Source organism: Streptomyces sp. NPDC037401, assembly GCF_055602345.1.
The window spans coordinates 43671-101341 of record NZ_JBVJWO010000022.1 but is presented as its reverse complement, the minus strand read 5'-3'; the positions used below and the strand labels follow the sequence as shown (position 1 = coordinate 101341).

General features: G+C 72.8%; 42 protein-coding genes, 1 tRNA gene and 1 other RNA gene. 32 read left to right on the top strand and 12 right to left on the bottom strand.

What is annotated here, in order from left to right; all coding sequences use genetic code 11:
• Window positions 1–204: 204 nt before the first annotated feature.
• The 3 genes from ACZ7H1_RS23670 (at window position 205) to ACZ7H1_RS23660 (ending at window position 6740) form a co-directional block, all read left to right on the top strand.
• Window positions 205–711: a DUF6912 family protein gene (locus ACZ7H1_RS23670; RefSeq protein ID WP_470789356.1), complete on the top strand. Its 507-nt coding sequence runs from the start codon at window positions 205–207 to the stop codon at window positions 709–711.
• A gap of 21 nt (window positions 712–732) precedes the next feature.
• Window positions 733–1416, top strand: a complete 684-nt coding sequence (locus tag ACZ7H1_RS23665; RefSeq protein WP_470789355.1) for an HAD family hydrolase — start codon at window positions 733–735, stop codon at window positions 1414–1416.
• 368 nt (window positions 1417–1784) lie between these two features.
• A complete protein-coding gene (locus ACZ7H1_RS23660; protein WP_470789354.1) occupies window positions 1785–6740 on the top strand; it encodes an NAD-glutamate dehydrogenase in 4956 nt (1651 codons plus the stop codon).
• A 73-nt stretch (window positions 6741–6813) separates the two neighbouring features.
• Here the strand turns inward: ACZ7H1_RS23660 and ACZ7H1_RS23655 are convergent, their stop codons facing one another.
• Window positions 6814–7593 carry an ABC transporter ATP-binding protein gene (locus tag ACZ7H1_RS23655; RefSeq protein WP_470789353.1) on the bottom strand — a complete coding sequence of 260 codons (780 nt, stop codon included), beginning with the start codon at window positions 7591–7593 and terminating at the stop codon, window positions 6814–6816.
• Window positions 7586–8518 carry an ABC transporter permease gene (locus tag ACZ7H1_RS23650; protein ID WP_470789352.1) on the bottom strand — a complete coding sequence of 311 codons (933 nt, stop codon included), beginning with the start codon at window positions 8516–8518 and terminating at the stop codon, window positions 7586–7588. Before ACZ7H1_RS23650 ends, ACZ7H1_RS23655 begins: the two co-directional genes overlap by 8 nt.
• A gap of 164 nt (window positions 8519–8682) precedes the next feature.
• On the opposite strand from ACZ7H1_RS23650, the gene ACZ7H1_RS23645 reads away from it, so the two are divergent.
• Window positions 8683–9306: a TetR/AcrR family transcriptional regulator gene (locus ACZ7H1_RS23645; RefSeq protein ID WP_470789351.1), complete on the top strand. Its 624-nt coding sequence runs from the start codon at window positions 8683–8685 to the stop codon at window positions 9304–9306.
• A gap of 31 nt (window positions 9307–9337) precedes the next feature.
• Here ACZ7H1_RS23645 and ACZ7H1_RS23640 read toward each other — a convergent pair whose 3' ends face one another.
• The 5 genes from ACZ7H1_RS23640 to ACZ7H1_RS23620 form a co-directional block, all read right to left on the bottom strand.
• A complete protein-coding gene (locus ACZ7H1_RS23640) occupies window positions 9338–11605 on the bottom strand; it encodes a bifunctional glycosyltransferase/CDP-glycerol:glycerophosphate glycerophosphotransferase (RefSeq protein ID WP_470789350.1) in 2268 nt (755 codons plus the stop codon).
• 94 nt (window positions 11606–11699) lie between these two features.
• Window positions 11700–12638: a carbohydrate ABC transporter permease gene (locus ACZ7H1_RS23635; protein WP_470789349.1), complete on the bottom strand. Its 939-nt coding sequence runs from the start codon at window positions 12636–12638 to the stop codon at window positions 11700–11702.
• A complete protein-coding gene (locus tag ACZ7H1_RS23630; RefSeq protein WP_470789348.1) occupies window positions 12635–13948 on the bottom strand; it encodes a carbohydrate ABC transporter permease in 1314 nt (437 codons plus the stop codon). The genes ACZ7H1_RS23635 and ACZ7H1_RS23630 overlap by 4 nt, the downstream gene beginning before the upstream one ends.
• Before the next feature lie 5 nt (window positions 13949–13953).
• Complete coding sequence (locus tag ACZ7H1_RS23625; RefSeq protein ID WP_470789346.1) at window positions 13954–15312, bottom strand: ABC transporter substrate-binding protein; 1359 nt, start codon at window positions 15310–15312, stop codon at window positions 13954–13956.
• A gap of 150 nt (window positions 15313–15462) precedes the next feature.
• The gene (locus tag ACZ7H1_RS23620; protein WP_470789345.1) at window positions 15463–18462 is read right to left on the bottom strand and encodes an FtsK/SpoIIIE domain-containing protein; all 3000 of its coding nucleotides are present in this window, start codon (window positions 18460–18462) and stop codon (window positions 15463–15465) included.
• A 372-nt stretch (window positions 18463–18834) separates the two neighbouring features.
• On the opposite strand from ACZ7H1_RS23620, the gene ACZ7H1_RS23615 reads away from it, so the two are divergent.
• Both ACZ7H1_RS23615 and ACZ7H1_RS23610 read left to right on the top strand, forming a co-directional pair.
• Window positions 18835–20619 (top strand): serine/threonine-protein kinase, encoded by a 1785-nt coding sequence (locus ACZ7H1_RS23615; RefSeq protein ID WP_470789344.1) that lies wholly within the window; start codon window positions 18835–18837, stop codon window positions 20617–20619.
• A 159-nt stretch (window positions 20620–20778) separates the two neighbouring features.
• Window positions 20779–22068 (top strand): serine/threonine-protein kinase, encoded by a 1290-nt coding sequence (locus tag ACZ7H1_RS23610; RefSeq protein ID WP_470789342.1) that lies wholly within the window; start codon window positions 20779–20781, stop codon window positions 22066–22068.
• Window positions 22069–22092: 24 nt separating this feature from the next.
• On the opposite strand, the gene ACZ7H1_RS23605 is transcribed toward ACZ7H1_RS23610, so the two are convergent.
• Entirely contained in the window at window positions 22093–23139 is a 1047-nt protein-coding gene (locus tag ACZ7H1_RS23605; RefSeq protein WP_470789341.1) for an isopenicillin N synthase family dioxygenase, read from the bottom strand.
• Between the two features lie 314 nt (window positions 23140–23453).
• Here ACZ7H1_RS23605 and prfB point away from each other — a divergent pair, with 314 nt between their 5' ends.
• Entirely contained in the window at window positions 23454–24563 is a 1110-nt protein-coding gene (prfB, locus tag ACZ7H1_RS23600) for a peptide chain release factor 2 (protein ID WP_470789339.1), read from the top strand.
• Window positions 24564–24681: 118 nt separating this feature from the next.
• Here the strand turns inward: prfB and ACZ7H1_RS23595 are convergent, their stop codons facing one another.
• A complete protein-coding gene (locus ACZ7H1_RS23595; protein WP_470789338.1) occupies window positions 24682–24864 on the bottom strand; it encodes a hypothetical protein in 183 nt (60 codons plus the stop codon).
• Window positions 24865–25076: 212 nt separating this feature from the next.
• On the opposite strand from ACZ7H1_RS23595, the gene ftsE reads away from it, so the two are divergent.
• The 5 genes from ftsE to ssrA all read left to right on the top strand — a co-directional run bounded on the left by ftsE (window position 25077) and on the right by ssrA (window position 28941).
• Window positions 25077–25766, top strand: coding sequence for a cell division ATP-binding protein FtsE (gene ftsE, locus ACZ7H1_RS23590; RefSeq protein WP_328970205.1), 690 nt, complete (start codon window positions 25077–25079; stop codon window positions 25764–25766).
• Window positions 25767–25784: 18 nt separating this feature from the next.
• A complete protein-coding gene (ftsX, locus tag ACZ7H1_RS23585; protein ID WP_470789335.1) occupies window positions 25785–26708 on the top strand; it encodes a permease-like cell division protein FtsX in 924 nt (307 codons plus the stop codon).
• Between the two features lie 67 nt (window positions 26709–26775).
• Window positions 26776–27969, top strand: coding sequence for a S41 family peptidase (locus ACZ7H1_RS23580; protein ID WP_470789334.1), 1194 nt, complete (start codon window positions 26776–26778; stop codon window positions 27967–27969).
• 18 nt (window positions 27970–27987) lie between these two features.
• Complete coding sequence (smpB, locus tag ACZ7H1_RS23575) at window positions 27988–28467, top strand: SsrA-binding protein SmpB (RefSeq protein ID WP_470789333.1); 480 nt, start codon at window positions 27988–27990, stop codon at window positions 28465–28467.
• 81 nt (window positions 28468–28548) lie between these two features.
• Window positions 28549–28941, top strand: a transfer-messenger RNA (tmRNA) gene (gene ssrA, locus ACZ7H1_RS23570).
• Window positions 28942–28990: 49 nt separating this feature from the next.
• On the opposite strand, the gene ACZ7H1_RS23565 is transcribed toward ssrA, so the two are convergent.
• The gene (locus ACZ7H1_RS23565) at window positions 28991–30262 is read right to left on the bottom strand and encodes an MFS transporter (protein ID WP_470789385.1); all 1272 of its coding nucleotides are present in this window, start codon (window positions 30260–30262) and stop codon (window positions 28991–28993) included.
• A gap of 94 nt (window positions 30263–30356) precedes the next feature.
• Between ACZ7H1_RS23565 and ACZ7H1_RS23560 the strand changes: the two genes are divergently transcribed.
• The 7 genes from ACZ7H1_RS23560 to ACZ7H1_RS23530 all read left to right on the top strand — a co-directional run bounded on the left by ACZ7H1_RS23560 (window position 30357) and on the right by ACZ7H1_RS23530 (window position 39693).
• Entirely contained in the window at window positions 30357–31346 is a 990-nt protein-coding gene (locus ACZ7H1_RS23560) for a LysR family transcriptional regulator (RefSeq protein WP_470789332.1), read from the top strand.
• Between the two features lie 125 nt (window positions 31347–31471).
• Window positions 31472–32824 carry an MFS transporter gene (locus tag ACZ7H1_RS23555; RefSeq protein ID WP_470789383.1) on the top strand — a complete coding sequence of 451 codons (1353 nt, stop codon included), beginning with the start codon at window positions 31472–31474 and terminating at the stop codon, window positions 32822–32824.
• Window positions 32825–32945: 121 nt separating this feature from the next.
• Window positions 32946–34091 carry a uroporphyrinogen-III synthase gene (locus ACZ7H1_RS23550; RefSeq protein ID WP_470789331.1) on the top strand — a complete coding sequence of 382 codons (1146 nt, stop codon included), beginning with the start codon at window positions 32946–32948 and terminating at the stop codon, window positions 34089–34091.
• Between the two features lie 175 nt (window positions 34092–34266).
• Window positions 34267–34842: a CGNR zinc finger domain-containing protein gene (locus ACZ7H1_RS23545; RefSeq protein ID WP_470789330.1), complete on the top strand. Its 576-nt coding sequence runs from the start codon at window positions 34267–34269 to the stop codon at window positions 34840–34842.
• A gap of 81 nt (window positions 34843–34923) precedes the next feature.
• Window positions 34924–37239 (top strand): HelD family protein, encoded by a 2316-nt coding sequence (locus ACZ7H1_RS23540; RefSeq protein ID WP_470789329.1) that lies wholly within the window; start codon window positions 34924–34926, stop codon window positions 37237–37239.
• A gap of 416 nt (window positions 37240–37655) precedes the next feature.
• Window positions 37656–39089 (top strand): NAD-dependent malic enzyme, encoded by a 1434-nt coding sequence (locus ACZ7H1_RS23535; RefSeq protein ID WP_470789328.1) that lies wholly within the window; start codon window positions 37656–37658, stop codon window positions 39087–39089.
• 322 nt (window positions 39090–39411) lie between these two features.
• A complete protein-coding gene (locus ACZ7H1_RS23530; RefSeq protein ID WP_069811080.1) occupies window positions 39412–39693 on the top strand; it encodes an HU family DNA-binding protein in 282 nt (93 codons plus the stop codon).
• A 115-nt stretch (window positions 39694–39808) separates the two neighbouring features.
• On the opposite strand, the gene murA is transcribed toward ACZ7H1_RS23530, so the two are convergent.
• Entirely contained in the window at window positions 39809–41155 is a 1347-nt protein-coding gene (murA, locus tag ACZ7H1_RS23525) for a UDP-N-acetylglucosamine 1-carboxyvinyltransferase (protein ID WP_470789327.1), read from the bottom strand.
• A gap of 252 nt (window positions 41156–41407) precedes the next feature.
• On the opposite strand from murA, the gene ACZ7H1_RS23520 reads away from it, so the two are divergent.
• The 9 genes from ACZ7H1_RS23520 to mycP all read left to right on the top strand — a co-directional run bounded on the left by ACZ7H1_RS23520 (window position 41408) and on the right by mycP (window position 53136).
• Entirely contained in the window at window positions 41408–41968 is a 561-nt protein-coding gene (locus ACZ7H1_RS23520; RefSeq protein WP_470789325.1) for a YqgE/AlgH family protein, read from the top strand.
• 29 nt (window positions 41969–41997) lie between these two features.
• The gene (locus ACZ7H1_RS23515) at window positions 41998–42282 is read left to right on the top strand and encodes a DUF3039 domain-containing protein (RefSeq protein ID WP_007264396.1); all 285 of its coding nucleotides are present in this window, start codon (window positions 41998–42000) and stop codon (window positions 42280–42282) included.
• Window positions 42283–42432: 150 nt separating this feature from the next.
• The gene (locus ACZ7H1_RS23510; protein WP_470789324.1) at window positions 42433–44106 is read left to right on the top strand and encodes a beta-N-acetylhexosaminidase; all 1674 of its coding nucleotides are present in this window, start codon (window positions 42433–42435) and stop codon (window positions 44104–44106) included.
• A gap of 324 nt (window positions 44107–44430) precedes the next feature.
• Window positions 44431–45306: an FAD binding domain-containing protein gene (locus ACZ7H1_RS23505; protein ID WP_470789322.1), complete on the top strand. Its 876-nt coding sequence runs from the start codon at window positions 44431–44433 to the stop codon at window positions 45304–45306.
• Complete coding sequence (locus ACZ7H1_RS23500; RefSeq protein WP_470789320.1) at window positions 45303–47402, top strand: (2Fe-2S)-binding protein; 2100 nt, start codon at window positions 45303–45305, stop codon at window positions 47400–47402. Before ACZ7H1_RS23505 ends, ACZ7H1_RS23500 begins: the two co-directional genes overlap by 4 nt.
• Complete coding sequence (locus ACZ7H1_RS23495; protein ID WP_470789318.1) at window positions 47399–49780, top strand: xanthine dehydrogenase family protein molybdopterin-binding subunit; 2382 nt, start codon at window positions 47399–47401, stop codon at window positions 49778–49780. Before ACZ7H1_RS23500 ends, ACZ7H1_RS23495 begins: the two co-directional genes overlap by 4 nt.
• Window positions 49781–49946: 166 nt before the next feature.
• Complete coding sequence (locus ACZ7H1_RS23490; RefSeq protein WP_470789316.1) at window positions 49947–50465, top strand: hypothetical protein; 519 nt, start codon at window positions 49947–49949, stop codon at window positions 50463–50465.
• Complete coding sequence (locus tag ACZ7H1_RS23485) at window positions 50465–51949, top strand: WXG100 family type VII secretion target (RefSeq protein ID WP_470789314.1); 1485 nt, start codon at window positions 50465–50467, stop codon at window positions 51947–51949. The genes ACZ7H1_RS23490 and ACZ7H1_RS23485 overlap by 1 nt, the downstream gene beginning before the upstream one ends.
• A 107-nt stretch (window positions 51950–52056) precedes the next feature.
• On the top strand, window positions 52057–53136 hold the full coding sequence (gene mycP / locus ACZ7H1_RS23480; RefSeq protein ID WP_470789312.1) for a type VII secretion-associated serine protease mycosin: 1080 nt from the start codon (window positions 52057–52059) through the stop codon (window positions 53134–53136).
• A gap of 65 nt (window positions 53137–53201) precedes the next feature.
• Here mycP and ACZ7H1_RS23475 read toward each other — a convergent pair.
• Window positions 53202–53276: transfer RNA gene (locus ACZ7H1_RS23475), tRNA-Cys, on the bottom strand.
• Window positions 53277–53526: 250 nt separating this feature from the next.
• Between ACZ7H1_RS23475 and ACZ7H1_RS23470 the strand changes: the two genes are divergently transcribed.
• From ACZ7H1_RS23470 to ACZ7H1_RS23455, 4 genes are all read left to right on the top strand, one after another.
• The gene (locus tag ACZ7H1_RS23470; protein WP_470789311.1) at window positions 53527–55020 is read left to right on the top strand and encodes an MFS transporter; all 1494 of its coding nucleotides are present in this window, start codon (window positions 53527–53529) and stop codon (window positions 55018–55020) included.
• Between the two features lie 42 nt (window positions 55021–55062).
• Window positions 55063–55260, top strand: coding sequence for an Arc family DNA-binding protein (locus ACZ7H1_RS23465; RefSeq protein WP_317595777.1), 198 nt, complete (start codon window positions 55063–55065; stop codon window positions 55258–55260).
• Window positions 55260–55628 carry a type II toxin-antitoxin system death-on-curing family toxin gene (locus tag ACZ7H1_RS23460; RefSeq protein WP_470789309.1) on the top strand — a complete coding sequence of 123 codons (369 nt, stop codon included), beginning with the start codon at window positions 55260–55262 and terminating at the stop codon, window positions 55626–55628. The genes ACZ7H1_RS23465 and ACZ7H1_RS23460 overlap by 1 nt, the downstream gene beginning before the upstream one ends.
• 153 nt (window positions 55629–55781) lie before the next feature.
• On the top strand, window positions 55782–57566 hold the full coding sequence (locus ACZ7H1_RS23455; RefSeq protein WP_470789307.1) for a DEAD/DEAH box helicase: 1785 nt from the start codon (window positions 55782–55784) through the stop codon (window positions 57564–57566).
• Window positions 57567–57671 lie beyond the last annotated feature (105 nt).

The window sequence follows — 57671 nt, the reverse complement described above, 5'->3', positions numbered from 1 at the left end:
GCGGAGCCCGGCGCAATCGGCCGTCCGGGGTCGCCGGGCGCCGGGCGGAGTTCACCTATCAGAGTGAGGTCGGCGGCTCCGGCGCTGGTCAGAGGGCCACCGGCCGGTAGCGCGGTGGACGGGGGCCCGTACGGGGGCAACAGCCCGAAGGGGGACCGGCAGCCGTATCCTGAGTCCGTTCCCGACTACGGAAAGCGGCCGGCCATGCGCGTGTACGTCCCCCTGACCCTCACCGGCCTCGCCGAGGCGCACAAGGCGGGCGAGCTCGGCCCGGCCCCGCTGTGCGCCTACGCCGTGACCCCCGCCCTGCGCGAGTGGTACGTCTCGGACGACATCGAGGAGCTGGAGTACGCGGCCCTCGGCCGGGCGGCCGTGGCCTCCCTGCGGCTCCTCGCCGGCGAGCCCGCCGCCGCCCGCCGCCGTGTGGTCGTCGCCGCCGACATCCCGGACGCGGCCGCCGCCGCCGTCGCCGTGACCGACGAGGCGACTCTCGGCCAGGTCACCGTCGAGGGCGCGATCCGGCTGACCTCCGCGGGCGCCGTGCACGCCGACGCCGACGACACCGAGGCAGTGGCCGACGTCGCCGCCGCGGCCGCAGCAGTGGCGGCCGCCGACGGGGGTGACGACGACGCGCAGGCGGTCGTGGAGGCGGCCGAGGAGCACGAGCTGCTCTGGTTCGGGGTGCAGGAAATCCCCCACCTGATCCGCTGACCGGCCGGGTACCGTCCTCGTATGGGGATTCGCAAGGGAACGCACGAACCGCACGAACCGCACATCGTGTGGGACTGGAACGGCACGCTGCTGCACGACATCCACGCCGTGATCGACGCGACGAACGCGTCGTTCGCGGAGCTCGGCTTCGAGCCGATCACGCTGGAGCGCTACCGCGACCTGTACTGCGTCCCCGTGCCCCGCTTCTACGAGCGCCTCATGGGCCGGCTGCCCACCGACGCCGAGTGGGTCGTCATGGACGAGGCGTTCCACCGGCACTACTGGGCGTTCGCCGAGCACACCGGGCTCGCCGAGGGCGCCCGTGAACTGCTCAGCGGCTGGCAGGCGGAGGGGCGTACCCAGTCGCTGCTGTCGCTGGCACCGCACGAGCGGCTGCTTCCGCTGGTGCGCTCCCACGGCATCGACCGGCACTTCCTGCGCGTGGACGGCCGGACCGGCCCCTCGCACACCTCCAAGGCGGGCCACCTCGTACGCCATCTCCAGGCCCTGGAGGGGGTCGTGGCGGCCCGTACGGTCCTGATCGGGGATGCGGTCGACGATGCCCTGGCGGCCGCGCACGTGGGCGCACGGGCGGTCCTGTACACCGGTGGTTCACACAGCCGCAGCAGCCTGGAGGCGGCGGGTGTGCCCGTCGTGGACACCCTCGCGGAGGCGGTTCACACCGCACGAGAACTGGCTCAATAGTCACTCGAGACTCTTCGCGGCCCGCGTCGCTGTCCAGAGTGTCAAAGTTCCCCCCCTGGTTTTGTACACATACAGCTCATGACGTGCCGGGGGGAGGTGGGGATAGCCTGGACCCGTGATCAGCGCGATATTCATCGGGGGCGCCGAAGCCCCCGGCCTGCGCCCGGCGCGTCTCCGCGCCCGGGCTGTCGCTGGTCCCCTTCGCCGGAACCGGCAGCCGAGGAAGTCGATCTTGGCTGATTCTGTTCCGGCGTTTTCCTTTTACGGCATAGCGTCGGGCCCGGAGACGGACACCCTGCGTCGCGGCGCTACGTCGATCAATCCTTCACCTACGTCACGCAACGGCGCGCGACAGGAGCCATGAGGACATGCAGACCAAGCTGGACGAAGCAAAGGCCGAGCTGCTCGCACGGGCGGCCCGGGTAGCTGAGAACAGCCCGGCCGGGGGGCTACTTCCGACTGGGTCCGAGCAGGCGGAGCGTCCCGACCAGGACACCGTGCTCTCCTACCTCCAGCGCTACTACCTGCACACCGCGCCCGAGGACCTCGGCGACCGGGACCCGGTCGACGTGTTCGGCGCCGCGCTCTCGCACTACCGGCTGGCCGAGCACCGCCCGCAGGGAACCGCGAACGTGCGCGTCCACACCCCCACGGTCGAGGAGAACGGCTGGACCTCCAGCCACTCGGTCGTCGAGGTGGTCACGGACGACATGCCGTTCCTCGTCGACTCGGTGACGAACGAACTCTCCCGCCAGGGCCGTGGCATCCACGTCGTGATCCACCCCCAGGTCGTCGTCCGCCGCGACGTCACCGGCAAGCTGATCGAGATCCTCGGCTCCGACTGCGACGCGCACGGCCCCCGCACCGAGCGCCCCCACGACTCCCTCGTCGAGTCCTGGATCCACGTCGAGATCGACCGCGAGACCGACAAGGCCGACCTCAAGCAGATCAACGCCGATCTGCTGCGCGTCCTGTCCGACGTGCGCGAGGCCGTCGAGGACTGGGAGAAGATGCGCGACGCCGCGCTGCGCATCGCCGACGGCCTGCCCGACGAGCACACCGCCCCCGACCTGCGCGAGTACGAGCTCGAAGAGGCCCGCGAGCTGCTGCGCTGGCTCGCCGACGACCACTTCACCTTCCTCGGCTACCGCGAGTACAACCTGGTCGACGGCGACGCCCTCGCGGCCGTCCCGGGCACCGGTCTCGGCATCCTGCGCTCCGACCCGCAGCACAGCGGCAAGGACGACGGCCACCACGGCCACCCCGTCTCGCCGTCCTTCAACCGGCTCCCCGCCGACGCCCGCGCCAAGGCCCGCGAGCACAAGCTGCTCGTCCTGACCAAGGCCAACAGCCGCGCGACCGTGCACCGCCCCAGCTACCTCGACTACGTCGGCGTCAAGAAGTTCGACGCCGAGGGCAACGTCGTCGGCGAGCGCCGCTTCCTCGGCCTGTTCTCCTCCGCCGCGTACACGGAGTCGGTGCGCCGCGTCCCCGTCATCCGCCGCAAGGTCGCCGAGGTCGTCGAGGGCGCCGGTTTCTCGCCGAACAGCCACGACGGCCGCGATCTGATGCAGATCATGGAGACGTACCCGCGCGACGAGCTGTTCCAGACCCCGGTAGACCAGCTGCGCGCCATCGTCACCTCGGTGCTGTACCTCCAGGAGCGCCGCCGGCTGCGCCTGTACCTGCGCCAGGACGAGTACGGCCGCTACTACTCCGCCCTCGTCTACCTGCCGCGCGACCGCTTCACCACCGGCGTCCGGCTGCGCCTGATGGACATCCTCCGCGAGGAGCTCGGCGGCACCAGCGTCGACTTCACCGCCTGGAACACCGAGTCGATCCTCTCCCGGATCCACTTCGTCATCCGCGTCCCGCAGGGCACGGAGCTGTCCGTCCTCACCGACAGCGACGTCGAGCGCCTGGAGGCCCGCCTCGTCGAGGCCGCCCGTTCCTGGGCCGACGGCTTCCAGGAGGCCCTGGTCGCCGAGCTCGGCGAGGAGCGCGCCGCCGAGCTGCTGCGGTGCTACGGCAGCGCCTTCTCCGAGGGCTACAAGTCCGACCACTCCCCGCGTGCCGCGGTCGCCGACCTGGTCCACATGGAGAAGCTGAAGGCCAGCGACCGGGACTTCGCGCTCTCGCTGTACGAGCCCGTCAGCGCGGGCCCCGGCGAGCGCCGCTTCAAGATCTACCGCCAGGGCGAGCAGGTCTCCCTGTCCGCCGTGCTGCCCGTGCTCCAGCGCCTCGGCGTCGAGGTCACCGACGAGCGCCCGTACGAGCTGCGCAGCACCGACCGCACACCCGCCTGGATCTACGACTTCGGCCTGCGGATGCCCGCCGGAACGTCCAACGGCGACCTCGGCGACGGGGCCCGCGAGCGCTTCCAGGACGCCTTCGCGGCCGTCTGGAAGGGCGAGGCGGAGAACGACAACTTCAACAGCCTGGTCCTCGGCGCCGGGCTGACCTGGCGCCAGGCCGTGGTGCTGCGCGCCTACGCGAAGTACCTGCGCCAGGCCGGCTCCACCTTCAGCCAGGACTACATGGAGGACACCCTCCGCAACAACGTCCACACCACCCGGCTGCTGGTCTCGCTCTTCGAGGCGAAGATGTCCCCCAGCCGCCAGGCCGCGGGCACCGAGCTGATCGACGCCATGCTGGAGGAGCTGGACGGGGCCCTGGACCAGGTCGCCTCGCTGGACGAGGACCGCATCCTGCGGGCCTTCCTCACCCTCATCAAGGCGACGCTGCGCACCAATTTCTTCCAGACGACCGGTGACGGGCAGCTGCACTCGTACGTCTCGATGAAGTTCGACCCGCAGGCCATCCCGGACCTGCCGGCGCCCCGCCCTGCCTTCGAGATCTGGGTCTACTCGCCGCGCGTCGAGGGCGTCCACCTGCGCTTCGGCAAGGTCGCCCGCGGCGGCCTGCGCTGGTCCGACCGGCGCGAGGACTTCCGTACGGAGATCCTCGGCCTGGTCAAGGCGCAGATGGTCAAGAACACCGTCATCGTGCCGGTCGGCGCCAAGGGCGGCTTCGTCGCCAAGAACCTGCCCGACCCGTCGGTGGACCGCGACGCCTGGCTGGCCGAGGGCATCGCCTCGTACAAGATCTTCATCTCGGCGCTGCTCGACATCACCGACAACATGGTCGGCGGAGAGGTCGTGCCGCCGAAGGACGTGGTCCGCCACGACGAGGACGACACCTACCTCGTCGTCGCCGCCGACAAGGGCACCGCGACCTTCTCCGACATCGCCAACGGCGTGGCGGACTCGTACGGCTTCTGGCTCGGCGACGCCTTCGCCTCCGGCGGCTCGGCCGGCTACGACCACAAGGGCATGGGCATCACGGCCCGCGGCGCCTGGGAGTCCGTCAAGCGGCACTTCCGCGAGCTGGGCCACGACACCCAGACCGAGGACTTCACGGTCGTCGGCGTCGGCGACATGTCCGGCGACGTCTTCGGCAACGGCATGCTGCTCTCCGAGCACATCCGCCTGGTCGCCGCCTTCGACCACCGGCACATCTTCATCGACCCGACGCCGGACGCGGCCGTCTCCTACGCCGAGCGCCGCCGCCTGTTCGAGCTGCCGCGCTCCTCGTGGGCCGACTACAACACCGAGCTGCTGTCCGCGGGCGGCGGCATCCACCCCCGTACCGCGAAGGCCATCCCGGTCAACGCGCAGATGCGGGCGGCCCTGGGCATCGAGGCCGGCATCGCCAAGATGACCCCGGCCGAGCTGATGCAGGCCATCCTCAAGGCGCCGGTCGACCTGCTGTGGAACGGCGGCATCGGCACCTACGTCAAGGCCGGCAGCGAGTCCCACGCCGACGTGGGCGACAAGGCCAACGACGCCATCCGCGTCGACGGCGCCGACCTGCGCGTCAAGGTCGTGGGCGAGGGCGGCAACCTGGGCCTGACCCAGCTGGGCCGCATCGAGTTCGCGCGCCACGACGGCAAGGTCAACACCGACGCCATCGACAACAGTGCGGGCGTGGACACCTCGGACCACGAGGTGAACATCAAGATCCTGCTCAACTCCGTCGTCGCGGACGGCGACATGACGGTCAAGCAGCGCAACAAGCTCCTCGCCGAGATGACCGACGAGGTCGGCCGGCTGGTCCTGCGCAACAACTACGCGCAGAACACCGCCCTGGGCAACGGCATCGCCCAGTCCGCCAGCCTGCTCCACGCCCAGCAGCGCTTCATGCGCCGCCTGGGCCGCGACGGCCAGCTCGACCGCGCGCTGGAGTTCCTGCCCAACGACCGCCAGATCCGCGAACTGCTCAACACCGGCAAGGGCCTGACCCAGCCCGAGCTCGCGGTGCTCTTCGCCTACACGAAGATCACCGCCGCGGACGAGCTGATCGCGACCGGCCTGCCGGACGACCCGTACCTGCGGCGCCTGCTGCTCGCGTACTTCCCGCAGGCCCTGCGCGAGCGGTTCCCCGACCAGATCGACTCGCACGCGCTGCGCCGCGAGATCATCACCACCGTCCTCGTCAACGACGCGGTCAACACCGGCGGCTCCACGCTGCTGCACCGCCTCCGCGAGGAGACGGGCGCCTCGCTCGAGGAGATCGTGCGCGCGCAGCTCGCGGCCCGCGAGATCTTCGACCTGGCCCCGGTGTGGGACGCGGTCGAGGCCCTGGACAACGAGGTCGCGGCCGACGTCCAGACCCGGATCCGGCTGCACTCGCGGCGGCTCGTCGAGCGCGGCACCCGCTGGCTGCTCAACAACCGCCCGCAGCCGCTGGAGATCACCGAGACCATCGACTTCTTCAGCGAGCGGGTCGCCCAGGTCTGGGCCGAGCTGCACAAGCTGGTGCGCGGCGCGGACCTCGAGTGGTACCAGCTGGTCCTGGACGAGCTGACCGAGGCGGGCGTGCCGGACGAGCTGGCGGCCAAGGTGGCCGGCTTCTCCTCCGCCTTCCCGGCGCTCGACATCGTCGCGATCGCGGACCGCACGGGCAAGGACGCGCTGGACGTCGCCGAGGTGTACTACGACCTCGCGGACCGGCTGGACATCACGCAGCTGATGGACCGGATCATCGAGCTGCCGCGGGCCGACCGCTGGCAGTCGATGGCCCGTGCCTCGATCCGCGAGGACCTGTTCGCCGCGCACGCGGGCCTGACCGCCGAGGTCCTGTCCGTGGGCAACGGCACCTCGACTCCCGAGCAGCGCTTCAAGGCCTGGGAGGACAAGAACGCCGCCATCATCGGCCGCGCGCGGACCACGCTGGAGGAGATCCAGGGGTCGGACGACTTCGACCTGGCGAACCTCTCGGTGGCGATGCGCACGATGCGGACGCTGCTGCGCACGCACAGCTAGCAGGGCCGTACGGCACGAGGAGGGCCCGGACCGTGCGGTCCGGGCCCTCCGGCGTGCGCGGGAGCGCTGCGGGTCACTTCCCGCCGAAGGCCTCGTACGCGTCGCAGACCTCCGCGGTGGGCCCGTCCATCCGCAGGACGCCGGACTCCAGCCAGATCGCGCGGTCGCAGGTCTCCCGGATGGTGCCGATGCCGTGGCTGACCAGGAAGACCGTGCCGGCCTCCTTGCGGAGCTCCTCGATGCGCTGCCGGCTGTGGCGCTGGAAGCGGGCGTCGCCGGTCGCCAGCGCCTCGTCGATCATCAGCACCTCGTGGTTCTTCGCGGCGGCGATCGAGAAGCGCAGCCGGGCCGCCATGCCGGAGGAGTAGGTCCGCATCGGCAGCGAGATGAAGTCGCCCTTTTCGTTGATCCCGGAGAAGTCGACGATGTCCTGGTAGCGGTCGCGGACCTGCTGCTTGGACATGCCCATCGCGAGGCCGCCGAGGAGGACGTTCCGCTCGCCGGTCAGGTCGTTCATCAGGGCGGCGTTGACACCGAGCAGGGAGGGCTGGCCGTCCGTGTAGACCCGGCCCGAGGCGGCCGGGAGCAGGCCGGCGATGGCCTTGAGCAGGGTGGACTTGCCCGAGCCGTTGGAGCCGATGAGTCCGATGGCCTCGCCCTTGTACGCCGTGAAGCTGACGCCCTTGACGGCGTGCACCTCGCGGACGCCGGGGGTGGACTTGCGGGAGAAGATCCGGCTCAGGGCGGAGGTGGCGCTGCCGCGGCCACCGGCCGAGCCCTGGACCTTGTAGACGACGTGGACGTCGTCGGCGATGACGGTGGGTACGCGGTGGGTCGTGCCGGTGTCAGCCACGGCCGTAGGCCTCCTCTGCCTTCCAGAAGTAGACGAATCCGCCGATGCCGGCCAGCAGGGCCCAGCCCGCGCCCAGGAGCCAGGCGTGGTGGGGGAGCTGGTGGGCGTGGTAGCCGTCGAGGAGCGCGAAGCGCATCAGGTCGATGTAGAGGGCGGCCGGGTTCCACTGGAACGCCAGCATCACCGCGTGGGGCACGTGGTGGCTCTGCAGGGTCGTGCCGATGTTCCACATCACGCCGGAGAAGTACATCCAGGTCCGCAGGACGAACGGCATCAGCTGGCTGACGTCCGGGGTCTTGCTGCCGATGCGGGCCATGGCCATCGCGCAGCCCGCGCAGAAGACGGCGAGCAGCAGCAGGGTGGGGAGGACCAGCAGCCAGGACGCCCGCGGCGGCTGCCCGAAGGCGATCAGGATCAGCGCCAGGGCGCCCATCGTGACCAGCAGCTGCTGGAAGAGCTGGACGACGGTGGACAGGGGCAGCGAGGCGCGCGGGAACTGCAGGGCCCGGACCAGGCCGAGGTTGCCGGAGACCGCCCGGGTGCCGGAGTTGAAGGCGCTGCTGAAGAAGTCCCAGACGAATACGCCGATGACCAGGTACGGGATGAACTGGGGCGTGTTGTGGGTCTGGTTGAGGATGACCCCGAAGATGAAGTAGTAGACGGCCGCGTTGAGCAGCGGGGTCATCAGGTGCCACACCTGGCCGAGCCGGGCGGTGCTGTACGTCGCGCTCATCCGGGCGTTGGCGAAGGTGGTGATGAACTGCCGTCTGCCCCACAGCTCGCGGGTGTACGCCGCCAGGGACGGCCGGGCTCCGCTGACGCGCAGGCCGTGGGCCGCGGCCAGGCGGGCCGCCTCCTCGGATGCCGGTCCCGGTCGGGACGGGGCGGGGGCGCTCGCGGGCGGGGGTGCGGTCGTCACGCTCACTCGGGTCGCTTTCGACGGGGGCACGGGGCGGTCGCAGGGGGAGCCGCGACGGGGACGACGGAACGATGGGACGGGTCCGTACCGTCGTCGCGTGCAGACTAGGCCGTTCTGACGCCGGAACGCAACCGTATCGTCGTAACGTAAGCGCCCGGTATGCTCGGGCCATGACCACCACCCCTGCCACCCCGCCCGGTCCGCGGCGCGCCCCCGCAGGCGCCGCCGTACTGCGCGAGGACGTTACCGAGGCGATCCGCGCGGCCGTCTTCGAGGAGCTGGCGGCCGTCGGGTTCTCCCGGATGTCGATCGAGGCGATCGCCCGCCGCGCGGGCGTCGGCAAGACCGCCGTCTACCGGCGCTGGCGCTCCAAGCTCCACCTCGTCCTGGACCTGGTCTCCGCCTTCGCCGCCCAGGGGCTGCCCGCGCCCGCCACGGGATCGCTGTACGGCGACGTCCGCGCGCTGCTGGAGGTCATGGCCCAGCTGCTGCGCCACCCGCTGGCCTCCCAGGTCATCCCGGACCTGCTGGTCGAGGCCGCCCGCAACCCGGACATCGCCGAGGCGGTCCGGGACGTCCTGCTGCGCAGCGAGACGGAGATCGCCGGCGAGGTCGTACGGGCCGCCGCGGCCCGCGGCGAGCTGCCCGCGGACACCGATCCCGAGCGGGCCCTCGACCTGGCGATCGGGCCGCTGTACTGGCGCCTGGTCGTCGTCCGCGGCGAGCTCCCGGCGGGCTACCTCGACGACCTGGCCCGCTCGGTCGTCGCGGGCCTCGGCGCACCGCGCACCTGACCCGGCCGCCGCACGATCCGGCGGTGACCGCTCAGTCGTGCGTCAGCCGGTCGAAGCCGCGCAGGCCGCGCCGCTGCTGGGACGGCGCGGTCACCGCAGCCGCCGGCGCGGCCGGAGCCGGCCGGCGCTCCTCCAGCGGGACGAAGGCCGGCAGCCCGGCCTTCTGCCCCAGGAACACCCGGCGCACCACCCGCTCCGCCGCGAACCCGTCGTCGTACTGGCAGAACCGCGCGCGGAACGCCGACCGCAGCTGCGCGGACCGCGAACCCTTCCAGTGGCCCGTCGCGAAGATGTCGACGAGCTCGTCCTCGGTCCGGGCGATCGCCCCCGGGGGAGCGGACCGCAGGTCGAAGTACGTGCCGCGGGCCGCCTCGTAGGCCTCCCAGTCGTCCGCGTGGATCACGATCGGCCGGTCCAGGGACGCGTAGTCGAACATCAGCGAGGAGTAGTCCGTCACCAGCGCGTCCGACGCCAGGCAGAGCTCCTCCACCGACGGGTGCGCGGAGACGTCGACGAGCCGCGGGTGGGCGTCACGGCTCAACGGCCCGCTGCCGTACGTGAGGTGCGCCCGGGCCAGGATCGTGAAGCGCGGCCCCAGATCGCGCAGCACCCGCTCGAAGTCCAGGTGGTCGGGGCAGCTGCGCCGGTAGTCGCGGTGGGTGGGCGCGTACAGGATCGCCGTGGTGCCGGGCGCGATGCCCAGCCGCTCGCGCAGCTCCAGCACCTCGGCGGCGCCGGCCCGCTGGAACACGTCGTTGCGCGGGTAGCCGTACTCCAGCGTCGTGTACCCGGACGGCAGCGCCTTCTCCCACACCAGCGTGGAGTGGCGGTTGGCGGAGAGCAGATAGTCCCACTGGTCGGCGCCCCGCAGCAGGGACGCGAAGTCGGCCGTCGGGGTGGCCGCCGGGCGGTCCAGCAGGTCGAGGCCGACCCGCTTGAGCGGCGTGCCGTGCTGGGTCTGCACCAGGATCTGGCCCCGCCGCTTGACCAGTCCGCGGTCGAAGTTGACGTTGGTGACCAGGTACCTGGCCCGTGCCAGCGCGGTCCAGTAGGCGCGCGAGCCCGGCCGCAGCCGGGCCGTGCCCGCCGGCAGGGTCGCGTCGTGCTCGGGGCCGCAGATCCAGGCCGTGCGCACCCGCGGCGCCAGCTCGCGCACCTTCTCCTCGATGGCCGCCGGGTTGCAGGCGTAGCCGCCGTGCCAGTACGCGCTGAAGACGGCCAGCTCGGAGCGGAGCGGCAGCCGCCGCTGGAACCGGTAGTGCAGGAGCAGCAGGCCCGCGCGCAGGGCGCGCCCGAGGGACCGCAGGCGCCGCCCGAGGCCCAGCGCGGCCGCCCGTACGGCGGCGACCGCGCGGTACGAGCGGGGCGTGCCCAGCCGCATCAGCGCGTGCCGGAGCCGGGCGACCGGCGCCGGGGCGGCGCCGCGGACCCGGTAGCGGCGCAGCTGGGCGCGGGCGCGGCGGAAGTACTCGGCGCGGGAGCCGCGCGGCAGCCGGCCCCGGGAGGAGAAGAGCCGGGTGTGGTGGTCGGCCATCCGCCGGTAGAGCAGCGGCCGCCACCGGTCGAGCGCGGGCCGCGCGTCGAGGAAGGCGAAGAGCCGGTCGTACTGGTTGAAGATGTCGAAGTGGCGGCGCGTGGTCGTGGTCATGATCGAGCCGGTGCGGCGCTGCCGGTAGTGGACGCACACCCGGTCCAGGACCGCGATGGACTCGGCGGTCAGCAGCACCGGCGCGGTCCACGGGGTGTCCTCGTAGTACCCGGGCGGGAAGGCGAAGGCCTCGCGCTCGATGAACTCCCGCCGGTACGCCTTGTTCCAGACCACCATCAGCACGCCGAGCAGGGCGGGCCGGTCCTCGACGCGGAAGGTCGCCGGGCCGTCCTCGTGGAGCCGGTGCGCGAGCTGGTTGCGGATGAACTCGCCGGTCCAGTACGTCCGCGCGTAGTCGTACACGAGGACGTCGGGCCCGCCGGTCGCCTTGAGACGGTCGTCGATGGCCTGGAGGGCGCCGGGGGCGAGGGCGTCGTCGCTGTCGAGGAACAGCACGTAGTCGCCGGTGGCCCGGGCCAGCCCGGCGTTGCGGGCCGGGCCCAGACCGGCGTTGTGCGGCAGGTGGACGGCCGTCACGCGCGGATCGCGCGCCGCGTAGTCGTCGATGATCGAACCGCAGGCGTCCGGGGAGCAGTCGTCGACGGCGATCAGTTCCAGGTCCGGGTACGACTGGGACAGGACGGAGTCGAGACTCTCCTGGAGGTACGCCTGGACCTTGTACGCGGGCACGATGACGCTGAACCGGGGCACGTCACATCCAGGGGTCGGGCGCGGGCATATTGCCCAGGAACCCCTGGTGCGGTGATCGGGTTACGCGCCCTGCCGCCATCCGGGTTACGCAGCGTCACTTCACCGCACCGGCCATCACCCCCGTGACGAACTGCCGCTGGAACGCGAAGAAGACGATCAGCGGGACGGTCATCGACAGGAACGCGCCCGGCGCCAGCACGTCGATGTTGTTGCCGAACTGCCGTACCTGCTGCTGGAGGGCGACCGTCACCGGCGGGCTGGTGGAGTCCGCGAAGACCAGGGCGACCAGCATGTCGTTCCACACCCACAGGAACTGGAAGATGCCGAGCGAGGCCAGCGCCGGACCGCCCAGCGGCAGCACCACCCGTGTGAACAGGCGCAGTTCGCCGGCCCCGTCGAGCCGGGCCGCCTCCAGCAGCTCGCGCGGGATCTCCGCGAAGAAGTTCCGCAGCAGGAAGACCGCGAACGGCAGCCCGAACGCCGTGTGGAAGAGCACCACCCCGGCCGTGGTCTCGAACAGCCCGATCGTGCCGAACAGTTCCGACACCGGGATCAGCGCCACCTGGACCGGGACCACGAGCAGCGCGACCACCACCAGGAACAGCGCGTCGCGGCCGGGGAACTCCAGCCAGGCGAAGGCGTATCCGGCGAACGCCCCGAGCAGCAGCACCAGCAGCGTCGCGGGCACCGTGATCAGGACCGTGCTCAGCAGCGAGCCCGTGATGGTGTCGTTGGAGAGCAGGGAAGAGTAGTTCTCGGCGGTCAGCCGGGACGGCGCGGTGAGCACCTGCCACCAGCCGCCGGAGTTGAGGTCGGCGGGGGCCAGGAACGACGACAGCAGCAGCCCGACCGTGGGCACCAGCCAGAACAGCGCGGCCAGCAGCAGGAAGACGCGCAGCGCGCCGCCCGCCGCCCTCCCGCCGATCCGCGCCGCGAGCCGGGCGCGCCGCGTGCGCTGCGAGCCGTGCGGGCCGCGCTCGCCCTGCGTGCCTCGCGTGCCTCTCCTGCCGTGCGCGCCTCTCCTGCCAGTCATCGGGGCGCCCCCTTCCGCATCCGGCGGATGTTGTAGAGCATCACGGGCAGCACCAGCAGCAGCAGGAGCACGGCGATCGCGGAGCCGACGCCCTGGTCCGCGTCCGTTCCGAACGACGTCCGGTACAGCTGGAGCGCCAGGACGTTCGCGTCGTCCTGCACCGAGCCGGGCGCGATGACGAAGACCAGGTCGAAGATCTTCATCACGTTGATCACCAGCGTGACCAGCACCACCGCGAGCACCGGCGCCAGCAGCGGCACCGTGATCCGGCGGAACACCTGCCACTCGTCCGCCCCGTCCACCCGCGCCGCCTCCAGCAGCTCCCGGGGTACGGCCGCCAGCCCGGCCCCGATCAGCACCATCGCGAAGCCCGCCCACATCCACACGTACGCACCGATGACCGCCGGGGTGACCAGCGTCGGGCCCAGCCACTCCACCCCTGCGTACGGCTCGGCGAAGTTCGCCGCGGGCAGCCGCAGCAGCGCGCCGTCGGCCTTCGCGGACAGGGTGAACGTGCCGTCGGAGCGGGCCCGAGCCGAGTCCACCACCCGGCCGTCCCGCACGGCCTCGATCCGGATGCCGGCGTATCCCGGCTCGCGCGCGTCCACGGCGTTCGGCCGCCCGCCGCCGCCCCGGGCGAAGTCCTGCCAGGCGGTACCGGTGACCGCACCCGGGTCCGGGGCCGCCGCACGGGCGGGACGGGTGTCCTCGGGCAGCTGGTCGGGCGCCACCCCGACCAGCGGCAGCAGCACCGGGACCCCGGCCCGTACCGGCTCCTTCGTCAGGTACGCGCCCCCGCCCGCCGGGGCCAGCGGAGAGTCCCGGCCGGGGCGGGCCTTCGGGAACGCCGAGGACGGCGCGAACGTGTCGTGCACCCCCACCCAGACGGCATTGGCGACCCCCCGGTCCGGGTCCTGCTCGTAGACCAGGCGGAAGACGATGCCCGCCGCCAGCATCGAGATCGCCATCGGCATGAACACCAGCAGCTTGAACGCGGTGCCCCAGCGGACCCGCTCGGTGAGCACCGCGAAGACCAGGCCGAGGGCGGTCGCGACGGCCGGCGCGAGCACCACCCACACCGCGGTGTTGCGCAGCGCGGTGCGGATGGCGTCGTTCGTGAACAGCTCGGTGTAGTTGTCCAGCCCGGCGAAGGACGTGCCGGACCGGTCGAACAGGCTCCGGTAGACCGAGTAGCCGATGGGGTGGACGACCAGCGCGCCGAGCAGCAGCAGCGAGGGCAGCAGGAAGGCCGCGGCGACGGTCTGCCGGCGCCTGCGCTCCCGCTGCACCGGGCGATTCGGGGACGCCACCGGGCTCAGCGCCCGTACGCCTTGGCCGCGTCGGCCTCCAGCCTCCGCTGGGTCCCCGCGATGTCCTTCGGGTTCTTCAGGAAGTCCTGGAGGGCCTTCCACTCGCCCGCGCCCGGGGTGCCGCCGAACGCCGCCGGCGCCTGGTCCGACATGTCGAAGCGGAAGTCGTCACCCGCGGCGATCAGCGCCTCGGCGATCTTCCGCTGGATGTCGTTCGGATAGGCCGCGGGGTCGACGCCCTTGTTCGGCGACAGGAACCCGCCCTGCTTGGCCCAGATCGTGGCCGCGTCCGGGGAGGCCAGGAAGGTCAGCAGGGCCTGGGCGCCCTTCGAGGGCTTCAGCGCCACGGCCACGTCCCCGCCCGAGACCACCGGGGACTTCGCCCCGACCGCCGGGAACGGGAACACCTTGGCGTCCGTGCCGATCTTCGCGTCGGTCTGCGCGATGTTCACGGAGACGAAGTCGCCCTCGAAGACCATCGCGGCCGCCGGGGTGTCCCCGCCGGTGAAGGTCTGCGTCACGGACTTCGGGAACTCCGTCGCCAGCGCCCCGCTCTGCCCGCCCGCCAGGAAGTCCTTGCGGCCGAACAGCTCCGCGAGGGTCTTCAGGGCCGCCGTCACGCTCGGGTCGGTCCACTTGATCTCGTGCTTCGCCAGCCGGTCGTACTTCTCCGGACCCGCCTGCGAGAGGTACACGTTCTCGAACCAGTCGGTCAGCGTCCAGCCGTCCGCGCCGCCCACCGACACGGGCGCGGTGCCGGAGGCCGAGATGGTGTCCGCCGTCGCCAGGAAGTCCTTCCAGGTGGCGGGCACCTTGGCACCGGCGTTCTCGAAGGCCTTGGCGTTGTACCAGACCAGGGACTTGTTGGCGGCCTTGAAGTACACGCCGTACGGGGTGCCGCCGACCGCGCCCAGGTCGCGCCAGCCCTGCGAGTAGCCCTTCTCCAGCTGGGCCTTCGCCTCCGGGCCGAGCGGCTGGGCCCACTTCTTCTCCACCGCCTGGACCAGGGCGCCGACCTGCGGCAGCAGCGCCACGTCCGGCGGCTCGCCACCGGCGATCTTCGTTCCGAGGAAATTGACGATCGGGTCCTGCGCCGGGACGAACGTGACCGAGGCGCCCGTGCGCTTCTCGAATTCCTTGAGGACCTTGGTGAAGTTCGCCTGCTCCGGGCCGGTCCAGACGGCGGCCACCGAGACCTTCTCCCCGGTCAGCCGGGGTAACGCCACGCCCGGAGCGGCCGCGGTCCCGGTCGGCCCGTCCGTCTTGTCCGTGCCCTTGCTGCCGCCGTCACCGCCGCACGCGGTGAGCGCGAGCACGCCGGCCATGCCCAGCGCCGCCCAGGTCCCTGCCGTGCTGCTACGCATACTGCCCTCGTATCTCTGTGGCCGAGTTCGGTCCCTCAGGCATACGCCGAGCTCCCGGGCCCCGCAATACCGCATGCAGGGAGGGCAGTTGCCCCCGGCCGGGGCCGGGGCACGTCCGGGCACAGGTCAGGCCCTGGTCCGGGGCACGTGTCAGGGGGCGGGCGGGAACAGCACGGGTATGGCCGAAACCAGATGCGAAGCCCGGTCCAGCGCACTCGCGAGCAGCGCCAGGTCCGTCGGGCCGTTGCCCAGCTCGCGCACCGGCCGACGGGCCGGCGGATCACCCATCCGCTCCCACTCCACGGTCACGACCGTGGGCCGCAGCGTGGCCGTCCGCGGGATCCGGCCGGTCACCCGGCCGCCCTGGAACGGGCTGGTGCGGCCGTCCGGGCGGTGCAGCACCCCGCGCCCCGGGCCCGGCTGGTCGGCGGACGCCGCGCCGCCCGCGCGCGGACCGGCCGCCGGGGCCAGCTCCACGCGCAGCGCCGCGAGCCGGCCCAGCTCGGTGCCGGCCGTGCGCTCCGGGCGGGAGGTCGTGGCCACCAGGTGCACGCCGAGGCGGGCGCCGTCGCGGGCCACCGCCTCCAGGGCGCGCACCACCGACCCGGCGGCCGGGCGGCCCGTACTGCCCAGCGCAGGGGCGACCAGCGCGTCGAAATCGTCGACCAGCACCACCAGCCGGGGCAGCGGGGTGGGGACGGCCAGCTCGGCCTTCGCGGTCCCCGACCGCAGCCGCAGGGTGCCCGTCCGCGGCGAGTCGAGATCGCCGCGCAGCTCCGCGGTGCTCGGCTGGCGCGGTGAGACCATCCGCCCCGCCACCTCGCGCTGTGCGTGCCAGTCGGCGAACGACAGCCCGTCCAGGAGCTCCGTCCGGCGCTTGAGCTCTGCGCCGAGGGCCTGCGCGAACTCGCGCATCCGCAGCGGGTCCGAGGCCACCAGATGGGCCGACGCGTGGGGGAGTTCCGTGCACGGCAGCAGGCCCTCGCCGCGCTCGCCGCCCGCGCCGTCGAGCAGGACCAGGCCCAGCCGGTCCGGCCGGGCCGCCGAGGCGAGGGAGGCCGCCACCGAGCGGAGCAGTTCCGTACGCCCGCTGCCCGCGGGGCCCTCGATCAGGAGGTGCGGCCCCTCGGCGACCAGCTCGGCGCCGACCGGGCCGTCGCGGCCGCTGCCGAGCACCACCTCGGCCAGGCCACCCACGGCCTGCCCCTGGTCGGTGGCGGCCGCCCAGCGCGCCATCAGCGACGCGGGGGTGGCCCGCGCCAGCCCCAGCTCGTCCAGGAGCCGGGCCGCGGCGGGCAGCGCGGCTGACGCCGACCGCTGCGGGCCCGCCACCGAACCCTCGGCACGCAGGGGCGCCAGGGCGCGGGCGAACCGCTCGGCCCAGGCGGCCGACACCGCGTCCGCCGTGATCGTCTCGCCGTGCCCGGACGGGCGCCCGCCGGAGACCGGCAGCACCCGCAGGGCCGTGGCCACATCGCCGCTGAGCAGGGCGGCCGTACCGCAGTCGCGGAAGGCGGGGGAGGCGGCGCAGGCCGATTCGTACGTCTCGACGACCGGAGACGCCGGGGAGGCCGCGGGGGTCTCCGCGAGGCAGAGCAGGTGGATCCCGGCGGCGGGGCCGTGCCCGGCCAGCCGCCCGACCGTGTCGCGCAGCGGACCCGGACCGGGGTCGCCGTCGAGCACGACGAGCGTGTACGGGCCGCGGTAATCCGCGCCCGCCCGGGCCACCGCGGACCGGTCGGCGGAGGCCCAGCCCGGCCCCAGCGCGCTGTCGTCGAGCCGCCGCGTCAGCTCCGCGGTGCGGGCTGCCGCCTGGTCCTTGTCGTACGCGAGCAGCCGCCGGCAGTCCTGGCCGTGCCCGGGGCGGGTGTGCGGGAGCCAGCCGAGCCAGCCCCAGTCCGCGCGCCGCTCGGGCAGCGGCCGGGCCCGGTCGGCGCTGATCAGGACGATCTCCAGGTCCTGCGGTCCGTGCAGCGCGGCCAGCTGCGCGATCACCGCCCGCGCCAGGCCGGCCAGCCGCGGGCGCGGCCCGGCCAGACCGAGGGCGCCGCAGTCGCGCAGCGGGACGGTGCTGCCGTGGCCCAGGCGCACGAGGAGCGTCTCGGGGTGCCCGGGGCCGCGCTCCCACAGGAGCGGGGTGGGCCCGAGGGCGGCGAGCAGGAGGGCGGCGGGGTCGGGGCGGCCGTCCGGCACGGCGGCGGGGTGCTGCGGCGGTTGTTCGGCGGGCGTCTCGCCGTCCGCGTCGGCGGCCGGCTCCTCGCGGCCGAACCGGCGCCGCGCCCAGGCCCCGATCCCGCGCCTGCGCTGCGCCTCGTCCGCGCCAGGGCCGTCCCCTGCGCCGTTCCGTCCGGGAGCGGGGCCCGGCCCCGGGTCGCGGGGCTCGAACGCCGGCGGGGCCGGGATGACGGCAGCCGACGCGTGCGGGTCCGCCGGGGGAGCCGCCGCCCGGTCCGGGGCGGCGGCGGCCGGCCCGGGCAGCGGCGGCCCGGGGACGGGTCCGTCGGGGGACGGGGCCGGGAGGCGGAGGTGGCCCTCCAGGTCAGGGGTAACCGTGACGGCGACGGCCGGTGCGGCCGGGACGAGCCGCAGGGCGGACTCGCCCACCCCCAGCACCGCCCCCGGCGGGAACGGCACGGCCCGCGGCCCCACGGGCCGGCCGTCCAGCACGGTGCCGTTCGTCGAGTGCAGGTCGGCCACGGACACCCGGCCGTCCTCGCCCACCGTGACCACGCAGTGGAGCCGCGACACGTCCGGGTCGTCCAGGGGCACGTCCGCGTCCGCCGACCGCCCGATCCGGATCTGGCCGCCGTGCAGCAGGTGCACCCCGCCCGCGTCCGGGCCCGCGACCACGTGCAGCTGGGCCGCCGAGCCCGTCGACGGGGACTCCTCGGCGACCGGCTGGTGGAGGGCCAGTACGGCGCCGTCGATCAGCGGCGGCTCGCCGAGCGTGTGGCGTTGCAGGTCGAGCCGCTCCCGGCCGGCGTAGAGCACGACCGTGCCGCCCGTGTCGGGACCGCCGACGGTGGACGCCAGACCGGAGGCCACCGCGGCGAGCGGGGTGCCGGCCGGAGCGGTGACGAGCACGTCGCAGCGCGCGCTCGGGCTCTGGTGGCCGCTGCGCGGCCCGAGGACGGTCAGCCGGATCTGCATCGCCGTCAGCGGTCCCTTCTGCGCGGCGCGCCCGGCAGGGGAACGGCGGCAGGACTCCGCCCGGCCCACCCCCCACCCGGCACGGACGCGTCGTCCGGTCAGGTCTGCCGGACCGGGGGCTCCCGACCCCTCGGTTCCGTGCTGGGTGCATCCTCGCACCTGCGGCCGACAACACGCCCGGCACCCACCCCGAATTGATCTTGATCGATCGTTCGGAGGTGCACATCCGGACATAAAGCGACCCGCCGGACCCGCGCGACCTTCACCCTCCGTACATATGTGCGGCAACCAACCGTCCCGGTCCCGCGTCTTCCGGAGGACCACCCCCTACAGTGGTTCGGACACGAATGTTGAGACCAGGGAGCGCATGACGTGCGGCCAGTCGGCAGCAAGTACCTCCTCGAGGAGCCGCTCGGCCGCGGCGCCACGGGCACCGTCTGGCGTGCGCGCCAGCGCGAGACGGCCGGCGCCGAGGCAGCCGTCCCCGGGCAGCCCGGCGAGACCCTCGCCATCAAGGTGCTGAAGGAAGAGCTCGCGCAGGACCCGGACATCGTGATGCGCTTCCTCCGGGAGCGCTCCGTCCTGCTGCGCCTGACGCACCCGAACATCGTGCGCACCCGGGACCTGGTCGTCGAAGGCGACTGCCTCGCCCTGGTCATGGACCTGGTCGACGGCCCGGACCTGCACAGGTACGTCCGGGAGAACGGCCCCTTCACGCCGGTCGCCGCGAGCCTGCTGACCGCCCAGATCGCCGATGCGCTCGCCGCCAGCCACGCCGACGGCGTGGTCCACCGCGACCTCAAGCCCGCGAACGTCCTGCTCGACGAGAGCGACGGCCGGATGAAGCCGATGCTCACGGACTTCGGCATCGCGCGCCTCGCCGACTCGCCGGGCCTGACCCGCACCCACGAGTTCGTCGGCACCCCCGCCTACGTGGCGCCCGAATCCGCCGAGGGCCGCCCGCAGACCTCCGCCGTCGACATCTACGGCGCCGGCATCCTGCTGTACGAGCTGGTCACCGGCCGCCCGCCGTTCGCCGGCGGCACCGCCCTGGAGGTGCTGCACCGCCACCTGAGCGAGGAGCCGCAGCGCCCCTCGACCATGCCCGAGCCGCTGTGGACGGTCATCGAGCGCTGCCTGCGCAAGGAGCCGAACGAACGCCCCAGCGCCGTGAGCCTGGCCCGCGGGCTGCGGGTGGTCGCCGCCGGGATCGGCGTGCACTCCTCGTCCGCCGAAGTCGAGGCCGCCCTCGGGGTGGGCGCGCTGCTCGCCCCCGACCCCTCGCCCGCTCCGGTCCCCGAGACCCCCGGCGCCGCCGACCCGACCCAGGTGATGGCCGCCGGCGCGGGCGCGGGCTCGCCCATGGGCGCGTACGACCCGAACGCCATGACCAGCGTGATGCCGCCGGTCGGCGCCGCCGACGCCACCTCCGTGCTGCCCAGCACCGGGGCGCCCGCCGCCGACCCGACCGCCGTCATGCCGCCCGTTCAGCAGCCGGACGCCCCGCACCCGTGGCAGTCCCAGCTCCAGGCCGCGCGCGACCGCAACGAGCAGACGCAGATCCAGTACCTTGACCCGAGCGAGGACCCGCTGCGCCGCCGTCCGCAGCGCCAGCCGCAGCAGCCCCCGCAGCCGCAGCAGCCGCCCCGGAACCAGCAGCGGCCCCAGCAGCAGTACGGGCAGCAGCCGCAGCAGCAGCCGCGGCCCCCGCAGCGGCAGGCCCCGCCCCCGCAGCAGCCGTACCGCCAGGCCCCGCCGGCGCCGCAGCAGAGCGGGTACCCGTACCCGCCCCCGCAGCAGCAGTACCAGCAGCCGCCCCAGCACCAGCCGCAGTACCAGCAGCCACAGCCGCCGCCGTACCAGCACCAGCCGCAGTACCAGCAGCCACAGCCCCCGCCCCAGCAGCCGCAGCCGCCGGCGCCGCGCCCGCCGCGGGAACCGCGCGAGCCGCGCCGCAGCGCCAACCCGATGCGGATCCCCGGGCTCGGCTGCCTCAAGGGCTGCCTGTTCCTGGTCCTGCTGTTCTTCGTCGGCGGCTGGCTGATCTGGGAGCTGACCCCGCTCCAGGACTGGATCGGCACCACCAAGGGATGGTGGGCGCAGGTCGGAACGTGGGTCTCCGAGATCAGCGATGCGATCGGGTCGATCAAGTTCTAGCGGCCCCTGTAGCGCCGACTTCATGGATTTGTCGACTTCTGGAGGGTGATTTCGCCCGCAGAAGTGAAGGTCGCCGCGAACTGGCCCCCCGAATGGCGTGCAACCCACTCCCGGCCGCGTAGCTTTGGGTGCGGTACGCCAGCGGTTGAGGGAGCAGTCGTGGCACGGAAGATCGGCAGCCGGTACACCGCTCACCAGATCCTGGGGCGCGGCAGTGCCGGCACGGTGTGGCTGGGCGACGGACCGGACGGACCCGTCGCCATCAAGCTGCTCCGGGAGGACCTCGCGTCCGACCAGGAGCTGGTGGGACGTTTCGTCCAGGAGCGCAGTGCGCTGCTCGGCCTCGAGCACCCGCGGGTGGTCGCGGTCCGCGACCTCGTCGTGGACGGCAACGACCTCGCCCTCGTCATGGACCTCGTACGGGGGACGGACCTGCGGACCCGTCTCGAGCGCGAGCGCCGTCTCGCGCCCGAGGCCGCCGTCGCGATCGTCGCCGACGTGGCGGACGCGCTGGCCGTCGCGCACGCGGCCGGGGTGGTGCACCGCGACGTCAAGCCCGAGAACGTCCTGCTCGACATGCAGGGCCCGATCGGCCCGGGCGGCTCCCACCCGGCGCTGCTCACCGACTTCGGCGTCGCCAAGCTGATCGACTCGCCGCGCCGGGCCGGCCCGCCGGCCGCCGGGACCCGGACCCGGATCATCGGCACGCCGGACTACCTCGCCCCCGAGATCGTCGAGGGCCTGCCGCCCCGCGCGGCCGTGGACATCTACGCCCTCGCCACCGTGCTGTACGAGCTCCTGGCCGGCTTCACGCCCTTCGGCGGGGGCCACCCGGGCGCGGTGCTGCGCCGCCACGTCACCGAGACCGTGGTCCCGCTCCCCGGGATCCCGGACGAGCTGTGGCAGCTGATCGTGCAGTGCCTCGCCAAGGCGCCCGCCTCGCGGCTGCGCGCCTCGGAGCTCTCCGCCCGGCTGCGCGACCTGCTGCCGCTGCTGGCCGGGATGCCGCCGCTGGACGTGGACGAGCCGGAGGATTTCGAGGGTGCGGCTGCGGCGGCCGAGGCCGCGGAGCAGGCGGCCGAGCCGGCTGCGGAGGGCGGCGACGCGGCGGCGCCGGACGAGCCTGCCCGGCGCCGGGGCGCAGTGCCGCTGGTGCACGGCGGCGCGGTGGACTCCAACCGCGACACGCACACCTCGATGCGCGTGCCGGGCCCGGACGAACTGGCCGGCGGCGCGCTGGGCACCGCCCGGGTGCCCCGGGCCACCGGCGCCCCGCGGCCCGGCTCGGCCCGGCACCGCGCGGACGCCGTCCGCAAGCGGCGCCTGGTCCTCACCTCGGCGGCGGTCGCCCTCGCGGGCATCGTCGGCCTCGGCGTCTGGCTCACCGCCTCGTCCGACGACACCCCTCCGCCGCAGGACAGCAAGCAGTCCGTGCCCCGTACGCCGTAGGGGGCACGGGCCCGGTCCCGCCCGCTACGCGCCGATCAGCTCCGGGTGGTGGCGTCGGGCCACCCCGGGGTGGGCGCGGACCCAGCCCTTGAGTTCGTTGCGGCCGTACTCTGCGTGGAGCGGGTTCGACGCGTCGTGGGCGACGCCCGGAGCGTGGGCCAGGTAGTCGCCGGGGACGGTGTCGATCACGGCGTCCAGGCGCGGGTTGTAGAAGAACGGCACGGAGAATCGTTCCGTCGCACCGGGCGGGCTCACCACCCGGTGGTCCGTGGCGACCAGGTACCCCTCGGTCGCGATCTCCAGCAGCTCGCCCAGGTTCACGACGAAGGCGCCCTCCAGCGGCGGCACGTCCAGGAAGCCGCCGTCGCGCACCACCTGCAGACCGCCCACCGAGTCCTGGAGCAGCAGCGTCAGGAACCCGTAGTCCTTGTGCGCGCCCACGCCCTGATCGGCGCCGGTCGGCGCGGACCCGGGGTAGCGGATCAGCTTCGTGTGCAGGTGCGGCCGGTCCGCGAACGCCTCGTCGAAGAAGTCCTCGGGCGCCCCGATCGACGCCAGCAGCTCCCGCAGCAGCCGGTGCGCCACGGCCGCCAGCCGCTGCTGCCAGTCCAGGACGACCGTACGCAGCTCCGGGAGCGCCGCCGGCCACTGGTTCGGGCCCTCCAGCCACAGGTAGGGCGGGTCGTCCGGCCCGACGACGGGCGCGGGCCGCTCGGCCCCCACGTCCAGCTGGTCCCGCCAGTCCGAGGCGCCGCCGGTCAGCTCGTGGCCGATGCGGGTGTAGCCGCGGAAGTGCGGGGAGTTCAGATTGCTGACGGCCAGCCGGTCGGCCTCGGGCAGGGCGAAGAACTGCCTGGTCAGCTCGAGTATCCGGGTGGTCTCCTCGGGCGTGATCCCGTGCCCGGTCAGGTGGAGGAACCCGGTGTCCCGGGCGGCCGCGTGGAGCTCCTTGCGGAAGGCCTCGCGCTGGGCCGGGTCGTCCGCCCGGGACAGGTCCAGCACGGGAAGGGACACGGCGGCGGATGGGGCGGGTGCGGTGCGCGGAGAGGAGGAAGGGTGCGCGGACGGCATGACGGCTCCGTTTCGGATGTCACGGGGTCCTGGTCCCCAGAGGTGTCGGGGCAGCGGGAGGAGAGCAGCCGTCGGGCAGGGTGGTGCCGAGAGCTGCGGGTACCGCGGACAGGACCGGTGGAAGCAGGCGGTTGAGCGCTTGGTTCTAGTCCGTCGGCAGACAGCTCATGGTGGTGACGCGCATGAAATCCACATGGCGGCGCCTCACGAGAGCAATGGTCATAGCCCGAGGGTACGCCTGCCGTCCGCATGCCCGTACGGGGCGATCCGGCCTGGAAGAACGGGGCAGCCGGGTGACCAGCTACGCTGGGGGCGTGGCAGTCGTCGATGTTTCCGAAGAGCTGAAGTCCCTCTCCTCGACCATGGGGTCGATCGAGGCCGTCCTGGACCTCGACAAGTTGAGGGCAGACATTGCCGTGCTCGAGGAGCAGGCCGCGGCCCCGTCCCTCTGGGACGACCCGGATGCGGCCCAGAAGATCACGAGCAAGCTGTCGCACCTCCAGGCCGAGGTGCGCAAGGCGGAGACCCTCCGTGGCCGCATCGACGACCTCGGTGTGCTCTTCGAGCTCGCCGAGGAGATGGACGACCCGGACACCCTGGCCGAGGCCGAGGCCGAGCTGACCGCCGTGCGCAAGGCGCTCGACGAGATGGAGGTCCGCACCCTCCTGTCCGGCGAGTACGCCGAGCGCGAGGCGCTGGTCAACATCCGCGCCGAGGCCGGCGGCGTCGACGCCTCCGACTTCGCCGAGCGCCTCCAGCGCATGTACCTCCGCTGGGCCGAGCGCCACGGCTACTCCACCGAGGTCTACGAAACCTCGTACGCCGAAGAGGCCGGCATCAAGTCGACCACCTTCGTCGTGAAGGCCCCGTACGCCTACGGCACGCTCTCCGTCGAGCAGGGCACCCACCGCCTCGTGCGCATCTCGCCCTTCGACAACCAGGGCCGCCGCCAGACCTCCTTCGCGGGCGTCGAGGTGCTCCCGGTCGTCGAGTCCAGCGACCACGTGGAGATCGACGAGTCCGAGCTGCGGATCGACGTGTACCGCGCCTCCGGCCCCGGCGGCCAGGGCGTCAACACCACCGACTCGGCCGTCCGCATCACGCACCTGCCGACCGGCATCGTGGTGTCCTGCCAGAACGAGCGCTCGCAGATCCAGAACAAGGCCAGCGCGATGAACGTCCTCCAGGCCAAGCTGCTCGAGCGGCGCCGCCAGGAGGAGCAGGCCAGGATGGACGCGCTCAAGGACAGCGGCAGCTCCTGGGGCAACCAGATGCGCTCCTACGTCCTGCACCCGTACCAGATGGTCAAGGACCTGCGGACGGAGTTCGAGGTCGGCAACCCGCAAGCGGTCCTGGACGGCGAGATCGACGGCTTCCTGGAGGCCGGGATCCGCTGGCGCAAGCAGCAGGAGACCGCGAGCTGACTGCCACGGAGCAGCCGTCGTACGTAGACATGTGACAAGGGCCCGGAGCGATGCTCCGGGCCCTTTCCGTACTGCTTGCTCACTGCGGCATACGATCGGTTGCGTACCGGGCTGCGGGCTACCGGGCGACGAGGGCCAGGGCGGCCACCAGGACCACCAGGAGCGCAACGAGCGCCATCGGGTTCAGGCCGGCGAAGGGGCTCTCCTGCTGGAGGCGCTCCCGGTTCGCCCGGCACACCGGACAACGGCCCTGAGCGACGGGTGCGGCGCAGTTCGCGCACACGAGCCGGTCATATGTCATGCGCTCTCCTCCTCTCGTCCCCTAGGTAAACGGCGGGGGGAACCAGACCGTTCCCCCTACCACTGTGCCAGCTTCGGGAACATTCGGCGCGGCCCGGCGGATGATCCGTACGAGAACGCGGACATACCGGTCAAGTATGGACGCCGACTGCCCTCCTCGCGCGAGGTCGCGTATGGTCACGCACACCTACTCCCGGCGACCGTGGTGCACCCGTGATCCGATTCGACAACGTGTCCAAGTCCTATCCGAAGCAGAACCGCCCCGCTCTCAGAGACGTATCCCTGGAGATCACCAAGGGCGAGTTCGTGTTCCTGGTCGGCTCCTCCGGCTCCGGCAAGTCCACCTTCCTGCGCCTGCTCCTCCGCGAGGAGCGGGCGAGCCACGGTCAGGTGCACGTGCTGGGCAAGGACCTCGCCCGGCTGTCCAACTGGAAGGTCCCGCAGATGCGGCGCCAGCTGGGCACCGTCTTCCAGGACTTCCGGCTCCTGCCCAACAAGACGGTCGCGCAGAACGTCGCCTTCGCCCAGGAGGTGATCGGCAGACCGCGCGGCGAGATCCGCAAGGCCGTCCCGCAGGTCCTCGACCTGGTCGGCCTCGGCGGCAAGGAAGAGCGCATGCCGGGCGAGCTCTCCGGTGGTGAGCAGCAGCGCGTGGCGATCGCGCGCGCCTTCGTGAACCGGCCCGCCCTGCTGATCGCGGACGAGCCCACGGGCAACCTCGACCCGCAGACCTCCGTCGGCATCATGAAGCTGCTGGACCGGATCAACCGGACCGGCACCACCGTCATCATGGCGACGCACGACCAGCAGATCGTCGACCAGATGCGCAAGCGCGTCATCGAACTCGAACAGGGCCGTCTCGTGCGCGACCAGTCGCGTGGCGTCTACGGCTACCAGCACTGAAAGGCCTGAAGAGACGCCATGCGCGCCCAGTTCGTCCTGTCGGAGATCGGCGTCGGCCTCCGTCGCAATCTCACGATGACCTTCGCGGTGGTCATCTCCGTCGCCCTGTCGCTGGCCCTGTTCGGTGGCTCCCTGCTCATGCGTGACCAGGTCAGCCAGATGAAGGGCTACTGGTACGACAAGGTCAACGTCTCGATCTACCTGTGCAACAAGAACGAGGCCGAGACCGGCGGCGGGGCCAGCTGCGCCAAGGGCGCCGTGACCGCCGAGCAGAAGACGCAGATCGAGTCCGAGCTCAAGAAGATGGACCTGGTCGAGAAGGTCACGTACGAATCGGCCGACGAGGCGTACAAGCACTACAAGGAGCAGTTCGGCGACACCCCGCTGGCGGCCTCCATCACTCCCGACCAGATGCAGGAGTCCTTCCGGGTCAAGCTGAAGGACCCGGAGAAGTACAAGGTCATCACCACCGCCTTCGCCGGGCGGGACGGGGTGCAGTCCGTGCAGGACCAGCGCAGCGTGCTGGACAACCTCTTCGGGCTGCTCGACGTGCTCAACAAGGCCGCGCTCGGTGTGATGATGATCATGCTGGTCGTCGCCCTGCTGCTGATCGTCAACACCGTGCGGGTCTCGGCCTTCAGCCGTCGGCGTGAGACCGGCATCATGCGGCTGGTGGGTGCGTCCAGCTTCTACATCCAGATGCCGTTCATCATGGAGGCGGCGTTCGCCGGCCTCATCGGCGCGGTCGTCGCCTGCGGGATGCTCGTCACGGGCCAGTACTTCGTGATCGACCACGGCGTCGCGCTCAAGGACAAGCTCGAACTGATCAACTTCATCGGGTGGGATTCCGTGGTCACCAAGCTGCCGCTGGTGCTCGCGATCGGCCTGCTGATGCCCGCGCTGGCGGCGTTCGTCGCGTTGCGCAAGTACCTGAAGGTGTGACAAGCGCCCCGGCAGCGGTACGGGCAACCACCCGTACCGTCCGGGGCGTTGTCCTAGACTCGGCGCCATGCCGGGTACCCCCGCCTTCTGTCTCCGGCCCCGCGACCTGCGTCGCGGGGCCGTTCTGACGTTGGTCTTCCTCGGAGTGCTGGGAACGGCCTCGGCCACCGGGTGCTGGGAGCGCGACGCTCCGGACCCGGCGGCCGCGCGGCGGCCGGCGCTCGCCCGTACGCCCGCGGCCACGGGCGGGACCGCCGACCGGGCGGCCGTGGCCCGCGCCGCCGCCGAGGCCATGGCCGACGGCAAATCCGGGAAGCAGGCGGCCGAGGAGGTCGTCAGCCGCAGCGGGGACCGCTGGGGCGTCGTGTACGCCCCGGCCGAGTACGCCGAGTTCGAGCGGGCGCTCGACGGCAGCTACACCGGCGTCGGCATCCGGGTCGCCCCGCGGCCCGGCGGCCGGATCGCCGTGGCCCAGGTCCGTCCCGAGGGCCCCGCCGACCGGGCGGGCATCAGGCCGGGCGACGCCCTGCGGACCGTGGACGGCCACCGGGTGCACGGACTGGAGCCCGCCGCGGTGGTGTCCTTACTCCGCGGTGAGCCGCAGCGCGCCGCCGTCGGCACCCCGGTGGTGCTGGTGCTGGAGCGCGCGGGCGAGACCCGCACCGAGACCGTGCGGCGCGAGCGGCTGGCCACCGAGGCCGTGACCGTACGGCAGCTGCCCGGCGGGGTGACCCTGATCAAGGTCACCTCCTTCACCAAGGGCTCGGGGGAGCGGGTACGGGAAGCAGTCCGCGCGGCCCCCGCGGGCGGCGGGGTCATGCTCGATCTGCGCGGGAACCCGGGCGGCCTGGTCACCGAGGCCGTCACGGCCGCCTCCGCCTTCCTGGACGGCGGGCTGGTGGCGACGTACGACGTGCGCGGCGCGCAGCGCGCCCTGTACGCGCAGCGCGGCGGGGACACCGGAAGACCGCTGGTCGCGCTGGTCGACGGCGGCACGATGAGCGCGGCCGAGCTGGTCACCGGGGCCCTCCAGGACCGCGGGCGGGCCGTCACGGTGGGGACCCGCACCTTCGGCAAGGCCTCGGTGCAGATGCCGACGGAGCTCCCGGACGGCTCGGTGGCCGAGCTGACGGTCGGTCACTACCGCACGCCGGGGGGCCGCAGCCTGGACGGCCGGGGCATCGCCCCCGACCTGGCCGTGGCCGAGCGGGCCGAGGAGCGGGCCCGCACGGTATTGAGTGGCCTCGGGGCGGGGTCCTAGTGCGAAAATGACCGCACTATGGCTAAGGAAAAAGGGCGCAAGCTGATCGCGCAGAACAAGAAGGCGCGGCACGACTACACGATCCTCGACACGTACGAGTGCGGGCTCGTGCTGACCGGCACCGAGGTCAAGTCGCTGCGGCAGGGCCGGGCCTCCCTGGTGGACGGCTTCGTGCAGATCGACGGCCACGAGGCGTGGCTGCACCACGTGCACGTGCCGGAGTACTCGCAGGGCACCTGGACCAACCACAGCGCCCGGCGCAAGCGCAAGCTGCTGATGCACCGGGCCGAGATCGACAAGCTGGAGTCGAAGGCGCAGGAGTCGGGTCACACGATCGTGCCCCTCGCGCTGTACTTCAAGGACGGCCGGGCCAAGTGCGAGATCGCGCTGGCGAAGGGCAAGAAGGAGTACGACAAGCGGCAGACCCTGCGGGAGAAGCAGGACACCCGCGAGACGAACCGGGCGATCGCGGCGGCGCGCCGCAAGCAGCGCGCTTAAACCGCTTGGCAACGCACCGGTCGCTTCGCGTACCATGTGTGCAGCACCACCTCCGGGTGGCGCACTTTGAAAAATCAACATGGGGATGATCGGTTTCGACAGCGGCTGTCGAAACAGGAGAAGCGAGCCGAGGAAGCGGCAATGATCTCGTTAACCACGTGTCGCAACCAATAATCGCCAACACCAAGAGCGATAACTCCCGCTTCGCCCTCGCTGCCTAATTTTAGGTAACGAACAGAAGCCTCTGTGAGGAGCGTCAGCCCGGGGGTGGTCCCGACCCGGATCCTGGCGTCATTTAGGGATCTAAACCTCTAGCCCCGGTCACGGGGGTTGGAGGGAAATCAAACAGTGACTGAGCCCGTCGGAGACTTGTCCGCGTGATCTCCGGGGCTGAGAAACTCATAGCGGACTGCGCTCGGAGAAGTCCTCTTTCTGCACCGTTGGACGCGGGTTCGATTCCCGCCATCTCCACAAACCCCATGTGGGCAAGGGCCCCGCTGTCATCGCGACAGCGGGGCCTTCGTCATGCCGCCGCGTCCCCGCCGGGCCTGCCGTCGGTCGGCGTGCGGCGGGCTGCGGCTACGAGCAGGGCCAGCAGGGCGGCGGCTGCCGGGAGGGCGTAGGCCGCGGTCGGGCCGGCGTGTTCCACGGCCGCGCCGCCGCTCGCCGCGCCCGCCGCGATGCCCGCCAGCAGGGCCGTCACCGCCAGGGTCATGCCCTCGTTGAGGCGGTCCGCCGGAGTCATCCGCTGGAGCAGCGTCATCCCCGTGACCATCGTCGGGGCCGTCGCCATGCCCGCCGCGAGCAGGGCGCACGCCACCAGCGGGAGCGAGCCCGAGGCGGCCGCGGCGTACGGAAGGCACATCAGGGCGGCCATCGCGGCGACGCACGCGAGCAGCCGCCGCCGCGGCGTCGCGGCCGGGGGCAGGGTGCCGTACACCAGGCCCGCCAGGCAGGAGCCCAGTGCCTGCAGGGCCAGGACCGGGCCCGAGCCGCCGGCCAGGCCGCGCTCGTCGAGGTAGGCGATCGAGACCACCTCCATCGAGCCGAAGATCGCTCCCATGGACAGGAAGAGCACGAGCATTCCGGCCATCCCCGGCGCGCGCAGCGGCGAAGCGCCGCGCGCACCGCCCGCGGCGACGGGCGGCTCGGTGTCCCGCTGCGCGGTGAACAGCAGCATGCCCGTGAGCAGCAGGACGGCCCCGGTCAGGGTGCCCGCCTCCGGGAAGAGGGCGGTGCACAGGACGGCCGCCACCACCGGGCCGAGCATGAAGCACAGCTCGTCCGCGGCCTGCTCGAAGGAGTTCGCGGTGTGCCGCGCCGCCGGGTCGTCCCGCAGCAGGTGCGCCCAGCGGGCCCGCGACATGCCGCCGATGTTGGGCGTGGTCGCCGTTGCCGCGTACGCCGCGAAGAGGGTCCAGTCCGGGGCCCCGGTACGGACGCACAGCACCAGCGCGAGCGAGCCGAGCACGGCGAGCACGGTGGCCGGGACGGCGATCTGCGCCTGGCCGTACCGGTCGATCAGCCGGGCCGTCCAGGGCGCGACCACCGCGGTGGCGGCCAGTCCCGTCGCGGTGACCGCCCCGGCGAGCGCGTACGAGCCGCGCTGTCCGGCGATCATCATCACGGCGCTCACGCCGAACATGCCCATCGGGATCCGTGCGATCAGGTTGCCCGCGGTGAACGCGCGGGCGCCGGGGACCCGGAACAGGCGCCGGTACGGGCCCGGCGGGCGGGCCTGAGCGGCGGCCGCGGCGGGGGTGGCGAGGACCAGGGTGGAGCCCGAGACAGTCATGATCGGCATGGCAGTCAGCCTCTCCCGGGCCGTCGTGCGCGGTCCAACACCTGATCACGCACCATTCACGCGCCGCCGTTGTTAATGTCTGCGGGTGGCTGTCAACATCACCCCGGGCGACGTCGATCCCCGGCTCCTGCGCGGCTTCGTCGCCGTCGCCGAGGAACTGCACTTCACCCGGGCCGCCGCCCGCCTCTACCTCGCCCAGCAGGCCCTCAGCCGCGATATCCGCCGCCTCGAACAGGCCCTGGACACGGAGCTGTTCGTCCGTACGACCCGGCAGGTCACCCTCACCCCGGACGGCGAGCGGCTGGTCCCGTACGCCCGCCGCGTGCTGGAGGCGCACGAGGAACTGGCCGCGGCCTTCAGCGGGGCGGCCGGCCGGGCGCTGCTGGTGGACCTCAACACGGACGGGCCGAGCACCGGGCGGACCGTGCTGGAGCGGGCCCGCGCACTGGCACCCGGCTGCGAGCTGATGGCCCGCTTCGAGAGCGGTCTGACCCACACCGCCGCCGAGATCGCCGCCGGGCGCCTCGACATCGGCTTCGGCCGGTTCGGCGGACTCGATCCGGTGCTGCGGGCCCGCCTCGCCCACCAGCCCGTACGGTACGAGCCCCTCGCGGTGCTGCTGCCCGCGGACCACCCGCTCGCCGGGCGGGAGGCCGTACCGCTGGACGCGCTCGCGGGCGAGTCCGTGTACGCGGGCGCCGGGAACCCGCGGACCCTGGAGTGGACGGACCTGGCGCGGCGGCTGTTCGAGGGGCGGGGGATCGCCCTCGCGCCGCCCGCTCCCGTCGCCGTGGGCAAGGAGGAGTTCGGCCGGGTCATGGCCAAGACCCGCACCCCGGTCCTGGTGACCGTGGACTTCCCGGACATGCCGCTGTCGGTGAAGCGCCCGCTCGTCGACCCGGTACCGCTCTCCCCGCTGTGCATGGTGTGGCGCAAAGGCTTCGCCCACCCCGGGCTGGACGCCCTGCGCCGCGCCGCGGCCGCCCTCGGCGACGCGCACGGCTGGCTCGAGCGGCCGCAGGGCAGCTGGGTGCCGATGGCGGACGTCGAACTGATGCGGGGCTCACAGCGCTGAACCGACCCGGGTGAGAGCAACGTTCCGCGGCGGTCACCGCGCGGGCACGCAGGCCGAAACGCGCCCTCCCTAGCGTCGGTCCCCACGGACACGACAGCTGTGGAGGCGTGATGACCGCACCGCGCATGGGAGGCCGCTGGATCGAGCGGTGGGATCCCGAGGACGAGACCTTCTGGAAGGAGGGCGGCGAGCGCATCGCCCGCAGGAACCTGGTCTACTCCGTGCTCTCCGAGCACATCGGGTTCTCCATCTGGACGCTGTGGTCCGTGATGGTCCTCTTCATGGGGCCGCAGTACGGCATCGACCCGGCCGGGAAGTTCTTCCTCATCGGCACCGCCACCTTCGTCGGCGCACTGGTCCGGGTCCCGTACACCTTCGCCGTCGCGAGGTTCGGCGGCCGGAACTGGACCGTCTTCAGCGCGCTGCTGCTGCTCGCGCCGACGGTGGCCGCGATCGCCGTGATGGAGCCCGGCACCTCGTACACCACCTTCCTGCTGGTGGCGGCGCTCACCGGGGTCGGCGGCGGGAACTTCGCCTCCTCCATGACCAACATCAACGCCTTCTTCCCGCTGCGGCAGAAGGGCTGGGCGCTCGGCCTGAACGCCGGCGGCGGGAACATCGGCGTCCCCGTCGTCCAGCTGGCCGGCCTGCTGGTCATCGGCACCGCCGGCGCCGGACACCCTCGGATCCTGCTCGCCGCGTACATCCCGCTGATCGTGCTCGCGGCCGTCCTGGCCGCGGCGAGGATGGACAACCTCGCCCCCGTGCGCAACGACACGGGCGCCGTGAAGGAGGCCCTGCGCGACGGCCACACCTGGATCATGGCGTTCCTCTACATCGGCACCTTCGGCTCCTTCATCGGCTACAGCTTCGCCTTCGGGCTGGTGCTCCAGACGCAGTTCGGGCGGACCCCGCTCCAGGCCGCGTCGCTCACCTTCATCGGCCCGCTGCTCGGCTCGCTGATCCGGCCGGTGGGCGGCAGGCTGGCCGACCGGTACGGCGGGGCGCGGATCACCCTGTGGACCTTCGTGGCCATGGCCGCCGCCACCGGAGTGGTCGTGGCGGCATCCGTCGAGGAGTCCCTCGCCGTCTTCCTCGTCGGTTTCATCGCCCTGTTCATCCTGAGCGGCCTCGGCAACGGCTCCACGTACAAGATGATCCCGGGCATCTTCCAGGCCAAGGCCGCGGCCCGCGGGATGAGCGGCGAGGCGGCCGCCGCCTACGGCCGCCGGCTCTCGGGCGCCTCGATGGGCCTGATCGGCGCGGTCGGCGCACTCGGCGGACTCGGCATCAACCTCGTCTTCCGCGAGGCCTTCCTCAGCACCGGTTCGGGAACGGGCGCCTTCGTCACCTTCCTCGCCTTCTACGCCGTGTGCTGCGCGGTGACGTGGGCGGTATACCTTCGGCGGCCGGTTGCCGCCCCCGGAACCGCCCCGGACAGCTCAGCGAAGCCGCAGCTCAGCTACGCCGAGGTGTAACGGGCAGCGGACCTGTTACGGCCGCGAAATATGGCCGAACCGAGCCCGTCACGCCCCGTTGGCAGGCTCGGTACGGCGTATTCGCATCCCGCGGGCACCCCCATGCGCAAGGCAGGTCACCATGGACGAGAACCCTTCCCCGGACACGGGCCCGCTCGCGGGCTTCACGGTCGGTGTCACCGCCGCCCGGCGGGCGGACGAGCTCGGCGCGCTGCTCAAGCGCCGCGGCGCGGCCGTCCTGCACGCCCCCGCACTGCGCATCGTGCCCCTCGCCGACGACGGCGAACTGCTCGCCGCGACCAAGGAACTGATCGGCTGCGCCCCCGACGCGGTCGTCGCCACCACCGCCATCGGCTTCCGCGGCTGGATCGAGGCGGCCGACGGCTGGGGCATCGGGGAAGACCTGCTTGCCCGGCTGCACGGCGCCGAACTGCTCGCGCGCGGACCGAAGGTCAAGGGCGCCATCCGGGCGGCGGGACTCGTCGAGTCCTGGTCACCGGACTCGGAATCCCTCGCGGAGGTCCTCGACCGGCTCCTCACGTCCGGCGTGGCCGGGCGCCGGATCGCCCTCCAGCTGCACGGGGAGCCGCTGCCCGGCTTCGTCGAGGCGCTGCGGGCGGGCGGCGCCGACGTGGTCGTCGTCCCCGTCTACCGCTGGATGCCGCCCCAGGACCCGGCGCCGCTCGACCGGCTGCTGGACACGGTCGTGGCGCGCGGCGTGGACGCCGTCAGCTTCACCTCCGCCCCGGCGGCCGCCTCGCTGCTCTCCCGGGCCGAGGAACGCGGCCTGCTGCCCCGGCTGCTGGACGCACTGCACGGGGACGTACTGGCCGCCTGCGTCGGCCCGGTGACCGCCCTGCCGCTCCAGGCGCACGGGGTGGAGACCGTACAGCCGGAACGCTTCCGGCTCGGGCCGCTGGTCTCGCTGCTCTGCGGCGAACTGCCGGGCCGTACGCGGGTGCTGCCGGTCGCCGGGCACCGGCTGGAGATCCGCGGGCACGCCGTCCTGGTCGACACCGCCCTGCGGCCCGTCCCGCCCGCGGGCATGGCCCTGCTGCGCACCCTCGCCCGGCGGCCCGGCTGGGTCGTCTCCCGCGCCGAACTCCTGCGGGCGCTGCCGGGCGCGGGCCGGGACGAACACGCCGTGGAGACGGCGATGGCCCGCCTGCGGGTGGCCCTCGGCGCGCCGAAGCTGATCCAGACCGTGGTCAAACGGGGCTACCGGCTCTCGGTGGACCCGCTCGCGGACGCCAAGTACGGGGAGTAGGGGAACAGGCGCCGCCGGTCTCGGCGCGCCGCGCGGAAGACGTCGTGCCCCTGAAGGCCGGTGAGCAGCCCGGCAGCAGCGCGGAAGTTGCCGTCGGCGGGGTTTCCCGGGCGACGTGGTGGGGGCACTCTGGAGAAGCGTTACGGCACTCTCCACTTCCGAGGCGGTGACGGGCATGGGCGGCTCGTACGGGCTGTGGTTCGACTCCGGGCGGGTCTGCCTGGACCTCCTGGCCACCGGCGGCGGCGACGAGCGGCTGCGCGGTACGGGCGACCTGAGGTGCTGGCTGCTGGGCGCCGGACTCGTGCCCGCCGGCACCCCGCTGAACCCCGTCGACGACGGCTGGCTGCCCCGCTTCCGGGACCTGCGCGCGGACCTCGCCGCCCTGGTGCGGGCCGAGCTCGGCGGCGGGACCGCCGACGCGCCCCTGGCCCGGGTCAACGCGCTGGCCGCCGGCGCACCCCCGGGCCTGTGTGCCGTACGCGGCGAGGACGGCGGGCTCGTCCGGGCCCTGCGCGGCGGGGCCGACTGCGGCGCACTGCTCGCCGCCGTCGCCCGCGACGCCGTCGAACTGCTCACCGACCCCGGCGACCGCGACCGGCTGCGGGCCTGCGCGGGCGACGGCTGCGCCCGGGTCTACCTCGACACCTCCCGCGGCCGCCGCCGCCGCTGGTGCTCCAGCGAGCTCTGCGGCAACCGCGAACGGGTCGCGCGCCACCGGCGGCGCGCCGTCGCGTCCCGCACCGCATAGCCCTCCTGGAACACGGGTGCAGATACGGTCCGCCTTCGCGTACGGTTGACGGTCGCCCATGCACGTCAGAAGGGGGCCTTGGTGGCCGCGCAGGAAGCCGTCGATCACACGGTCGGTACCACGGCAGATTCCGTCCGCGACCGTGAAATCACGGTCGAGCAGACGCATCTGGACCAGGTGTACCGGCGTCTCGAGGAGAAGATCCACGAGGCCGAGTTCCTGATGAACGACGCCGCCAAGCGGGGCCAGGTCGGCACGCCCGGCGCGCTCGCCGAACGCGACGCCCAGGTCTTCCGGGCGGGCATCCACCTGAACCGGCTCAACAACGAGTTCGAGGACTTCCTCTTCGGGCGGATCGACCTCGTGCTCGGCAAGGACGGCGAGCGCGGCCCGGACGGCGCGTACACCTCCGTCGCGCCCGCCGACGACGCCATCCGCGAGGACCTGACGGCCGACATCGCCGAGACCCTGCACATCGGCCGGATCGGCGTGCTCGACTCCGACTACGCCCCGCTGGTGATCGACTGGCGGGCCCCCGCCGCCGCGCCGTTCTACCGCTCCACCCCCAAGGACCCCGGCCGCGTCGTGCGCCGCCGGGTCATCCGCTCCAAGGGCCGCAAGGTGCTGGGCGTCGAGGACGACCTGATGCGCCCGGAGGTCACCGCGTTCCTCGACGGCACGGAACTGCCCGTCATCGGCGACGGCGCCCTGATGGCCGCACTCGGCCGGGCCCGCACCCACACCATGCGCGACATCGTGTCGTCCATCCAGGCCGAACAGGACCTGGTCATCCGGGCCCCCGCCGCCTCCGTCGCCGAGGTCTCCGGCGGACCCGGCACCGGCAAGACCGCCGTCGCCCTGCACCGCGCCGCCTACCTGCTCTACCAGGACCGTCGCCGCTACTCCGGCGGCATCCTGATCGTCTCGCCCACCCCGCTCCTCGTCGCCTACACCGAGGGCGTGCTGCCCTCCCTCGGCGAGGAGGGCCAGGTGGCCATCCGCGCCCTCGGCTCGCTGGTCGACGGCGCCGAGGCGGCCACGTACGACGATCCGGCCGTGGCCCGGGTCAAGGGCTCCTCGCGCATGCTCAAGGTGCTGCGCAAGGCCGTGCACGGCGCCCTCGAGCTGGGGAACGCCCCCGAGCGCCTGCGCGTCGTCGCCTTCGGCCGCCGCCAGGAGCTGGAGGCCGACGAACTGAACCGGATCCGGCAGAGCGTCCTCGGCGGCACCGCTCCCGTGAACCTGCTGCGCCCGCGCGCCCGCAAGCTGCTCCTCGACGCCCTGTGGGCCAAGTCCGGCGGCGCCGGCCGGCACACCGACCCCGAGCTGGCGGCCGAGCTGCGCTCCGGCTTCGACGACGACGTCTCGACCGAGGACTCCTTCCTCGACTTCCTCAACGCCTGGTGGCCCGAGCTGACCCCGCGCGGCGTGCTCGCCGCGATGGCCGACGAGCGTCGGCTCGGCCGCTGGAGCCGCCGGGTCCTCAACCCGCGCGAGACCCGCCAGCTGGCCCGCTCGCTGCGCCGGGTCGGCGCCGACGGCCGCGGCCCCCTGTCCGTGCACGACGTGGCCCTCCTGGACGAGCTGCAGATGCTGCTGGGCGCCCCCGCGCGCCCCAAGCGCAAGCGCGAGTTCGACCCGCTGGACCAGCTCACCGGGCTGGAGGAGCTGATGCCGCAGCGCGAGGAGACCCAGCGGGAGCGCGCCGAGCGGCTGGCGGCGGAGCGCACCGACTACGCGCACGTGATCGTCGACGAGGCGCAGGACCTCACCCCGATGCAGTGGCGGATGGTGGGCCGCCGCGGCCGCCACGGCACGTGGACGGTCGTGGGCGACCCCGCGCAGTCCTCGTGGACCGACCCCGACGAGGCCGCCGCCGCCCGGGACGAAGCCCTCGGCAGCCGCCCGCGCCGCCGCTTCACGCTGACCGTGAACTACCGCAACCCGGCCGAGATCGCCGAGCTGGCGGCCCGGGTGCTGGCCCTGGCCATGCCCGGCGCCGAGTCCCCGACCGCGGTCCGCTCCACGGGCCTGGTGCCGCGGTTCGCCGCCGCCGGCGAGGACCTGGGCGCGGCCGTAAGGGACGAGACCTCCCGGCTGCTGGCGCAGGTGGACGGCACCGTGGGCGTGGTCGTCGCCATGGACCGCCGCGAGGAGGCCGCAGGCTGGCTGGCGGACCTGGGGGAGCGGGCCGTGGCCCTGGGCAGCCTGGAGGCCAAGGGGCTCGAGTACGACGCCACGGTGGTCGTCTCGCCCGCGGAGATCGCGGACGAGTCCCCGGCGGGCCTGCGGGTGCTGTACGTGGCGCTGACGCGTGCCACGCAGCAGCTCACGGTGGTCTCGACGGACCGGGACCGGCCCGGCGCCGACGGGGTCCCCGACCTGCTGCGGGACTGAGCCGACCGGCTGGTGACCTGGCCAAGTGACGAGACACGGGATCAGTTCCGGCGATCCTTTGTTAGCCTGGGTACGGCACCGGCTCGATCCAAGCCCCCGGGCCCAACCTTCGTCGCTTAGAGCGACCACTTGCCGCGAGGCGAGCATGGCGGGTCGGTGTCATAGCTTCACAAGAGGTCCGTGTCCTCCGGGACACGGACCTCTTCGTGTTGCCCGGGCAGGTGACCGCCGCTCACCTCCGGGGGTTCCACCACACGATCAAATCTCGTATGGTGGAAGAGTCTTTCCGGAATTTGTAGCTGGTTACCTTGTACCGGCTGGTAGGTGGGACGATCGGACAACGCGTCCTGCCGCGCCCTGCCGCGCGCGCCGGACGTGTGCACGCGAAATTTCAGGGAAAGCAGAGGAACACGGCCATGGCAACGGCGCCCAGCGTCTCGTATTCGATGACGGTCCGCCTGGAGGTGCCCGCGAGCGGAACCGCGGTCTCCCAGCTCACCACCGCCGTGGAGTCCTCCGGTGGCTCGGTCACCGGCCTCGACGTGACCGCCTCCGGTCACGAGAAGCTCCGCATCGACGTCACCATCGCCGCGACCTCGACGGCGCACGCCGACGAGATCGTCGAGCAGCTGCGCGGCATCGAGGGCGTCGTGCTCGGCAAGGTCTCCGACCGTACGTTCCTGATGCACCTCGGCGGCAAGATCGAGATGGCGTCCAAGCACCCCATCCGCAACCGTGACGACCTCTCGATGATCTACACCCCGGGTGTGGCCCGGGTGTGCATGGCGATCGCCGAGAACCCCGAGGACGCCCGCCGTCTGACCATCAAGCGCAATTCCGTCGCAGTCGTGACGGACGGCTCGGCGGTACTCGGCCTGGGCAACATCGGACCGATGGCCGCCCTCCCGGTCATGGAGGGCAAGGCGGCCCTCTTCAAGCGCTTCGCGGGCATCGACGCGTGGCCGATCTGCCTGGACACCCAGGACAGCGACGAGATCGTCGCGATCGTCAAGGCCATCGCCCCCGGCTTCGCCGGAATCAACCTCGAGGACATCTCGGCACCGCGCTGCTTCGAGATCGAGGCCCGCCTGCGCGAGGCCCTCGACATCCCCGTCTTCCACGACGACCAGCACGGCACCGCCATCGTCGTGCTCGCCGCCCTCACCAACGCACTTCGCGTGGTGGGCAAGGGAATTGGCGACGTGAAGGTCGTCATGTCCGGCGCGGGCGCGGCCGGTACGGCCATCCTGAAGCTGCTCATCGCGGCCGGCGTGAAGCACGCCGTCGTGGCCGACATCCACGGTGTCGTGCACGCGGGCCGCGAGGACCTGGTGAACGCCGCCGCGGAGTCCCCGCTGCGCTGGATCGCCGACAACACCAACCCCGAGGGCTACACCGGCTCGCTCAAGGAGGCCGTCGTCGGCGCCGACGTCTTCATCGGCGTCTCGGCTCCGAACGTCCTGAACGGCGACGACGTCGCCGCGATGGCCGAGGGCGCGATCGTCTTCGCGCTCGCGAACCCGGACCCCGAGGTGGAACCCGCGATCGCCCGCCAGACGGCGGCAGTTGTGGCCACCGGCCGCTCGGACTTCCCGAACCAGATCAACAACGTCCTGGTCTTCCCGGGCGTGTTCCGCGGTCTGCTCGACGCCCAGTCCCGCACGGTGAACACCGACATGATGCTGGCCGCCGCGAGCGCGCTGGCCGACGTGGTCACCGAAGACGAACTGAACCCGAACTACATCATTCCTTCGGTGTTCAACGACAAGGTCGCGGGCGCCGTCGCCGGAGCCGTCCGCACCGCCGCCAAGGCGGCCGGGGCCCCTGTGACGGCCCCCACGTCCATGTGACGTACGGCGCGTCGCGGGATGCGGGCCCGGCGGGCCGCCTCTAGGGTTGCGGGGATGCCCGCGAGAGGTCCGCGGCCCGCACCGGCTGCCCTGCCCGGCGTTTCCCCGGATGCGGACGGAGTGTCACCGCGGCGTGACGGTGGCGCTTTTCGTGTGACCCTGGCGGGTGCCGGATTGGCTTTCCCGCCGCTGGTGGGGGCAGGATGCGTAACCGGGCGCGAGGGTCTGACGTTCAGACCCGGGTCCGGGGACTGTCCTAGGACCCTGGCAGCATCGGCTTCGATCTCACGCCTCATAGGCAAGTTGAACACGGGAGTACAACATGAACCGCAGTGAGCTGGTGGCCGCTCTGTCCGAGCGCGCCGAGGTGACCCGCAAGGACGCCGACGCCGTTCTGGCCGCGCTCGCCGAGACCGTCGGCGAGGTCGTCGCCAAGGGCGACGAGAAGGTCACCATCCCCGGCTTCCTGACCTTCGAGCGCACCCACCGTGCCGCTCGCACCGCGCGTAACCCGCAGACCGGCGACCCCATCCAGATCCCGGCCGGCTACAGCGTGAAGGTCTCCGCGGGCTCCAAGCTCAAGGAAGCCGCCAAGGGCAAGTAAGTCCTTGGACGACGGACGACGGCCTCCAGGCCTCGTCACAGGGCCCTAGAGCCCCGTAGAACGCCGAAGGGCGGCCACCCGGTCCGGGTGGCCGCCCTTCAGGCTGTCAGGCGCCTCAGACGAGGTCGCCGTTGGGGAGCTCGACCTTCGCGCCGAGCTCCACGAGCTTCTCCATGAAGTTCTCGTAGCCGCGGTTGATCAGGTCGATGCCGTGGACCCGCGAGGTGCCCTCGGCCGCCAGGGCCGCGATCAGGTACGAGAAGCCGCCGCGGAGGTCGGGGATGACCAGGTCGGCGCCCTGCAGCTTGGTGGGGCCGGAGACGACCGCCGAGTGCAGGAAGTTGCGCTGGCCGAAGCGGCAGGCCGAGCCGCCCAGGCACTCGCGGTAGAGCTGGATGTGTGCACCCATCTGGTTGAGCGCCGAGGTGAAGCCCAGGCGGGACTCGTAGACCGTCTCGTGGACGATCGAGAGGCCCGAGGCCTGCGTGAGGGCCACGACCAGCGGCTGCTGCCAGTCGGTCTGGAAACCGGGGTGGACGTCCGTCTCCAGCGCGATGGCGTTGAGCGGGCCGCCCGGGTGCCAGAAGCGGATGCCGTCGTCGTCGATCTCGAAGGCGCCGCCGACCTTCCGGTACGTGTTCAGGAAGGTCATCATCGAGCGCTGCTGGGCGCCGCGCACGTAGATGTTGCCACCTGTGGCCAGGGCCGCGGAAGCCCACGAGGCGGCCTCCAGGCGGTCCGGGAGCGCCTTGTGGTTGTAGCCGCCCAGCCGGTCCACACCGGTGATCCGGATGGTCCGGTCGGTGTCCATGGAGATGATGGCGCCCATCTTCTGCAGGACGCAGATGAGGTCTTCGATCTCCGGCTCGACGGCGGCGTTCGACAGCTCGGTGACGCCCTCGGCCAGGACGGCCGTCAGCAGCACCTGTTCGGTCGAGCCGACCGAGGGGTACGGGAGGCGGATCTTGCACCCGCGAAGCCGCTGCGGGGCCTCCAGGTACTGGCCGCCCTCCCGCTTCTCGATGGTCGCGCCGAACTGGCGGAGCACGTCGAAGTGGAAGTCGATCGGCCGGCCGCCGATGTCGCAGCCGCCCAGGCCCGGGATGAAGGCGTGGCCGAGGCGGTGCAGCAGCGGGCCGCAGAAGAGGATGGGAATGCGCGAGGAGCCCGCGTGCGCGTCGATGTCGGCGACGTTCGCGCTCTCGACGTGCGTGGGGTCGAGCACCAGCTCGCCGGGCTCGTCACCGGGGCGGACGGTGACGCCGTGCAGCTGGAGGAGGCCGCGGACGACGCGGACGTCGCGGATGTCCGGCACGTTGCGCAGCCGGCTGGGTTCGCTGCCGAGAAGTGCGGCGACCATGGCCTTGGGCACGAGGTTCTTCGCGCCGCGGACCCGGATCTCGCCCTCGAGCGGGGTACCGCCGTGGACAAGCAGTACATCGTCACTGACTGTGCCGGTCATGAATCTCGCGTTCCGGAGAGGGGTGGGCAGGGGGCCAGAGAAAAGGGTAAGGGGCGGAGCGGCCGCATTTGTAAGGCTCACGGGGCCACGGAAACGTCATGAATTTGCCACAGCACCCTGTGTGCCGGGGAAACAGCGGAGGGTTGCACTCCGGCTGCGCGCTCCTCCCTGCTGCCGTGCGCCCTGAGCTGCACACGATCACGGACCGACGCCCGCTCCCCCCGGAGGGCGAATGTGCGGGATCATGTCCGCATGACCGAGGTGTCCTCGCTCACAGGGCGACTGCTCGTCGCCACACCCGCCCTCGCGGATCCGAACTTCGACCGCGCGGTGGTGCTCCTGCTCGACCACGACGAGGCGGGCTCGCTCGGTGTGGTCCTCAACCGGCCCACTCCGGTGGGCGTGGGTGACGTCCTGCTGCCCTGGGCCGCCTTCGCCGGGGAGCCCGGAGTGGTCTTCCAGGGCGGGCCGGTCTCCCTGGACTCCGCCCTCGGCGTCGCCGTGATCCCCGGCGAGGACGGTCCGCTCGGCTGGCGCAGGGTGTACGGCGCCATCGGACTGGTCGACCTGGAGACCCCGCCGGAGCTGCTGGCCAGCGCGCTCGGCAGCCTGCGCATCTTCGCGGGCTACGCCGGCTGGGGCCCCGGCCAGCTGGAGGACGAACTGACCGAGGGGGCCTGGTACGTGGTCGAATCCGAGCCCGGGGACGTCTCCTCGCCCGATCCGGAGCGCCTCTGGAGATCGGTCCTGCGGAGGCAGCGCAGCGACCTGGCGATGGTGGCCACCTATCCGGACGACCCGTCGCTCAACTGAGCGCCGCGCGGGCCAGTACCCTGGCAGGCATGAGCACTCTTGAGCCCGAGCGCGGGACTGGCACGGGGACCCTCGTAGAGCCGACGCCGCAGGTGTCCCACGGCGATGGCGACCACGAGCGCTTCGCCCATTACGTCCAGAAGGACAAGATCATGGCGAGCGCGCTCGACGGGACGCCCGTCGTCGCGCTCTGCGGCAAGGTGTGGGTCCCGGGCCGCGACCCGAAGAAGTACCCCGTCTGCCCCATGTGCAAGGAGATCTACGAATCCATGGGCGCGGGCGGCGACAAGGACAAGGGCGGCAAGGACAAGTAGCGGTCCGGGTCCGTCGGAGGAAGGCCCCCGGTGTGCGCCGCAGCGCGCCCCCGGGGGCCTTTCGCGTGCCGGTAGGGTCATCGGAAGAGCACCCCACGAAACGACCGTTGCACGGAGCGCAACGGCCTTGAGCGGTGAAGGGCTGGCCCGATGGATCTGATTCCGGCACCCCGACGTGTGGCCCTGCGGGGCCCCGGCCACCACCACGAGCTGACGGACCCGTACCTGCACGCCGGCCCCGGCACCGGGGCCACCGCCCGCTGGCTGCGCCGCGAGGTGGGCGCCTCGACCGGCTGGCCGCTCCCCGCCCCGGGTCTGCCGGAGTCCCGCCCCGGGTCCGCCGCCGGCCGGGGGGCGATCCGCCTGGCCCTCGGCGGCCCCGGCCTGGAGGACGGACAGGGCGGTCAGGGCGGCGAGGCGTACCGCATCTCCGTGACCGCGGACGAGGTGCTGCTCCAGGGGGCGGGGCCGGCCGGACTGTTCTGGGCCGCCCAGACCTTCCGTCAGATGCTCGGCGCGGACGCGTACCGGCGGGCGCCGCTGCGGCCCGGCCGCACCTGGACCGTGCCGCTGGGAACGGTCGAGGACGCACCGCGGTTCGGCTGGCGCGGCATGATGCTCGACGTGGCCCGGCACTTCACCCCCAAGGACGGGGTGCTGCGCCAGCTGGACCTGCTGGCCGCGCACAAGCTCAACGTGCTGCACCTGCACCTGACCGACGATCAGGGCTGGCGCGTGGAGATCCGCCGCCACCCCCGGCTCACCGAGGTCGGCGCCTGGCGCTCCCGCAGCCGCTGGGGCCACCGGGCCTCCCCGCTCTGGAACGACACCCCGCACGGCGGCTTCTACACCCAGGACGACCTGCGCGAGATCGTGGCGTACGCCGCCGAGCGGCACATCCGGGTGGTCCCCGAGATCGACGTCCCCGGCCACTCGCAGGCCGCCATCGCCGCCTACCCCCACCTCGGCAACGCCGACGCCGTCGACACCGCCGCCCTCGCCGTGTGGGACGACTGGGGGATCAGCCCGAACGTCCTCGCGCCCACCGAGGACGTCCTGCGGTTCTACGAGGGCGTCTTCGAGGAGCTGCTGGAGGTGTTCCCGGCCGAGGTCTCGCCCTTCGTGCACATCGGCGGCGACGAGTGCCTCAAGGACCAGTGGCGCGCCTCCCCGGCCGCGCAGCAGCGCATCCGCGAGCTGGGGGTCGACGGCGAGGACGGGCTCCAGGCGTGGTTCATCCGGCACTTCGACGGCTGGCTCGCCGAGCGGGGCCGCCGGCTGATCGGCTGGGACGAGATCCTGGAGGGCGGACTCGCCCCCGGCGCCGCCGTGTCCTCCTGGCGCGGGTACGCCGGCGGCATCGCGGCCGCCGAGGCCGGTCACGACGTCGTCATGTGCCCCGAGCAGCAGGTGTACCTGGACTACCGTCAGGACGGCGGCCCGGCGGAGCCGATGCCCATCGGGTACGTCCGCACGCTGGAGGACGTCTACCGCTTCGAGCCGGTGCCCCCCGAGCTCTCGGAGGAGGCCGCCCGCCACGTCCTCGGCGCGCAGGCCAACGTCTGGACCGAGGTGATGCAGGACCAGGGCCGGGTCGACTACCAGGTGTTCCCGCGGCTGGCCGCCTTCGCCGAGACGGTGTGGTCCCCCCTGCCGGAGCCGTCGGCGCGTGACTGGCCGGAGTTCGAAGCCCGTATGACGGCCCATTACGCACGCCTCGACGCCCTCGGGGTCGCGTACCGGCCACCGGGCGGCCCCCTGCCCTGGCAGCAGCGGCCGGGAGTGGCGGGCCGCCCGAAAGGGGGAACGCCCCCGGCCCGGTGACCCCGGGCGGACCCGGACTTGCTGGGCGTGGGGGTGCTCCGGGCCCCAGCCATCCGGACCGTCAGGGCCCGGATGCCGCAGGCGCTTTCCGATGCCCACAAGTCACACAAGTCCCGTGAAAGTCGCCGAAGAGCGGCAATGGGAAGTGTCCGGCGAACCAGGAGCAAACCGGACTATCTCCCAGGTCAGGGGCGAAGTTCCCCTAGCGGACCCTCGCGTCGGACGGCCCGGAACATGTGCCAGAGTTGCCACGTCCCGGCGGTGAGCACGTACCGTACGGCGGAACAGGCGTGAGCGCCGGGACATCGGGAAGGGGCAGCTGGGTTGACCACGCACGCACCGCAGGCGGAGCAGTCCGTGACGCTGCCGGCCTCGCTCGACGAGGCCGTGGCGGCGCTCGCCGCCATGCCCGCCGCCGTGCCCGTCGCCGGCGGCACCGATCTGATGACCGCCGTGAACTCCGGACTGCTGCGGCCCGCCGCACTGGTCGGCCTCGGACGCATCAGCGAGATCCGCGGCTGGCAGTACCAGGACGGGCACGCGCTGCTCGGCGCCGGGCTCACCCACGCACGGATGGGCCGCCCCGACTTCGCCGCGCTCATCCCCGCCCTGGCCGCCGCCGCGCGCGCCGCCGGCCCGCCGCAGATCCGCAACGCGGGCACGCTCGGCGGCAACGTCGCCACGGCCGCCCCGGCCGGGGACACGCTGCCCGTGCTCGCCGCCCTGGAGGCCGTGCTCGTCATCGCGGGGCCCGGCGGGTCCCGCCGCGAGATCCCCGTCTCCCACCTGCTCGCGGGCCGCGAGATGCTGCGGCCCGGCGAGCTGATCGGCTTCGTCCGGGTGCCGCTGCTGCACGCGCCGCAGGTCTTCCTGAAGGCCACCGGCCGGACCGGACCGGGCCGCGCGATCGCCTCCGTGGGCCTGGTCCTCGACCCGGCGCGCCGGGGCGTGCGCTGCGCGGTCGGCGCGGTCGCGCCGATGCCGCTGCGGCCGCTGGAGGCCGAGCAGTGGGTGGCCTCGCTGATCGACTGGGACGGGGACCGCAGCCTGGCCCCCGAGGCGCTGGAGGCCTTCGGCGAGTACGTCGCGATGGCCTGCGTACCGGATCAGGGGGATCCGGTGCCGCCCGCGGTGCTCCAGCTGCGGCGGACGGTGGCCGTGCTGGCCCGGCGAGCTCTGGGAAGGGCCCTGACCTCATGAGTGGCAACGACAACCCGAACGTGAACGGCAACGGGAACGTCAGCGGAAACGGCGCGTGGGGCTGGCAGCCGGTGCCCCACGGCAGCGAGTACGACTCGGACGCGACGGCCTTCGTGAAGCTGCCGGACGAGATGCTCGGCGGGGCGGGCACCGGCGAGCCGCTGGCCGCGCCCGGCCACGGGTACGTACCGCCCGTCATCGTGCCGCTGACCACGGCGAGCACCGACCCGGCGGCGACGGGTACGTGGACCATCCCGGTCGGCGACGCGGTGGCGTGGCCCGCGCCCGCCGCGGCCGCGGAGTCCGCGCCGGGTGCAGATCCGGACCCAGGCGCCACCGCGGAATGGCACTTCGCGGAGGCGGCCCGGCCCGGACCGGACCACGCCCTCACGGGCGGCTGGTCGGTTCCGGTGGCCGACGGAGACCTTCCGGAGGAGTCGGGCGAGTACGCCCGGACCTCCCTGAGCCCCGAGTGGGCGCGCCAGGCCCCCGCGACCCTGCCGGGCGGGGCCGCGGCCCCCTGGGCGGAGGCCCTGGCGGCCGACGTCGAGACCGTGCGGGACGAGGCCCCGGCCCACCCCGCGGTCCAGGAGTTCGACGGCGCGCGCGGCTACGTGGCCCCGCCCGCCGACTACACGGGCACCGCGGTCCGCATCCCCGACGAGCAGGTCGCCGAGCCCGCGCTGCCGGCCGAGCCGATGGCCCAGGCGTACGCGACGGGCACGTTCACCGGGCTCGCCGCGGAGGCCCTGGGCGCCGGGCACCCGCACCCCGACCCGGACGCGGTCTTCACCGGGTACGGCACGCTGCCGCCCGCCCCGGCCCCCGGCCCCGGTGACCCGGTCGCGTACGCGGCCCCGGACCCGGACCCGGCCCTCCTGGCGCCCCACCCGGCGCCGGACGGCGCGGGGGACCCACAGGCCCCCTACGCCGTTCCCGAGGCGGAGCAGCCCGCATACGAGGCCGCGGAGGCCGCCCCGGCGGCCCACCACGCGCCGGAGCCCGTCGACGGGTACGCGGCGGTGCACGCCGCAGCGGCCGCCGGCGGGACGCCGGCCGGTGCCGACGCCCGGCCCGAGGACTCCGCCGCAGCCGGAACCGATGCCGGGCCGTACGGGGCGGAAGGCGGCGCGTCGTACGCAGCCCGTCCGTCGGAAGCAGCGGACCCAGAAGACGCAGAGCCGGCAGAAGAAGCAGGGCCGGCAGAGCAAGCGGCGCCGGCAGGGCAAGCAGCGGAAGCACCGGAAGCAGCAACGTCCGCGGTGCTCGAGGTGCTCGCGGCCGGCGGCGAAGCCGCCGACGGCGCCGACGAGACCACGGCGGCCGTTGAGGCCGTCGCGGCGCCCGAGCCGACGGCGGCCGCCGGACCGGCCGCCCCCGCCGAAGCGCCCCCGCACGCCGAGCCCTCGCACGCCCCCGCGGCAGCGGAGGCCGCTGCCGCCGCCCCCGAAGCCACGCCTGCCCCCGTGGCAGCGGAACCGCACGAGGAGCGCCCGTACGCCTCCTACGTCCTGCGGGTCAACGGCGCCGACCGCCCCGTCACCGGCGCCTGGATCGGCGAGTCGCTGCTCTACGTGCTCCGCGAGCGCCTCGGCCTCGCCGGTGCCAAGGACGGCTGCTCGCAGGGCGAGTGCGGCGCGTGCGCCGTGCAGGTAGACGGCCGGCTCGTCGCCTCCTGCCTGGTGCCCGCCGCCACCGCCGCCGGCAGTGAGGTCCGTACCGTCGAAGGCCTCGCCACCGACGGCGAACTCTCCGACGTCCAGCAGGCCCTGTGCCGCTCCGGCGCCGTCCAGTGCGGCTTCTGCGTCCCCGGCATGGCCATGACCATCCACGACCTGCTGGAGGGCAACCACGCCCCCAGCGAGCTGGAGACCCGCCAGGCGCTGTGCGGCAACCTCTGCCGCTGCTCCGGCTACCGCGGCGTCCTCGACGCCGTCCGCGAGGTCGTCGCCGAACGCGACGCGGCCCAGGCGCCCGAGCAGCCCGACGCCGCCGCCGGCCCCGCGGGCGCGCCCGAAGCGCGCATCCCCCACCAGGCACCACCCGGCGAGGGCGGAGTCCACCACGACCACGGAGGCATGGGAGGCATGGCGTGAGCAACGACGCGGCCACCGCGACGGCGGAGGCGACCACGGCCCCCACCGAGCCCCGGGGGATCGGTGCCTCCGTCGCGCCCGCCGACACCCGCGCCAAGACCGAGGGCACCTTCCCGTACGCCGCCGACCTGTGGGCCGAGGGCCTGCTGTGGGCGGCCGTGCTCCGGTCCCCGCACGCGCACGCCCGCATCCGCTCCATCGACACCTCCGCCGCCGTCCAGATGCCCGGCGTACGGGCCGTCGTCACGCACGCCGACGTCCCCGGCGCGCCGACGCACGGCCGCCGGATCGCGGACCGCCCGGTCTTCGCCCACGACGTCGTGCGCCACCACGGCGAGCCCATCGCCGCCGTCGCCGCCGACCACCCCGACACCGCCCGGCTGGCCGCGGCCGCGATCGCCGTCGAGTACGAACTCCTCGACGCGGTCACCGACCCCGAGCAGGCCTTCGGTGCCGAACCCCTGCACCCCGACGGCAACCTGATCCGGCACATCCCGCTGAGCTACGGCGACCCGGACGTCACCGGCGAGGTCATCGTCGAGGGGCTCTACCGGATCGGCCGCCAGGACACCGCACCGATCGGCGCCGAGGCCGCGCTCGCCGTACCCCGCCCCGACGGCGGGGTCGAGATCTACACCGCCTCCACCGACCCGCACGCCGACCGCGACCTCGCCGCCGCCTGCTTCGGTCTGGAGCCCGACCGGGTCAAGGTCGTCGTCACCGGAGTCCCCGGCGCCACCGGAGACCGCGAGGACTCCGGCTTCCAGCTGCCGCTGGGCCTGCTGGCCCTGCGTACCGGCTGCCCCGTCAAGCTCGCCGCGACCCGCGAGGAGTCCTTCCTCGGGCACTCCCACCGCCACCCGACCCTGCTGCGCTACCGCCACCACGCGGACGGCGAGGGCCGGCTGGTCAAGGTCGAGGCCCAGATCCTGATGGACGCGGGCGCGTACGCCGACTCCTCGTCCGAGTCCCTGGCCGCCGCCGTCGCGTTCGCCTGCGGACCGTACGTCGTCCCGCACGCCTTCGTCGAAGGCTGGGCCGTGCGCACCAACAACCCGCCGTCCGGCCACGTCCGCGGCGAGGGCGCCATGCAGGTGTGCGCCGCGTACGAAGGCCAGATGGACAAACTCGCCGCCAAACTCGGCATCGACGGCGCCGAGTTGCGCATGCGCAACGTCCTCGCCACCGGCGACCTGCTGCCTACCGGACAGACCGTCACCTGCCCGGCGCCGGTGGCCGAACTCCTGCGTTCCGTGCGCGACTTCCCGCTCCCCGGGCTTCCCAAGGACACGCCCGAGGAGGAGTGGCTGCTGCCCGGCGGCCCGGAGGGCGCGGGCGAGCCCGGCGCGATCCGGCGCGGAGTCGGCTACGGCGTCGGCATGGTCCACATGCTCGGCGCCGAGGGCGCAGACGAGGTCTCCACGGCCACCGTGAAGGTGCAGAACGGCATCGCGACCGTGATCTGCGCGGCGGTCGAAACGGGCCAGGGGTTCAGCACCCTCGCCCGGCAGATCGTCCAGGAGATTCTGGGCGTGGACGAGGTCGTCGTGGCCCCGGTCGACACCGACCAGCCGCCGGCCGGCCCCGCCGCGCACGGCCGCCACACCTGGGTCTCCGGCGGCGCGGTGGAACGGGCCGCGAAGATGGTCCGCACCCAGCTGCTCCAGCCCATGGCCCACAAGCTGGGCATGTCCACCGAGCTCCTCCAGATCGCCGACGGCCGCGTCACGTCGTACGACGGCGCCTTCACCACCTCCGTCGCCGAGGCGATGGCGGGCAAGGAGCTGTGGGCCACCGCACAGTGCCGCCCGCACCCGACCGAGCCGCTGGACGGTGCCGGCCAGGGCGACGCGTTCGTGGGCCTGGCCTTCTGCGCGATCCGCGCGGTCGTGGACGTGGACATCGAACTGGGCTCGGTGCGCGTGGTCGAACTGGCCGTGGCCCAGGACGTCGGCCGCGTGCTCAACCCCCGGCAGCTGGAAGCCCGTATCGAGGCGGGCGTCACCCAGGGCGTCGGGGCGGCCCTCACCGAGAACCTGCGCACGGCGGGCGGCATCGTCCGCCACCCGGACCTGACGGGCTACGCCCTGCCGACCGCGCTGGACGCCCCGGACATCCGGATCGTCAAGCTGGTCGAGGAACGGGACGTGGTGGCACCCTTCGGCGCGAAGGCGGCCAGCGCGGTCCCGGTCGTGACCTCCCCGGCGGCGATCGCCTCGGCGGTCCGCGCGGCGACCGGCCGCCCGGTCAACAGGCTCCCGATCCGGCCGTCGGCGGCGGTGGCCGCGGCGAGCACCGGTGCGGGGGCGGGCGCGGGGCAGGGCGTTGGGCACGGCGCCGCGCAGGGTGCCGGGCAGGGCGCTGCTCCCAACTCCTGACCGTGTGACGTGCATTGCACGTGCAACCCCGGGGTGGGCCGAGGTGGGAAGTGTCGGACCCGCTCGATAGAGTGATCCTGCGTCCGCGCGCGAACAGCTGCGAACCGGCTGCGAACGAACCCGCAGACGGTGGACGACGGGGACACGGGGAAACGGGGAGCCGAGGGTGGCACTGGACGACGTGGCGGGGGGCTTCGGCCTGATTCCGTTCGCGGGAGCCGCGGGCGCGGGGGCCGTGCAGGCCCGGGCGCTTGCGGTCGAAGCCGAATCGATGACGAAGTACAAGCAGCGCGTGGACGAGCTGCTGGCCAAGCTGGAGGGCTCGCAGGCAGCCCCGGCGAAACTCGCGGACGGCACGCTCCCCACGGGCGACCTGGGCAACGGCTTCGCGGAGGCGGACGGGCTGTCGACGGCGTACGACACCGTCCACACCGAACTCAAGAGCCTCTCGAAGGCACTTGCCGTCCAGATCGAGGCGCTGAGCATCGCGGTCGAGTCCTCGCGGGTCGGCTACCAGAACATGGACGACGAGGTTAAGGAGCGCATGCGGCGCCTCCACTCGGACGCGGAGAAGCAGTACGACCCGCAGCGCGACCCGTACGAGCGCGAGAAGGCGGCGGGTTCGGAGTCGGGCTCCGGCTCGGCCGACTCGGACAACGGCAGCACGTCGGGAGGCGCGTTCTGATGGCGACGAACTTCGAAGGCCGCTCACACCAGGACCTGCTGGCGATGATCGCCTCGGTCAACCCGGAAACGGTCAAGTCCCGCGCCACGCAGCTGATCGAGGCCGCCGCGACCATCAAGGAGATCGGCGCCGAGCTCAAGCACTACCGCGTGGAGGGCTGGGAGGGCGAGGCCGCCGACGCGTACGAGGAGTGGGTCAACCGCACCGGAAACGCCACGCTGGCCCTGGGCGACTACAGCCAGACCGGCGGCGACTGGATGCAGCGCGCGGCGCAGACCATCGTCGAGGTCAAGGCGAACATGCCGGCGTACGACTCGTCGGCGGCCAACGATCTGAACGCCGCCGAGAAGGCTCGCAACGACCCGGACTCGCAGTCGGTGGCGCGCGAGGCGACGGCGAAGCTGAACGGCGACCACGACCGGGCCGTGCAGCAGATGACGAAGCTGGCGCAGTCTTACGAGGCGTCGTCGACGCAGATGAACCGCGCGGAGGCCCCGACCTTCCCGCCTCCGCCGGCGACGTTCGTCCCGGACTCGCCGGTTGAGAACGGCGGCATGATCCAGCGCCCCGGCTACGGGGGCGGCAGCGGCGACGTCTCTGGCGGTGGCGCCTACGTTCCGGGCGGGGGCAGCGGCAGCGGCGGCGGTTCCACCGAGCCCGGCGCCGTCGCGCCGGGTACTCCTCAGCCGCCGAGCCACGTGCCCCCCTCGGGTCCGGGTCCGAATCCGGGGCCTGCGCCAGTGCCGGAACCGGACGTGGACATCGACCTCGACAACGTGGGCACGCTGCCGGACCGCGCCGCGCCCCCGGTGACCGGAGGGCCGGGTGGTCCAGGCCCTGGCGGCACGCCTCCCGGCGGTGGAACCCCGCCCACTGGCGTCACCCCGCCCGTGATGCTGCCGCCCGGCGCGGTCAAGCCCGGCGGCGGTGGCAGCCATCCGCCGATCGGCGGCGTCCGGCCTGCGGTGCCTGCTCCCGGTACGCCGGGGGGACCGATCGGACCGGTTGCACCGGGCGGACCCGGCATCCCCGGCGGGCGTGTGGGAGGTTCGCTCGTTCCGCCGCACGACAGCGGGATCGTGGGTGGTCGCCAGGTGCCCACGAACAAGGGTCCTGCCGCAGGCATTCCGCGAGGCACTGTCATCGGAGGCGAGTCCGGCATGGCCCGCGGCGCGGGCGGCTTCGGCTCCGGCGCCGGGGGTGTCGGCGGCGGCCACACCGGTGCTCCGGCGGGCCGCCGGCTGGCCGGTGAGACGGGCGGCGTGATCGGCGGTCGTGGGCAGCAGGGTCCGGCGGGCACGACGGCCGGCCGCCCGTTCACACAGGGCGGTGCGGCGGCCGGTACCGGCGGCACGCGTCCGGCCGGTTCGCAGGTCGGCCGTACGCGGCGCGAGGACCAGCGCGGCCACCGCCCCGACTACCTGGCCGAGGACGAAGAGACCTGGCAGGCCAACCGGCGGTTCGTCCCGCCCGTGATCGACTGAGGAACGGACTGCACGAGATGCGTATGCGCAGAGCTGCCTCGGCCCTGACGGGTCTGCTGTTGGCGGGAGTTGCCGCAACTCCCGCTCACGCGGAGACGATCCGCTCGATGCAGTGGCATCTCGATTCCATGCAGGCGGAAGAGATCTGGAAGACGAGTACGGGCAAGGGCGTCACCGTCGCCGTGCTCGACACCGGAGTCGGCCGTGTGCCGGAACTGGAGGGCCAGGTCCTCAAGGGAAAGGACCTGGCAAAGGCGGCTGGTGACGAGCGTGTGGACTACGGCCCGCACGGGACTGGCATGGCGTCGATGATCGCCGCCACGGGCAACGGCCCGGGCGGCGACGGGGCGTACGGACTGGCGCCCGGGGTGAAGATCCTGCCTGTCCGGGTGTCCGAGGGTGGCGGTGGCGAGGCCGCCAACGAATCCATGGCCCAGGGGATCCGTTTCGCTGCGGACTCGGACGCCAGGATCCTCAACATCTCGATGGTCAGTGTGGACAGCGCACGTCTCAAGGACGCTGTGGACTACGCGCTGTCCAAGGGAAAGCTCATCTTCGCCGGTGTGGGCAACGACGGCGACAAGGGCAACAAGGTGTTGTACCCGGCCGCGACGCCGGGAGTCGTCGGGGTCGCCGCTGTCGACCGCAAGGCGAAGGCCACCAAGGAGTCCCAGCACGGCCCTCAGGTGGACCTTGCGGCTCCAGGCGTGGACATCGTGTCCGCCTGCGCCACCCAAACCGGACTCTGCAAGGGCCACGGAACCAGCGACGCGACCGCCCTCGCGTCCGCGTCCGCCGCGCTCCTGTGGGCCGCGCATCCCGACTGGACCAACAACCAGGTGCTGCGGGTCCTGCTGAACACTGCCGGGAAGCCCACCGACGGGGTCGAGCGCAACGACTACGTCGGCTACGGCGTGGTCCGGCCGCGGATCGCGCTCACCAGTCCGGGGGACCCCGGGCCCGCCGACGTGTACCCGCTGCCCGACCTCGCCGCCGCGGCCCCGGCCGCACCCGCCACCTCCGGCGCGCCCGCCCCGGCGCCCGCGGCCCCCGGGCCCGATGCCGACGCGAAGGCCGCCGCCGGGGGCGACGACACCGCGCTCTACCTCGGCCTCGGCATCGGCGCGGCCGCGCTCATCGGCGGGGGAGTCGCCGTGGCCGTCGTACGCAGCCGGCGGAACGCCTGACAGGCCGGGAACACGCAATCGTGCGCGTACCCCCTGCGGCGATCGCTGCAGGGGGTACGCGGAAGTGGAGGCCGTGACCGGAATCGAACCGGCGTGCCCAGCTTTGCAGGCTGGTCCCTCAACCACTCGGGCACACGGCCTTGTCTGTGTGGCGACAACACGACCGTAGGGCCCGGCGCCGGGAGCCGGAAGGGCCGGGCCCGCCCTGCAACGCGACTGCCACAGCGCGTTCACACGGGCTGCGGCCCCAGGCCCTGCCTTCCGAACATGCCGGGCCCGCGTCGGGCTGATCCGGCCTGATCCGAAAGGCATGGCCTAGGGCGAAGGACCTAGCGGAAGATCCGCCGCACGACAGGGACGTAACCCGAGATTGACCCTTACGCTGGGGCGATGACAGCCGTGAAGCCGCAACCCGACGCCCCGGACATCCCCGCCGAACCCGGCTCCGCCGCATCCGGCGCCCCTGCCCCCGGCGGCGGCCACGGCATCCTCGGCCCGGCGCACCGCGCGCTCAGCATCGGCATCGTCACCGTCGTCTTCCTCATCGCCTTCGAGGCCACCGCCATCGGTACGGCCATGCCCGTCGCCGCCCGCGAACTCGACGGCGTCGGGCTGTACGCCTTCGCCTTCTCCGCGTACTTCACCACCAGCCTCTTCGGCATGGTGCTGTCCGGGCAGTGGTCCGACCGGCAGGGCCCGCTGCGCCCGCTGGCCGTCGGCATCGTGAGCTTCGCGGCCGGGCTGCTGCTCTCCGGCACCGCCGGATTCATGTGGATCTTCGTCCTCGGCCGGGCCGTCCAGGGCTTCGGCGGCGGACTGGTCATCGTCGCGCTGTACGTGGTCGTGAGCCGCGCCTACGACGAGCGGCTGCGCCCCGCGATCATGGCCGCCTTCGCCGCGAGCTGGGTGATCCCCTCGGTCGTCGGCCCGCTGGTGGCCGGCACCGTCACCGAACACATCGGCTGGCGCTGGGTGTTCGTCGGCATCCCGCTGCTCGTGGTCTTCCCGCTGGCCCTCGCCCTGCCCGCGATCCGCCGTACCGCCTCCGGGCCGGCCGACCCGCAGGCCCCGCCCGTGGCGTTCGACCGCCGCCGGATCCGGCTGGCGCTCGGGATCTCGCTGGGCGCTGCGCTGCTCCAGTACGGCGCCCAGGACCTGCGGTGGCTCTCGCTCGTCCCGGTGCTCGCCGGGCTTGCCCTGCTGGTGCCCGCGGTGAGCGGCGGCCGCAGCCTGATGCCCCGCGGCACCTACCGGGCCGCGCGCGGCCTGCCGTCCGTCGTGCTGCTGCGCGGCCTCGCGGGCGGTGCGTTCATCGCGGCCGAGAGCTTCATCCCGCTGATGCTGGTCACCCAGCGGGGGCTGACCCCGACCTTCGCCGGCCTGAGCCTCGCCGGTGCGGGCGCGACCTGGGCCTTCGGCTCGTGGGTCCAGGCCCGGCCGCGTCTGGAGAAGTACCGCGAGCCGATGATGGCGGGAGGCATGGCGCTGGTCGCGCTGTCGATCGCGGCCGTGCCGACCGTGCTGATCGAGGCCGTACCGGTGTGGGTGGTGGCGGTGGCCTGGGGGCTCGGCTGCTTCGGCATGGGGCTGGCGGTCACCTCGACCAGCGTCCTGCTGCTGAAGCTGTCCCCGCCGGAGGAGGCGGGGGCGAACTCCGCCGCCCTGCAGATCTCCGACGCCCTCGCGAACGTCGTCCTGCTGGCAGGCGGCGGCGCGGCCTTCGCCGCCCTCGGCGGCGGGGCGGTCGGCGCCGGGCACGGCGCAGCTTCGGGCGCCGGCGCCTCGCACCCGGCGGCCTTCGTGGCCGTCTTCGTACCGATGGCCGCCGTGGCCCTGCTCGGGGCCTGGGTCTCGACCCGGGTGATTGTCCGCGAAAAGGTGTGACACCGCGTGGTACCGCGTGGTACCGCGCGGTACCGTCAAGCCATGGCTGGTCTCAACGTCAGATTCACCGAAGAAGAGCTGGACGCCCTGCGTGAGCGCGCCGAGGCGGAGGGCAGGAGCATGCAGTCCTTCGCGCACGACGCGGTCATCAGAGCCGTAAACGAACACTCCCGTCTGTTCAACGAGGCGGCGGAGCACGTCCTGAAGGCGAGTGCGGAGCTGAACCGGAGGCTCGCCTGATGTACTTCCTCACGCTTCCCGAGCTGCTGAACCTGGCAGGGCGACTCGGGGCGGACGAGGTGCGCGACTACGGTCTGCTCGATTCGGCGCTCGCGCGGCCTCAGGCGAGCGTGTTCGGCCAGGATGCGTATCCGGACGTGTGGCAGAAGGCTGCCGCCCTGATGGAGTCGCTCGCCCGGAATCGCGCGCTGGTGGACGGGAACAAGCGCATCGCCTGGTGCGCGACGTGGGTGTTCCTGCACATGAACGGGCATCCGCTCGACGCGGACTTCAACGTCGACGAGGCAGAGCAGTTCGTGCTCGACGTATGCCAAGGGGCTCTGGACGTGCCCAAGATCGCCACCCAGCTCCCCCGGTTCGCGAGCTGAGTGCGTGGCGGTGTGACGCTCGACGCACGGTCCCAGGTCACGGGCCTGTCCCTCCGCGAGGGGCGGGCCCGCGCCGGTAAGGTGGCCCGGTTGTCCTACGTACGACTTCCCGTACCCGCACGCCCGTACGGCGAGAGACCCGAACCGGAGACCGTGACTACTACCGCCTCCCACCACCTCTCACCCGCCTTTCCCGGCCGCGCCCCCTGGGGCACCGCCAGCAAGCTGCGCGCCTGGCAGCAAGGGGCGCTGGACAGGTACATCGAGACACAGCCCCGTGACTTCCTCGCCGTCGCGACCCCGGGCGCCGGCAAGACCACCTTCGCGCTGACGCTCGCGTCCTGGCTGCTGCACCACCACGTCGTGCAGCAGATCACCGTCGTCGCGCCCACCGAGCACCTCAAGAAGCAGTGGGCCGAGGCCGCGGCCCGGATAGGGATCCGGCTCGACCCCGAGTACTCGGCCGGGCCGCTGAGCAGGGAGTACCACGGCGTCGCGGTCACCTACGCCGGCGTCGGCGTGCGGCCGATGCTGCACCGCAACCGCTGCGAGCAGCGCAAGACGCTCGTGATCCTCGACGAGATCCACCACGCCGGCGACTCCAAGTCCTGGGGCGAGGCGTGCCTGGAAGCCTTCGATCCGGCGACCCGGCGGCTCGCGCTCACCGGTACGCCCTTCCGGTCCGACACGAATCCCATTCCCTTTGTGGCGTACGAAGAAGGGAATGACGGAATCCGGAGGTCCTCCGCCGATTACACCTACGGCTATGGAAATGCTCTGGGTGATGGGGTGGTTCGTCCGGTTATTTTTCTGTCGTACAGCGGAAATATGCGCTGGCGGACAAAGGCCGGAGACGAGATCGCCGCCAAGCTCGGCGAACCCATGACCAAGGACGCCATCTCGCAGGCCTGGCGCACGGCACTCGACCCGCGCGGCGACTGGATGCCCAATGTGCTCCGCGCCGCCGACCAGCGCCTGACCGAAGTGCGCAAGGGCATTCCGGACGCCGGCGGCCTCGTCATCGCCTCCGACCAGGACTCGGCCCGCGCGTACGCCAAGCTCATCCGCGAGATCACCGGCACCAAGGCGACCGTCGTCCTCTCCGACGACACCGGCGCCTCGAAGCGCATCGACGACTTCAGCGCGAACGACGACCGCTGGATGGTCGCGGTCCGCATGGTGTCCGAGGGCGTCGACGTCCCCCGCCTCGCGGTCGGGGTGTACGCGACGACGATCTCCACCCCGCTGTTCTTCGCGCAGGCCGTCGGGCGTTTCGTGCGCTCCCGCAGGCGCGGCGAGACCGCCTCGGTCTTCCTCCCCACGATCCCGTACCTGCTCGGCTTCGCGAACGAGATGGAGGTCGAGCGCGACCACGTGCTCGACAAGCCGAAGAAGCAGGGCGAAGAAGACCCGTACGCCGAGTCCGAGAAGGAAATGGACGAGGCGAACAAGCAGGAGGACGAGGACACCGGCGAGGACGAGCAGATGTCCTTCGAGGCGCTGGAGTCCGACGCCGTCTTCGACCGGGTCCTCTACGACGGCGCCGAATTCGGCATGCAGGCGCACCCGGGCAGCGAGGAGGAGCAGGACTACCTCGGCATCCCGGGACTGCTGGAGCCGGACCAGGTGCAGATGCTGCTGCAGAAGCGCCAGTCGCGGCAGATCGCGCACAGCCGCCGCAAGCCCGACGCCCAGGCCGACCTGCTGGAGCTGCCGGCCGAGCGGCGCCCCGTCGTTTCGCACAAGGAACTGCTGGAGCTGCGCAAGTCGCTCAACACGATGGTCGGCGCGTACGTCCACCAGAGCGGCAAGCCGCACGGCGTGATCCACACCGAGCTGCGCCGCGTGTGCGGCGGCCCGCCGAGCGCCGAGGCCACTGCCGGACAGCTGCGCGAGCGCATCAAAAAGGTGCAGGAGTGGGCCACCCGGATGAGGTGACCCTACGAGAGGGGAGTGGGGGGGGGGGGGGGGGGGGGGGGGGGGGGGGGGGGGGGTGGGCCGGTGGCCGGGGGGGGGCTATCGCCGCCCACACGCACAAGACAC

Bases quoted from the DNA above. Each gene is read 5' to 3' on its own strand.
- ACZ7H1_RS23670 (WP_470789356.1), top strand. From the start codon at position 205: ATGCGCGTGTACGTCCCCCTGACCCTCACCGGCCTCGCCGAGGCGCAC.
- ACZ7H1_RS23665 (WP_470789355.1), top strand. From the start codon at position 733: ATGGGGATTCGCAAGGGAACGCACGAACCGCACGAACCGCACATCGTG.
- ACZ7H1_RS23660 (WP_470789354.1), top strand. From the start codon at position 1,785: ATGCAGACCAAGCTGGACGAAGCAAAGGCCGAGCTGCTCGCACGGGCG.
- ACZ7H1_RS23645 (WP_470789351.1), top strand. From the start codon at position 8,683: ATGACCACCACCCCTGCCACCCCGCCCGGTCCGCGGCGCGCCCCCGCA.
- ACZ7H1_RS23635 (WP_470789349.1), bottom strand. From the start codon at position 12,638: ATGACTGGCAGGAGAGGCGCGCACGGCAGGAGAGGCACGCGAGGCACG.
- ACZ7H1_RS23625 (WP_470789346.1), bottom strand. From the start codon at position 15,312: ATGCGTAGCAGCACGGCAGGGACCTGGGCGGCGCTGGGCATGGCCGGC.
- ACZ7H1_RS23620 (WP_470789345.1), bottom strand. From the start codon at position 18,462: ATGCAGATCCGGCTGACCGTCCTCGGGCCGCGCAGCGGCCACCAGAGC.
- ACZ7H1_RS23605 (WP_470789341.1), bottom strand. From the start codon at position 23,139: ATGCCGTCCGCGCACCCTTCCTCCTCTCCGCGCACCGCACCCGCCCCA.
- ACZ7H1_RS23595 (WP_470789338.1), bottom strand. From the start codon at position 24,864: ATGACATATGACCGGCTCGTGTGCGCGAACTGCGCCGCACCCGTCGCT.
- ftsX (WP_470789335.1), top strand. From the start codon at position 25,785: ATGCGCGCCCAGTTCGTCCTGTCGGAGATCGGCGTCGGCCTCCGTCGC.
- ACZ7H1_RS23580 (WP_470789334.1), top strand. From the start codon at position 26,776: ATGCCGGGTACCCCCGCCTTCTGTCTCCGGCCCCGCGACCTGCGTCGC.
- smpB (WP_470789333.1), top strand. From the start codon at position 27,988: ATGGCTAAGGAAAAAGGGCGCAAGCTGATCGCGCAGAACAAGAAGGCG.
- ACZ7H1_RS23565 (WP_470789385.1), bottom strand. From the start codon at position 30,262: ATGACTGTCTCGGGCTCCACCCTGGTCCTCGCCACCCCCGCCGCGGCC.
- ACZ7H1_RS23555 (WP_470789383.1), top strand. From the start codon at position 31,472: ATGGGAGGCCGCTGGATCGAGCGGTGGGATCCCGAGGACGAGACCTTC.
- ACZ7H1_RS23550 (WP_470789331.1), top strand. From the start codon at position 32,946: ATGGACGAGAACCCTTCCCCGGACACGGGCCCGCTCGCGGGCTTCACG.
- ACZ7H1_RS23545 (WP_470789330.1), top strand. From the start codon at position 34,267: ATGGGCGGCTCGTACGGGCTGTGGTTCGACTCCGGGCGGGTCTGCCTG.
- ACZ7H1_RS23535 (WP_470789328.1), top strand. From the start codon at position 37,656: ATGGCAACGGCGCCCAGCGTCTCGTATTCGATGACGGTCCGCCTGGAG.
- ACZ7H1_RS23530 (WP_069811080.1), top strand. From the start codon at position 39,412: ATGAACCGCAGTGAGCTGGTGGCCGCTCTGTCCGAGCGCGCCGAGGTG.
- murA (WP_470789327.1), bottom strand. From the start codon at position 41,155: ATGACCGGCACAGTCAGTGACGATGTACTGCTTGTCCACGGCGGTACC.
- ACZ7H1_RS23520 (WP_470789325.1), top strand. From the start codon at position 41,408: ATGACCGAGGTGTCCTCGCTCACAGGGCGACTGCTCGTCGCCACACCC.
- ACZ7H1_RS23515 (WP_007264396.1), top strand. From the start codon at position 41,998: ATGAGCACTCTTGAGCCCGAGCGCGGGACTGGCACGGGGACCCTCGTA.
- ACZ7H1_RS23510 (WP_470789324.1), top strand. From the start codon at position 42,433: ATGGATCTGATTCCGGCACCCCGACGTGTGGCCCTGCGGGGCCCCGGC.
- ACZ7H1_RS23500 (WP_470789320.1), top strand. From the start codon at position 45,303: ATGAGTGGCAACGACAACCCGAACGTGAACGGCAACGGGAACGTCAGC.
- ACZ7H1_RS23485 (WP_470789314.1), top strand. From the start codon at position 50,465: ATGGCGACGAACTTCGAAGGCCGCTCACACCAGGACCTGCTGGCGATG.
- mycP (WP_470789312.1), top strand. From the start codon at position 52,057: ATGCAGTGGCATCTCGATTCCATGCAGGCGGAAGAGATCTGGAAGACG.
- ACZ7H1_RS23470 (WP_470789311.1), top strand. From the start codon at position 53,527: ATGACAGCCGTGAAGCCGCAACCCGACGCCCCGGACATCCCCGCCGAA.
- ACZ7H1_RS23465 (WP_317595777.1), top strand. From the start codon at position 55,063: ATGGCTGGTCTCAACGTCAGATTCACCGAAGAAGAGCTGGACGCCCTG.
- ACZ7H1_RS23460 (WP_470789309.1), top strand. From the start codon at position 55,260: ATGTACTTCCTCACGCTTCCCGAGCTGCTGAACCTGGCAGGGCGACTC.